55 protein-coding genes, 1 tRNA gene and 1 pseudogene (1 of these 57 only partly in view) are annotated in these 56772 nt (G+C 68.1%); 16 read left to right on the forward strand and 41 right to left on the reverse strand.

Annotation, left to right across the window (positions count from 1 at the left end; translation table 11 throughout):
* Positions 1–720: 720 nt before the first annotated feature.
* On the reverse strand, positions 721–1212 hold the full coding sequence (locus I4J89_RS39335) for an RICIN domain-containing protein (protein ID WP_196419297.1): 492 nt from the start codon (positions 1210–1212) through the stop codon (positions 721–723).
* Between the two features lie 617 nt (positions 1213–1829).
* On the opposite strand from I4J89_RS39335, the gene I4J89_RS39340 reads away from it, so the two are divergent.
* The 6 genes and pseudogenes from I4J89_RS39340 to I4J89_RS39365 form a co-directional block, all read left to right on the forward strand.
* On the forward strand, positions 1830–2000 hold the full coding sequence (locus tag I4J89_RS39340) for a hypothetical protein (protein ID WP_196419298.1): 171 nt from the start codon (positions 1830–1832) through the stop codon (positions 1998–2000).
* Positions 2001–2508: 508 nt separating this feature from the next.
* Positions 2509–2856: a hypothetical protein gene (locus I4J89_RS39345; protein ID WP_196419299.1), complete on the forward strand. Its 348-nt coding sequence runs from the start codon at positions 2509–2511 to the stop codon at positions 2854–2856.
* Between the two features lie 333 nt (positions 2857–3189).
* Entirely contained in the window at positions 3190–3450 is a 261-nt protein-coding gene (locus tag I4J89_RS39350) for a hypothetical protein (protein ID WP_196419300.1), read from the forward strand.
* Positions 3451–4027: 577 nt separating this feature from the next.
* Positions 4028–8323 carry a MobF family relaxase gene (mobF, locus tag I4J89_RS39355; RefSeq protein ID WP_196419301.1) on the forward strand — a complete coding sequence of 1432 codons (4296 nt, stop codon included), beginning with the start codon at positions 4028–4030 and terminating at the stop codon, positions 8321–8323.
* Positions 8324–8398: 75 nt separating this feature from the next.
* A complete protein-coding gene (locus I4J89_RS39360; protein WP_196419302.1) occupies positions 8399–9415 on the forward strand; it encodes a hypothetical protein in 1017 nt (338 codons plus the stop codon).
* A 203-nt stretch (positions 9416–9618) separates the two neighbouring features.
* Positions 9619–9936, forward strand: a pseudogene (locus tag I4J89_RS39365) (transposase); the annotation flags it as partial.
* Between the two features lie 224 nt (positions 9937–10160).
* Here I4J89_RS39365 and I4J89_RS39370 read toward each other — a convergent pair.
* The 12 genes from I4J89_RS39370 to I4J89_RS39425 form a co-directional block, all read right to left on the reverse strand.
* Entirely contained in the window at positions 10161–10691 is a 531-nt protein-coding gene (locus I4J89_RS39370) for a MarR family winged helix-turn-helix transcriptional regulator (RefSeq protein ID WP_196419303.1), read from the reverse strand.
* A gap of 521 nt (positions 10692–11212) precedes the next feature.
* Positions 11213–12298, reverse strand: a complete 1086-nt coding sequence (locus tag I4J89_RS39375; RefSeq protein ID WP_196419304.1) for a M23 family metallopeptidase — start codon at positions 12296–12298, stop codon at positions 11213–11215.
* The gene (locus I4J89_RS39380) at positions 12295–12786 is read right to left on the reverse strand and encodes a hypothetical protein (protein WP_196419305.1); all 492 of its coding nucleotides are present in this window, start codon (positions 12784–12786) and stop codon (positions 12295–12297) included. Before I4J89_RS39380 ends, I4J89_RS39375 begins: the two co-directional genes overlap by 4 nt.
* On the reverse strand, positions 12783–13019 hold the full coding sequence (locus tag I4J89_RS39385) for a hypothetical protein (protein ID WP_196419306.1): 237 nt from the start codon (positions 13017–13019) through the stop codon (positions 12783–12785). The genes I4J89_RS39380 and I4J89_RS39385 overlap by 4 nt, the downstream gene beginning before the upstream one ends.
* Positions 13020–13069: 50 nt before the next feature.
* Entirely contained in the window at positions 13070–13363 is a 294-nt protein-coding gene (locus I4J89_RS39390) for a hypothetical protein (protein WP_196419307.1), read from the reverse strand.
* Positions 13360–13986: a hypothetical protein gene (locus tag I4J89_RS39395; RefSeq protein WP_196419308.1), complete on the reverse strand. Its 627-nt coding sequence runs from the start codon at positions 13984–13986 to the stop codon at positions 13360–13362. Before I4J89_RS39395 ends, I4J89_RS39390 begins: the two co-directional genes overlap by 4 nt.
* Positions 13983–15842 carry a type IV secretory system conjugative DNA transfer family protein gene (locus I4J89_RS39400; protein ID WP_230860389.1) on the reverse strand — a complete coding sequence of 620 codons (1860 nt, stop codon included), beginning with the start codon at positions 15840–15842 and terminating at the stop codon, positions 13983–13985. Before I4J89_RS39400 ends, I4J89_RS39395 begins: the two co-directional genes overlap by 4 nt.
* Positions 15839–17413, reverse strand: a complete 1575-nt coding sequence (locus I4J89_RS39405; RefSeq protein WP_230860390.1) for a putative type IV secretion/conjugal transfer ATPase — start codon at positions 17411–17413, stop codon at positions 15839–15841. Before I4J89_RS39405 ends, I4J89_RS39400 begins: the two co-directional genes overlap by 4 nt.
* The gene (locus I4J89_RS39410) at positions 17410–18924 is read right to left on the reverse strand and encodes an SCO6880 family protein (protein ID WP_196419309.1); all 1515 of its coding nucleotides are present in this window, start codon (positions 18922–18924) and stop codon (positions 17410–17412) included. Before I4J89_RS39410 ends, I4J89_RS39405 begins: the two co-directional genes overlap by 4 nt.
* A gap of 28 nt (positions 18925–18952) precedes the next feature.
* Positions 18953–21031 (reverse strand): hypothetical protein, encoded by a 2079-nt coding sequence (locus I4J89_RS39415; protein WP_196419310.1) that lies wholly within the window; start codon positions 21029–21031, stop codon positions 18953–18955.
* Complete coding sequence (locus I4J89_RS39420) at positions 21031–21393, reverse strand: hypothetical protein (RefSeq protein WP_196419398.1); 363 nt, start codon at positions 21391–21393, stop codon at positions 21031–21033. The genes I4J89_RS39415 and I4J89_RS39420 overlap by 1 nt, the downstream gene beginning before the upstream one ends.
* Positions 21393–22160 (reverse strand): MinD/ParA family ATP-binding protein, encoded by a 768-nt coding sequence (locus I4J89_RS39425; RefSeq protein WP_196419311.1) that lies wholly within the window; start codon positions 22158–22160, stop codon positions 21393–21395. Before I4J89_RS39425 ends, I4J89_RS39420 begins: the two co-directional genes overlap by 1 nt.
* A 957-nt stretch (positions 22161–23117) precedes the next feature.
* Between I4J89_RS39425 and I4J89_RS39430 the strand changes: the two genes are divergently transcribed.
* Complete coding sequence (locus I4J89_RS39430; RefSeq protein ID WP_196419312.1) at positions 23118–23615, forward strand: hypothetical protein; 498 nt, start codon at positions 23118–23120, stop codon at positions 23613–23615.
* 38 nt (positions 23616–23653) lie between these two features.
* Here the strand turns inward: I4J89_RS39430 and I4J89_RS50360 are convergent, their stop codons facing one another.
* The gene (locus tag I4J89_RS50360) at positions 23654–23815 is read right to left on the reverse strand and encodes an asparagine synthase-related protein (RefSeq protein WP_230860391.1); all 162 of its coding nucleotides are present in this window, start codon (positions 23813–23815) and stop codon (positions 23654–23656) included.
* A 90-nt stretch (positions 23816–23905) separates the two neighbouring features.
* Here I4J89_RS50360 and I4J89_RS50365 point away from each other — a divergent pair, with 90 nt between their 5' ends.
* Complete coding sequence (locus tag I4J89_RS50365) at positions 23906–24253, forward strand: hypothetical protein (RefSeq protein ID WP_230860392.1); 348 nt, start codon at positions 23906–23908, stop codon at positions 24251–24253.
* Positions 24254–24704: 451 nt separating this feature from the next.
* Here the strand turns inward: I4J89_RS50365 and I4J89_RS39440 are convergent, their stop codons facing one another.
* From I4J89_RS39440 to I4J89_RS39470, 7 genes are all read right to left on the reverse strand, one after another.
* Positions 24705–25229 (reverse strand): hypothetical protein, encoded by a 525-nt coding sequence (locus I4J89_RS39440; RefSeq protein ID WP_196419314.1) that lies wholly within the window; start codon positions 25227–25229, stop codon positions 24705–24707.
* A 358-nt stretch (positions 25230–25587) separates the two neighbouring features.
* Positions 25588–26781 (reverse strand): histidine decarboxylase, encoded by a 1194-nt coding sequence (locus tag I4J89_RS39445; protein WP_196419315.1) that lies wholly within the window; start codon positions 26779–26781, stop codon positions 25588–25590.
* Positions 26778–28049 (reverse strand): cytochrome P450, encoded by a 1272-nt coding sequence (locus tag I4J89_RS39450; protein ID WP_196419316.1) that lies wholly within the window; start codon positions 28047–28049, stop codon positions 26778–26780. The genes I4J89_RS39445 and I4J89_RS39450 overlap by 4 nt, the downstream gene beginning before the upstream one ends.
* A gap of 94 nt (positions 28050–28143) precedes the next feature.
* Entirely contained in the window at positions 28144–29931 is a 1788-nt protein-coding gene (locus I4J89_RS39455; RefSeq protein ID WP_196419317.1) for an asparagine synthetase B family protein, read from the reverse strand.
* A gap of 60 nt (positions 29932–29991) precedes the next feature.
* Positions 29992–30615: a hypothetical protein gene (locus I4J89_RS39460; RefSeq protein WP_196419318.1), complete on the reverse strand. Its 624-nt coding sequence runs from the start codon at positions 30613–30615 to the stop codon at positions 29992–29994.
* An 85-nt stretch (positions 30616–30700) separates the two neighbouring features.
* Positions 30701–31060 (reverse strand): hypothetical protein, encoded by a 360-nt coding sequence (locus tag I4J89_RS39465; protein WP_196419319.1) that lies wholly within the window; start codon positions 31058–31060, stop codon positions 30701–30703.
* Between the two features lie 31 nt (positions 31061–31091).
* The gene (locus I4J89_RS39470; RefSeq protein WP_196419320.1) at positions 31092–31874 is read right to left on the reverse strand and encodes a L,D-transpeptidase; all 783 of its coding nucleotides are present in this window, start codon (positions 31872–31874) and stop codon (positions 31092–31094) included.
* 443 nt (positions 31875–32317) lie between these two features.
* Here I4J89_RS39470 and I4J89_RS39475 point away from each other — a divergent pair, with 443 nt between their 5' ends.
* Positions 32318–33028: a hypothetical protein gene (locus I4J89_RS39475; RefSeq protein WP_196419321.1), complete on the forward strand. Its 711-nt coding sequence runs from the start codon at positions 32318–32320 to the stop codon at positions 33026–33028.
* A gap of 95 nt (positions 33029–33123) precedes the next feature.
* On the opposite strand, the gene I4J89_RS39480 is transcribed toward I4J89_RS39475, so the two are convergent.
* Both I4J89_RS39480 and I4J89_RS39485 read right to left on the reverse strand, forming a co-directional pair.
* Positions 33124–33543 (reverse strand): helix-turn-helix domain-containing protein, encoded by a 420-nt coding sequence (locus I4J89_RS39480; RefSeq protein WP_196419322.1) that lies wholly within the window; start codon positions 33541–33543, stop codon positions 33124–33126.
* Between the two features lie 414 nt (positions 33544–33957).
* Positions 33958–35097, reverse strand: coding sequence for an SAM-dependent methyltransferase (locus I4J89_RS39485; RefSeq protein WP_196419323.1), 1140 nt, complete (start codon positions 35095–35097; stop codon positions 33958–33960).
* Between the two features lie 67 nt (positions 35098–35164).
* On the opposite strand from I4J89_RS39485, the gene I4J89_RS39490 reads away from it, so the two are divergent.
* Positions 35165–35350, forward strand: a complete 186-nt coding sequence (locus I4J89_RS39490; protein ID WP_196419324.1) for a hypothetical protein — start codon at positions 35165–35167, stop codon at positions 35348–35350.
* Between the two features lie 117 nt (positions 35351–35467).
* Here the strand turns inward: I4J89_RS39490 and I4J89_RS39495 are convergent, their stop codons facing one another.
* From I4J89_RS39495 to I4J89_RS39515, 5 genes are all read right to left on the reverse strand, one after another.
* The gene (locus tag I4J89_RS39495) at positions 35468–36553 is read right to left on the reverse strand and encodes a cytochrome P450 family protein (protein ID WP_309238675.1); all 1086 of its coding nucleotides are present in this window, start codon (positions 36551–36553) and stop codon (positions 35468–35470) included.
* Positions 36554–36688: 135 nt separating this feature from the next.
* A complete protein-coding gene (locus tag I4J89_RS39500) occupies positions 36689–37927 on the reverse strand; it encodes an MAB_1171c family putative transporter (RefSeq protein WP_196419326.1) in 1239 nt (412 codons plus the stop codon).
* Complete coding sequence (locus I4J89_RS39505; protein WP_196419327.1) at positions 37924–38442, reverse strand: hypothetical protein; 519 nt, start codon at positions 38440–38442, stop codon at positions 37924–37926. Before I4J89_RS39505 ends, I4J89_RS39500 begins: the two co-directional genes overlap by 4 nt.
* Before the next feature lie 113 nt (positions 38443–38555).
* Positions 38556–38990 carry a helix-turn-helix domain-containing protein gene (locus tag I4J89_RS39510; protein ID WP_196419328.1) on the reverse strand — a complete coding sequence of 145 codons (435 nt, stop codon included), beginning with the start codon at positions 38988–38990 and terminating at the stop codon, positions 38556–38558.
* A 937-nt stretch (positions 38991–39927) separates the two neighbouring features.
* Positions 39928–42396, reverse strand: a complete 2469-nt coding sequence (locus tag I4J89_RS39515) for a phage/plasmid primase, P4 family (protein WP_196419329.1) — start codon at positions 42394–42396, stop codon at positions 39928–39930.
* A 409-nt stretch (positions 42397–42805) separates the two neighbouring features.
* On the opposite strand from I4J89_RS39515, the gene I4J89_RS39520 reads away from it, so the two are divergent.
* A complete protein-coding gene (locus tag I4J89_RS39520; protein WP_230860393.1) occupies positions 42806–43015 on the forward strand; it encodes a helix-turn-helix transcriptional regulator in 210 nt (69 codons plus the stop codon).
* A gap of 737 nt (positions 43016–43752) precedes the next feature.
* Here the strand turns inward: I4J89_RS39520 and I4J89_RS39525 are convergent.
* The 5 genes from I4J89_RS39525 to cmk form a co-directional block, all read right to left on the reverse strand.
* On the reverse strand, positions 43753–44628 hold the full coding sequence (locus tag I4J89_RS39525; protein ID WP_196419330.1) for a nucleotidyltransferase family protein: 876 nt from the start codon (positions 44626–44628) through the stop codon (positions 43753–43755).
* A 262-nt stretch (positions 44629–44890) separates the two neighbouring features.
* Positions 44891–45853, reverse strand: a complete 963-nt coding sequence (locus tag I4J89_RS39530; protein WP_196419331.1) for a tyrosine-type recombinase/integrase — start codon at positions 45851–45853, stop codon at positions 44891–44893.
* Positions 45854–45969: 116 nt separating this feature from the next.
* Positions 45970–46043: transfer RNA gene (locus tag I4J89_RS39535), tRNA-Pro, on the reverse strand.
* Between the two features lie 51 nt (positions 46044–46094).
* Positions 46095–47501: a ribosome biogenesis GTPase Der gene (gene der, locus I4J89_RS39540; protein ID WP_373688198.1), complete on the reverse strand. Its 1407-nt coding sequence runs from the start codon at positions 47499–47501 to the stop codon at positions 46095–46097.
* Positions 47502–47524: 23 nt separating this feature from the next.
* Entirely contained in the window at positions 47525–48205 is a 681-nt protein-coding gene (cmk, locus tag I4J89_RS39545; RefSeq protein ID WP_196419333.1) for a (d)CMP kinase, read from the reverse strand.
* A gap of 115 nt (positions 48206–48320) precedes the next feature.
* Between cmk and I4J89_RS39550 the strand changes: the two genes are divergently transcribed.
* Positions 48321–48983, forward strand: coding sequence for an enoyl-CoA hydratase-related protein (locus tag I4J89_RS39550; RefSeq protein ID WP_196419334.1), 663 nt, complete (start codon positions 48321–48323; stop codon positions 48981–48983).
* Between the two features lie 68 nt (positions 48984–49051).
* On the opposite strand, the gene I4J89_RS39555 is transcribed toward I4J89_RS39550, so the two are convergent.
* The 3 genes from I4J89_RS39555 to I4J89_RS39565 are packed head-to-tail and all read right to left on the reverse strand — an operon-like array spanning position 49052 to position 50688.
* Positions 49052–49531 carry a MarR family winged helix-turn-helix transcriptional regulator gene (locus I4J89_RS39555; protein ID WP_309238676.1) on the reverse strand — a complete coding sequence of 160 codons (480 nt, stop codon included), beginning with the start codon at positions 49529–49531 and terminating at the stop codon, positions 49052–49054.
* Between the two features lie 25 nt (positions 49532–49556).
* Positions 49557–50027 (reverse strand): deaminase, encoded by a 471-nt coding sequence (locus tag I4J89_RS39560; RefSeq protein ID WP_196419335.1) that lies wholly within the window; start codon positions 50025–50027, stop codon positions 49557–49559.
* A gap of 1 nt (position 50028) precedes the next feature.
* The gene (locus I4J89_RS39565) at positions 50029–50688 is read right to left on the reverse strand and encodes a GTP cyclohydrolase II (protein WP_196419336.1); all 660 of its coding nucleotides are present in this window, start codon (positions 50686–50688) and stop codon (positions 50029–50031) included.
* 274 nt (positions 50689–50962) lie between these two features.
* Between I4J89_RS39565 and I4J89_RS39570 the strand changes: the two genes are divergently transcribed.
* Positions 50963–51700: a hypothetical protein gene (locus I4J89_RS39570; RefSeq protein WP_196419337.1), complete on the forward strand. Its 738-nt coding sequence runs from the start codon at positions 50963–50965 to the stop codon at positions 51698–51700.
* A 127-nt stretch (positions 51701–51827) separates the two neighbouring features.
* Positions 51828–52157, forward strand: coding sequence for a hypothetical protein (locus tag I4J89_RS39575; RefSeq protein WP_196419338.1), 330 nt, complete (start codon positions 51828–51830; stop codon positions 52155–52157).
* On the opposite strand, the gene I4J89_RS39580 is transcribed toward I4J89_RS39575, so the two are convergent.
* From I4J89_RS39580 to I4J89_RS39590, 3 genes are read right to left on the reverse strand one after another with little or no spacing between them, the layout of a single operon-like run.
* Complete coding sequence (locus tag I4J89_RS39580; RefSeq protein WP_230860394.1) at positions 52058–53425, reverse strand: MFS transporter; 1368 nt, start codon at positions 53423–53425, stop codon at positions 52058–52060. The two genes, I4J89_RS39575 and I4J89_RS39580, sit on opposite strands and share 100 nt — an antisense overlap.
* 29 nt (positions 53426–53454) lie before the next feature.
* Positions 53455–54072: a DUF6518 family protein gene (locus tag I4J89_RS39585; protein WP_196419339.1), complete on the reverse strand. Its 618-nt coding sequence runs from the start codon at positions 54070–54072 to the stop codon at positions 53455–53457.
* A gap of 24 nt (positions 54073–54096) precedes the next feature.
* Complete coding sequence (locus I4J89_RS39590) at positions 54097–54699, reverse strand: CGNR zinc finger domain-containing protein (RefSeq protein WP_196419340.1); 603 nt, start codon at positions 54697–54699, stop codon at positions 54097–54099.
* Between the two features lie 68 nt (positions 54700–54767).
* Here I4J89_RS39590 and I4J89_RS39595 point away from each other — a divergent pair, with 68 nt between their 5' ends.
* Positions 54768–55157: a RidA family protein gene (locus I4J89_RS39595; protein WP_196419341.1), complete on the forward strand. Its 390-nt coding sequence runs from the start codon at positions 54768–54770 to the stop codon at positions 55155–55157.
* Positions 55158–55291: 134 nt separating this feature from the next.
* Here I4J89_RS39595 and I4J89_RS39600 read toward each other — a convergent pair whose 3' ends face one another.
* Positions 55292–55744, reverse strand: coding sequence for an HIT family protein (locus I4J89_RS39600; protein ID WP_196419342.1), 453 nt, complete (start codon positions 55742–55744; stop codon positions 55292–55294).
* Between the two features lie 43 nt (positions 55745–55787).
* Positions 55788–56663 carry a DMT family transporter gene (locus I4J89_RS39605; RefSeq protein ID WP_196419343.1) on the reverse strand — a complete coding sequence of 292 codons (876 nt, stop codon included), beginning with the start codon at positions 56661–56663 and terminating at the stop codon, positions 55788–55790.
* Positions 56664–56738: 75 nt separating this feature from the next.
* On the opposite strand from I4J89_RS39605, the gene I4J89_RS39610 reads away from it, so the two are divergent.
* Positions 56739–56772, forward strand: partial view of a YybH family protein gene (locus I4J89_RS39610; protein ID WP_196419344.1) — the beginning only. It continues 392 nt past the right edge of the window; only the first 34 of its 426 coding nucleotides appear in the window; the start codon lies at positions 56739–56741; the stop codon falls past the right edge of the window.

A 56772-nucleotide genomic window follows, 5' to 3' on the forward strand; every position in this document is an offset into this window, starting at 1 on the left:
CGACGCTTCGGCGACCCAGAGTTCACCGCGGCGATGGAGTACATGCAGCGCCCCGAGACCGAGATCTTCCCCAGAAGCTGAACCTCGACCGGCAAACCTGCCAACGGTGAGCCGGCCGACACCACCGCCGTCAGCACGAACCGAGTTGACTGGCAGAAACCCCCACCGGGACAAGGTTCGCTGTCACGCGGGACGAACCTCGACGGCAAACGACACGGGACAAGGCCAGCGACTACACCTGCTCGACGCCGCCCCCGGAGCGATACGCCGAGGCCGAGAAAGAGAAGCTGCGAGCCATGCTCGGCGAGGTGGCCCTCGCCACCGGGTACTGACTCCGCGGCGAAGTCCGCGAATTGCGGACGAGGGCCCGCCTGTCTCAGCTACCCGACATCACTGAGGTCCACCGGACAGTCACCCACGATCTGATCCACTGGACGGACCTGTTCACCGACCCGGACGGCTGGCTCCACCTACGGCCGATGAGCGTCGCATGATGGTCCTGACCTGGTATCCGCAGCCAGGGCCGGAACAGGGGTGCGGGTCAGCCGATCACGGAGGTCCTGAATCTCGGCGTCGGAGACGTCGATGCGGAAAAGGCGGATCTCGCTCCTTGCCGGCTCCTCAATACTCGCAACGGAATACTTCGTTCCGCTTCGTTCTCCGACAACGACATGGGCCCCGGACGACAACGTCCAAGGCCCATGTTCACGAAGGGTCAGATCACGAACGCCACATCTGTCCGAAGGTGCCGTTGCAGGGAGCGGTCTCGGCGATCTGCCCGTTGCCACCACTCGGCTGCCGGATCGTCAAGCAGTAGTTCGGCAGGTACGCGGCATGCAGGGTGTACGCCCCCGCGTAGCCCCGGACCCCGCGGACCACCCATCTCTGCTGCCACCCGACGTGACAGTCCCAGATCTGGATCCGGGTCGAATAGTGCACCCCATCCTTGGCGTCAAGACATCTGCTCTGCACGAAGCGCGGCTTGATCTTCCAGGAACGCTCCCCGGTCGGGCTGCCCGGCTCGGAGAAGACGAACTGCTGGTTCCACTCCGGCGAGCAGTCCCACTGCTGCAGGTAAGTCCCGTTACCGGGTTGCGCGGCCGTGACGTCGAGGCACTTCTCGGACACGAACTGGCGCAGATAGTAGGCGCCGCCGTCGGAAGGCGTGAAGTCTGCCCGGGCCGGGCTGGCCGCCACCAGCAATGCGGGCACCGCCAGCGCCACCACGGCGAGCAGGCGCGAGAGGTGACGCGCCGGCTTTGCCGCACGTATAGGTGATGGGCTTCTTCGAAACATAACTCCCCCAGTGACTTGAGCTTGAAACGGCCAAGAGAAAGGGTCGTATACGATCTGCATCGACGATATACGATGTTGCCTCCCGGGTCCACAGTGGAACGTGCCCGCGAATCGGAACCCCTGTCGTTGAGAAGCCTTGTCGGCGGGCGACCCCGGTCAGCGTCGCGACGCGATAACGCGGCAGCCGTTCCGTCGAGGACGGAACATCGCGCCGTTGGCGGTGACGGATGCGGACTGGCCGTCCATGCCGGGCGACCGCGCTAGCCAGTCCTGATGGGGTAACCGGCCCGTCCGGCGGTGGGCAAGCCGGCAAAACATCTTGGACCGGCTTGCTGCGCCGCGCCGGATCGCGTGGGAGGGCCCGGCGCGCTTCGCTATGCCGGGCCCTCCCACGCTTCCAAGATCTTTTCGCCTCAGATCGGCTTGCCCACCGGCAGGCCGTTCCGGTTCTCCACGGTCCTGTCAGCGCGGCAGCCCAGGGGCACCGACCGGCCCGGCAGCCGCACCCAGAGTCACCACCAGGAGGCAGCGCGATGTTCCACGACCTCGACATCATCGACCGCCGCACGCGCCGCAACACCGCCTTCACCCGCCGCCAGGGCGCCCGGCGATACGTGCTCACCGGGGAGAAGGACTTCTACGACACGACCAGCCCTGCTGACTTCCGGGAGTTCCGCACCGTCGTCGGCTACGGCAAGCGCTGACGCGCCCCGGCGCGGCGGCCCGGCTGGCCGCCGCGCCTCACTCATCGCTACGGCCGAGCTCACCCCGGCCGGCCGTGGCCGGCCGGTAGAACGGAGCGGCCTTCGGCCGCGCTGCAAAGCCCCTTTCCGGCCGTCGGCTGACGCTACGAGTGTAGGTTGCTCCCGGCGTCCACCAAATCCGCTGCGGGCTCCTAAAACATCATGCAAAACCCGCATGATCTTTTACTCGAAACCCCCACACCGTATTTGGCTCCCGCCGCTCCCAACCTGGCGAGCAAGCTCGCCCCCCACGGCCGAAAAAGCGGCTTAACACCAAAAGCAAACATCCGCGAGCTGCGCAAACAATCAGCCATTGCCGCACTCCTGGGCGCAATAGAAACAGCATAAAGCTTAACAAAACGTGCCCAAGATATAGATATACTTCGTTTAGTGTTGTACGATTTAACCAGTCAGGGAGGCCAAACCCTGACGACGCTAACCACCACAACACAAGAGGGAAGGCCACAACGTGAGCCGTCACGAACTCGTGCCGCTGGACGAGTCCATCGACTGTGTCGCCGTCGGATGGGAAAAGGGACTCGGCACCTACTTCTTCCAGATGTACAAGACCGACAACGACTGCCCGTTCGACGCCCCGGACGACGAGCTTGGCTGCACCTTCGCCCAAGTCACCCGCGCAGCGAACCTCATCGACGAGGTCAAGAAGTACGCGCACATCCCCGACGACCTACAGAACACGTTGACCGCCGACGCGCAACGTGAAGGCGTATGCGGATTCCCGAACACGGTTCTCATCATGAACGCGATCCCGGAGCCGGACCCGGTCAACTGGGATGAGATCCCCATCCCGTTCTGATCGCCAGCACCCCGGGGACGCGCGTCCCCGGGGCAGCTGTTCAACCGAGCGGACCACTCGCGTACGCCGACCGCGCCGGCGCGCATCGAGCACGCCGCCCCGAGCTGCCGCGCCCACCGCCCACGGCCGCACTTCACCGGCACCCGGCGCGCGCTACGCGAAAAGAAAGAGGGCCGACGGCCCCTCTCGGGGACATCTCCGAAGAGATGTACGGCCAAAGTCCGTCGGCCCAACGCTAACCAACACGGCGCACGAAGCACCGGGAAGGCCAACCCCCACGCTAGCGCGCGCATCAGCCCCGATCAACACCTCACCACCGACCGGAGCGCCAGCATGCCGACCACAAGCCAGCCAACAGCGACCATCACACTGGACGAGTTCTCCGCGCTCGCCGACCGCATCGGCCCCCTGCTCAGCAAGCCCGACACCACGGGCCACATCGAAGACATCTGCGCCGAGTACGACATCACCTTCACCGACCAGCCGACATCACCCGACGCGATCCCCGAACCCGCCACCACCCGCAATATCAGCCGGGAAATCAACGACGGGCGTACCGTCCAACCCCGAACCGGCGCTGCCCGCCACCGCTAATCGACCCGATTTACGCGGCCTGCCCCGGCGAGGAGCCGGGGCAGCACCCGTCAGCCCCGCCACCCTGCTGCTGACCGCCTCAACATCCGCGCGCTGCTGGGCCTGACGCACCCGCGCCGACCCCACCCCCAGCAATTGCGCCACCACGTCACCAGGCAGCAACACCGCCAAGACCGCGAGCGCCTCATCCTCGATCAACTCAGCCTCACTCACCGCCGCATCAAGCCGCCGCACCTCAGCGTCACGCTTCGACCGTGCCCGCCCGACCCGATCGGCCGCGTCAAGCGCCACCGCCAATGCCGACTCCTCCGCCTGCTGGCGACCCCGCAGGCTCTTCACCGCGTCATTCGTCGTTCTGCTCGCCATACGACCACGCTACATATTCAACCCTGACCACAACCATGCCTGACAATCGTTAAAAACTAGTCGGAAGTAGTTTCCTACTCGTTTATCCTTAGCCACACCATGTGTGGCCAGCACCTATAAGACCAAACCAACTCTCTCTTACTTCCTTCGAGCACACCCCCTGGCATTCAAATGTCGAAAAGGCGGCGCGGCGCGTCGTACCGTCGCTGCCATGCTCACGGTTACCCGCATCGCGCCGGGAGCCGGGATCGCGTACCTCACCCGGCAGGTCGCCACCGGCCGGCACGACTTTCGCCCAGCTGAACCGCACTCCGTCGTCGCCTACCACGCCGACCCCACCGCTCACGGTGAAGCGCCGGGCTGGTGGGCCGGGCAAAGCAATGCGCTGTTCGGAGTGCGTGGCGAGGTCACCGAACAACAACTGCAGCGGCTTCTCGCCGAGGGAAAGAACCCCGTTACCGGGGAACAGTTGGGCCGACTTTGGCGGCAATATCAGGCAATGGACGACGACGCCCGTCGTGCCGCTGTCGAGAAAGCGTGGGAGAAGCTCCCCAAAGGCGCCACCTACGAGCAGATCGCACGGGTGTGGCTCAACATTTGGACCGCGCCTGAACGCCGCCCGGTCGCCGGCTTCGACGTCACTGTCTCCCCGGTCAAAAGCGTCAGCTTGCTGTGGGCGTTCGGCGACGACATCGTCAAGCAGCAGGTGATGGCCGCCCACCACGAAGGAGTCCGGGCCACCCTGCAGCATCTGCGCCGGCACGGCGCATTCACCCGGTTGGGGACCAACGGCCTGGTCCAGGTCGACACCGATGGGCTCGCCGCCGCGGTGTTCGACCACCGCATGAGCCGCGAGAAAGACCCGCAGCTGCACTCGCACATCATCGTCTCGTCCAAGGTCCGCATCACCCGCAACGGCCGCCAGGAGTGGCTGTCGCTGGACAGCCGCGCCTTCTACCAGGCCACCATCGCCGCCCGCATCGCCTACGAACGGGCCGTCGAGACCGAGCTTGGACGCCGGCTCGGGGTGCGATTCGCTGCCCGCGAGGGTTCGCCGATCCGCGAGATCATCGGGATCACTGCCCGGCAGGTGGCGCACTACTCCAAGCGGCGCACCGCCATCGACGCCGAGATGCAAACCCGGGTCACCGACCTGGCCGTCGGCCGGGACCGGCTCGATGCCGGGCGGTGGCGGCGCCGGGCTCAGGACGCCACCTTGCGTACCCGCCCCGACAAGGACGGCCCGGAGTCGACCGTGCAGGCCGTCGCCCGGTGGCGGCGCGAAGACCGCACCGCCGGCCTCGGTACAATTGACGCGGTCCAGCGCGTCGTCGCCGGCGTCGTCACCGATGACATCGACCGTGCCGCATGGCGAGTCCTCGCCTACGCGCGACAGCGCCTCGACGGGCCGCACCTCGACGTGACAGCCCTGAACGGCGCTGCGGCCGCGCTCGGTATCCGCGACGACCGCGAGCGGTCCCTGATCGTCGACGCCGCGATCCGACGTGTCCCGCACCTCGCCGTCGAACGCGCCGTTCACGACCTCAGCGCCGAACGAGCGGTGTTCACCATCGACCACCTCGAACTGGCCATCGGCCGGATCCTGCACGTCCCCACCGACACCGACCGGACTGCCGACTGGAAGCAGGTGCAGCAGCTCGCCGCCCACGCGCTGCGCACCCACGCCGCCGGGCTGCGGATACTCACCCCACCAGCGCTGCTGGAATGGGGCGACACACTCGTGCGCGGCAGCGACCGGCAGAGCATCTACAGCCGGCACCGCGACCTGAAATTTTCCACCCAGCCGGTGCTCGCCGCGGAGAAGGAACTCCTCGCCTACGCCACCGGCCGCGGCGCCACGTCGGCCGCCAGGCTCCTGCTCGACCAGGTCGCCGCCGAGTTGGACCTCAGCGACGAGAAGCGGGCAGCGCTGCATTTCGCCGTCGGCGACGACCGGCGGGTCACCGGCATCGTCGGCCCGGCCGGCACCGGCAAGACCTACCTGCAGCGGGCCGTCGGCATCGCTGCGCACCGCGCGAACAGCCCGGTGCTCGGCCTCACTGTCAGCCAGAACGCCGCCTACGTCCTCGCGGCCGCCACTCGCGAAGGTGGCTCGGCGGGGATCCGGACCGAGAACATCGCCATGTGGCTGCAGGCCCAGCACAACCCACCGGACGGCACTGCCGCCGAGGACTGGGCGTTCCAGCCCGGCCAGTGGGTCATCGTCGACGAAGCCTCCCAAGCCTCCACTCTCGACCTCGTCCGGCTCACCCAGCTGCTCGCCCCCGTCGGCGGCAAACTGATCCTCGTCGGCGACCCCGAGCAGATCAGCTCGGTCGGGCCCGGCGGCCTGTTCCGGTATCTCGCCTCTCTCGGCAACACCACCGCCCTGTCCGAGGTACGCCGCTTCCACGAGGCGTGGGAAGGCCCCGCCTCGCTGCGGCTGCGCGAGGGCGACACCACCGTGCTCGCCGAGTACGACCGGCGCGGCCGCATCCTCGGCGGCGACCGCCGGCACCTCACCGAACTGGCCCTCAACGGCTGGGCCGCCGACATCATCCAAGGCCACAGCAGCCTCATCATGGTCGAAACCGAAGCCGAAGCCGCCGACATCGCCGCCCAAGCCCGGCACATCCTCATCAACGCCGGCATCGTCGCGCCAGGCCCGGCGGTCGCTCTCGCCAACGGCACCAAGGCCGGCGTCGGCGACCTGATCGTCACCCGCCGCAACAACCGCGACCTCATCGCCGGCGAGCAGTTCGTCGCCAACCGCGACCAATGGACCGTCCTCGCCGTCACCGACCACGGCGGGCTGCAGGTCCAGAACACGACCACCGGAGCGCGGCTCGTGCTGCCCGCCGACTACGTCGCCGAGCACGTCCAGCTCGCCTACGCCGCCACCGTCGACTCCGCCCAAGGCCGCACCGTCGACGTCGGCCGTGCCCTGGTCGACTCCGCGACCACCCGGGCCCGGGCCTATGTGATGGCCACCCGCGGCCGGCTGCTCAACTGGATCGGCGTCGTCACCAGCGACGAACCACCCGAAGGCCACCCCGCCGAACCGCCCACCGCCGGCATCACCCTGCTCGCCGACATCCTGCGCGCCGACACCACCGCCCGTTCCGCCACCGAAACCGAACAAGCCCTGTGGGCCGACGTCGACGCCCTGCGCCACTGGGGCGCCATCTACGACGACCTCACCGCCCGCGTCGCCGCGCCCGCTTACGTCGCCGTCATCCGCGCCGTGGCCGGGCCTGCCGTCGCCGACAACCTGGCCGCCGACCCGGCGATGCCCGCCCTGGCCGCCCGGCTGCAGGGCCTGGCCGCAGCCGGATACGACCCCGCCGCAGTCCTCGCCGCCGTCGCATCCGAACGCGAGCTCACCACCGCCCGCGACACCGCCGCGGTCCTCGCCTGGCGCATCGACAACACCCACCGCGACATCCGACCCGATCCCGTCGTCGCTATCAGCGCCGGCCAGGCCGGCTCCTACACCGACCGGATCAGCGACGCGGGCGGCGACATCGGCACCGCCCTGACCCAGGTCGCGGCCATCTGCGACCGCCGCGTCAGCGCCCTCGCGGACCTCGCCGCTCAGCAGCGGCCCACCTGGAGCCACGCGCTCGGCCCTGTGCCCGACGACGAACCCGGCCACCGGCAGTGGCTGTCCGCAGCCGCAGTAGTAGCCGCATACCGCGACCGATACGCCGTCACCGGCGACGAGCCCATCGGCCCCGAACCGTCCCCGCGCGACCCCGGCCGCTGGGGCGCCTGGCACCGCGCCCGCCTCGTGCTCGGCATCGCCACCGTCGCCGGGCAAGTCGCCGCGGCGACCGACCCGCAACTGCGGGCTCTCGTCGAAGCTCAACGCGCCGCCGACCGGGCCGCACCGCTGTACGTCAGCGGCGACCTCCGCGACGCCCACACCCGGCTCGTCGCCGCCGAACAACACCTGCGCGACACCCGGCTCACCCTCGCCACCGCCCAAACCAACGCCAGCCAGGCCGCGTCGCGCGCCGGCACACCTGCACCCCGCTGGTGGCACACCCCGGCGGTCCGCGCACGGGCCGCCGCCGAGCAACAAGCGGCAGCCGTCGCCGCGCTCCGTGCCACGGTGGTCGTCGACGAACTGCACGAGCAGCTTGATCACGCTCGGGGCCGGGTCACCGCAGCCGCCCACGATGTCGCCGTCCTCGAGGACCGTCACCGGCAGTGGAGCACCTGGTACGCGCAGGCTCTACCGATCCGGTACGCCGGACTCGCCGCCCACACCGAAGCCCTACGCCGCGCCGCCAACGTCGCCGCCACCGCGATCCGCGTCGCCGAAACCGTCCGCCAGGCCACCGACCGCGTCCATGCTGTGGACGCCACCCGACCCAACCGGCACGCCGAACCGGTCCGCGACCGGCTCGCGCACGACGCCGCCGCCGGTTACGAGCGCGTCACCGATACCGCCGACCACGAGCCGCAGCCAGCCGAACACGACCTGGATCTCGGCCGTGACTGACCACCCGCAGCAGGCATCCGGCGCATCGCTGAACTGCGTCAACGCCCACATTGCGGGCCACCCGGGGGGACTCAGATGACCGGATACCCCGTCGCGTTCGTCGACGAGACGTCTCTCAAGCTGCGCGGCCAGCCCGGTATATACATGTTCGCCAGCGTCATCGTAGACAGCGACGACCTCACCGACGTCATCGACGCGTCACGGCAAGCCGCCGCGGGACGTGCCGGGTTCCACGCAACCGACCTGTACCACCGTGGGCACCTCACACCCATCGAGGACATGCTCGACGCGATCCAGGCCCACGCGGGCTGGACCGTCCTCGTCGCCCACGCCTCCCACAGCACCCAGGAGAACACTCGGCAGACTGCCCTAGCGCGCCTACTGGAACAGCTCAACGAGCAGAAAGTGCGTGACGTCGTCATGGACACCCGCGCCAGTGAGCGGGAACGGGTGCAAGCACAACTGCAAGGACGCAAAGTCACCACAGCCGACCTGCCCGACATGACCACCTACCGCCGGCTCGTGCGCACTCAGCAGATCAGCTCACGGATGCGACTAATGCACCTCGATGACCGCCAGCAACCCGGCCTCTGGATGGCAGACGCGGCAGCGTGGTCGTTCCAGCGAGCTCTCGCCAACGACGAACCCCAGTGGTGGAGCCGCATCACCGACATCGCCACCATCATCGACGCCCACACCGGCCACGAACTCACCCTGAACAACAACAGGGCCGCTCCACCACAACTTACTAGTGGCGATCGCGGCCCCGAACACCTGAGCCAAAGTGCTCAAGCATCCTTGTTGACGAGCCAATTCTACACCCTGACCGGCGGCACGACGACCCGCAGCCAAGGCCCCGGAACCCTCTTCACCACCTTGCTGCACCAGATCGAGACAGCCACCCACCACGGCGCCCAGCAGCAGATCCTCCACGAGCTACGCGAACTCAATCGCGGCGTCGCCGAGCTGGCCACCGCCATACATCAATCCGCGGAAAGCCAACAGCTCTCCGTACCTTCTCCTGCCTCTCAGGCCCTGCCTGAGCCGGAAACCGTTGAACCTGAAACCGCCGCCGAGTTGACCATCGAATGAGCGGCGCCGTTGGCCCAGCATGCTGCCATCGGTCACCCTGGAGGGTGATCTAGACGGACGCGGCGGGGTTGATCGTGCTGGACGGTGAGCGTGGGCTCGACCATCAGCCGCGCTCGTCAGCATGCGGCCGGCGCGCGCGCCGGGACACCGATAAGCAGAAGGAGCCGCCCGGCGGTGTGCAGGACGAGCCAGCAGATCACGGGCTCGGCCGGTCCGGGGGCGGGTGGACCACCAAGACTCATCGGGTTGGCAGGCAGGGTCGCAAGCTGATGGCCGTGGTGGTGACCGCCGGGCAGCGCGGCGACAGCCCGCAGTTCATGCCGGTGCTGGCTAAGGTGCGTGTTACCCGCGCCGGCGGCGGCCGGCTGCGGACCCGGCCGGACCTGGTGTTGGCCGATAAGGCGTACACGTCAAGGCCAACCGTGCCCACCTTGCGCCGCCGCGGCATCCGGGCGTGCATCCCGAGCAAGGCTGACCAGGACGCGCACCGCAAGGCCAAGGGGCCGAAGGGCGGGCGTCCGCCCGCCCGCCTTCGACCCTGGCCTCTACCGCCTGCGTCATGCCGTGTAGTGCGGGCCACTGATTACTCATCGTGAGTGGCGGAGGTGGGTCGCCGTGCCTGCCGCCGTCGCGGCGTATGGAGCGCTTCGCGTCCCGGCCCTCTGCACATTTGGCGTACCCGCCTCTGCCCTGGAACTGGAACTGGAACCCGTACGCCGACAGCTGTTACAGCCAGCTCTCGGTTCTACGTGCCTGTTGACTTGGCGACGGGTGAGTCCGTCGGATGTCGTGTGCTGCACACGATCTGGTGCAGCAGCGTGGTCGCGTCGGCGTCGAGGCCGGGGAGTCCGCCATGCAGCAGACGGTCGATCTCCGCTGCTAGCCGGGCTCGGATGTCCTGGATGAGTTGCCAGGCGGCCGGTGTCGGGTGCAGCAGCACGCGGCGGCGGTCCTGGGGATCGTAGCCGCGTCGGATGAGGGACCGGTTGACGAAGTCATCGGCGCAGATCGTCACGGATGCCTTGGAGACGCATGCGATTTCAGCGATCGTGCGGGTATCGATGGGCCGGCGAGCCACAGTGAGCTGCAGGATGTCGTAGCTGCTCCAGGTCAGTCGCGCGCTACGCAGTACCGTTCGCTCCAGGTGGCGCCGAATCAGGTTGCTGCTACGGCACAGCAGCGCGACACGCTTCAGAGGTGCGGCCGACTCGCGAATGGCTGCGGGCTCATCCGCGCGACCCGAGTCCACGGTGCCGGGGACGTCGCTCGTACTCATGTCCTGCCCTCGTCGCCGGGGAACTCCCGGACCTGTCGGCAGTGATTGCTCTCCTGAACGGCATGGATTGCCGGGGTCGGAGCCGACGGGGAGTAGAGGCGGTCGTGCACCTGCTGCGGATATTCCTGTGAGGCCACGGCCAGTCCGTTCCTCTTCCAGGCTTTGCCCTGGGCGGCTACAGCAACGGGGCGGCGCTGGCGACGCGGTGCGCGGGTGCCGAGTCGCGTTCTGCGGACAGCGCACGGTGGCGTCTGAAGATGCCTCGCCGCCTGGTCGACCGCGGGAATGCGCGCGTATCGGGCGCGGTGATGGCTGATCGGCTCAACGAGCGGCAAGGAGTCCTCCTCGTGCGGATTGGCGGCTGATCTGGGTTCTGTAAACCCGTGAGAAGAATTGGCCTCACGTCTGCAAGAGACAGGGCTGCGTACCGCCTGCGGGCTGGGGATGGCGACACAGTTAGCCGCCCAGTACGCGCGCATCGCACCCGCCGCCATGTCATGGTCACGCCTGAGCAGCACCAGTCACTCGGCGAGAGACGCCTGGACATTCCGCATGAACGGCACCGGGTTCGTGCTGTTGCCCGGGTCTAGGTCGCAGTCGTTGCCGCCGTTGCCGCCGCAGACGTTCAGGTGCACCTCGTAATGCAGGTGGACGCCGGACGAGCGTCCGGAGCTGCCCATCAGCCCGATGGGGTCACCGGCGTTGACGGTGTCACCTTCGGCGACGTCGGGTTTGCGGACCAGGTGGCAGTAGCGGGTGCCGACTTCGCCGGCGTGCAGGATGTCGACATACCAGCCGCAGCCGCTGCCTTCCGAGGTGCCGTCGACGTTGCAGTTGCCGGTTCCGGGGTCGCAGCCGGACCACAGGACACGGCCGCCGGACGCTGCCCGAATCACCGTGTACCGCTTTGAGCTCAGGTCCACGCCGTGGTGGAACTTGCCCTCGCGTGGCCCATAGGGGCTGCCGACCGGCGCGTTGACCGGCCGAACCCAGCCATGCGCCGAGATCTGTGCGGAGGTGTCGCAGTCGGCGAGGCTTGCCCCGGGCAGGTCGGTGATGGAGGCGGCACCGGTCACCTTGGCGACGACCTTTTCCGCGTCGTCTTCGTGCTTGGCGTAGGCGTCCGGGTAGTCGGAGCGCTGCACTTTTTGTGCGGCCACGGTGAGTGCCAGCTTCTCCCAGCCCTTGATCTTGAGCAAGGCGTCGTAGAACTTGCCGGCGGCGTAGACCCGGTCGACGAGCTGTTGCGGAGTGCCCCAGCCCTGGCTGGGGCGCTGCTGGAAGAGCCCGAGCGAGTCATGATCGACGGCACTTCGCACGTTGATCAGGGAGGATTCGGTCATGGCGGTCGCCACGGCGATGACCCATGCCCGGGGCGGGAGCTGGCGTTGCTGTCCGACGGCGACGATGATCGCCGCGTTGTCGATCGCTGCTGAGTCCCACTGTCCGACCGCGCCGACATGCTCGCGGACTCTGGCCTGAGCGGAGGCTGTCGGGCTGGCGCAGGTGGCTCCGGCCGGTTCGTCGCCGATGGCAACGAGGATCCCGGCGACGCACAGCAGCAGCGGCGCGGCGGCGAGCGCCGCTGCCCAGTGCAGCGGCTTCATGACGGCTCCGGCACTGGCTCGGCTGTCGCGACCAGCCATCGGGTGTCGTGGCGGACAACGGTGACGCGGACTGCTCCAGCGTCAGTGGGCACGTCGGCGACGACGACCGCGGTGGTCGACGAGACGACCGTGGGTGCGCCGGTGACGGCGGTCGCCGCCACGTTGGCCGGGTCGGTGTCGGCGAGCAGGCGGGCGTACTCGGCGATGACCAGTGGTCGCAGCTGGGTGTACCAGGTGGCTTGGTCCAGGTCGGGGCGGGCCCAGGCCGTCACGTAGCTGCGGGCGGCGTCGAGCGCGGCGGCGGCCGCTGGTGCGCTCGGGGCGGCGGCACGTCCGTCGTCATGGTCGTGTTCGTGCTCGTCGTCCAGGGTTTTTGCCAGGCTCGCTGACGTGGCCGCCCGGGGAGCTTCGCGTGATCGTGTGCTGCCGCAGCCGGCCAAGGCGAGCGCGATAGCCAGGGCCGCGGGTAGGAGGCGGCACGCTCTCATTGCGGGCTCCCCGCGGTGAAGTGGGCGCCGAGAGCGGCGTTGATGATGCCGGCCATCTCGCGCAGCTGGCAGTGCAGGCTGCGCAGTGCTGCCGTGCGTGCGGCGTGATCGGCGGCCACGTGGGCGTCCAGGAGAGCCGCCTGCACGGTAACGGCGTGCGACCCCAGGACGCGCAGCGCGTCGAGGTAGCACACGAGCGAGTCGTCAGGTGCGACAGTCGGTACGTCGGCCAAGCCTTCAGCCGATGTCGACCGGGATACGGTCTGAGTCGTCGACGGCGCCATCAGGACTCCATCTGCGGATCGTCGTAGTCGTCGTAGTCCGGCGCGCCGTCAAGAAGATCCTCCGAGTCGTAAATCCTCGCTTCCTCGATCTCGTCCAGCGCCGCTCGCTCCGCCTCAACCATGAGGGCCAGACGCCTCATCTCATCGGACTCGGAAGCGGTATCCGGATCGAGGTCGGGCTCGTCGTCGGTGATGCGCTGGTATAGCCCTTTGATGTCGTCGAGGATCATCCGCAGGTTCGCGAGGAATTGGGCCCAGTCGTATTCCGACGTGATCGGCGCAGGCTGTGTCATGACGGGCTCCCAGTCTGCTGTTCAGCCGCGGCTACCGGCTGCGGCCGACTGGCGAGGTCGGCGTAGGCGGCTTCGGTCGCGGTCTCGACCCAGTCGGCGGGCCAGCGCAGGTCGAGGTTGTGGTCGGTGTGTTCGCCGTTGCGGCAGCGGGTGTAGTCGTCCCAGTCGCGCAAGCGGACCCTGGCGCGGGCGAGGCGCTCGTGCCAGATCAGCGGCTCGTCGCCGCGGGCGGCGTCGTCGTAGGCGGTGTGCCAGCCAGCCGCGAGTGCGGTCAACTCTTCGATCAGTGGCCCGTGCCGGTACCAGCAGGCGGGGATCTCCTCGGCCAGCTCGTAACGATCGACGAGCCAGCCGACCCAGTCGATCAGCCACGCCCACACCTGGGCTGCGGCGTCGCGGTCCAGGTCCGACCAGCGCAGCGGCCACGGCATCCCATCCGGTGCCTTGCGCGGCCCGCCGCCGGGATCTGCGGTGAGGCGGGCGGCGACGGTGTCGCGCAGGTCGAGATGCTGCCGGTGCAGGGCGTCGACGGCGGAGGCGAGCTGCTGCAGGCCGGCGCCGATTTCCGCGATCGCCACCATGTCCGGTGGCGCGCCGTCCGGAAGTTCGAAACTGACGCTCATCGGGCGCCCTCCGCGAGCATGCGGCGAAACGCATCGCGGCCGGCTTCAAGCTCGCCGGCGTCGGGCCGTTCCCACCAAGCCGGAATCGCCAATTCGACCGGGGGCAGGTTGCGCACCAGCGCGAGGGCTCGGCCTTCGGGCAGAGTGCGCAGATCCGCCAGGTCGATGAGGTGTTCGCGGCGGGCGGAGGTGTTGACGCTGGCTCGGCCACTGCCCCAGGAGGCGCCGGAGGAGATGTCGATGACCTGCCCGGCGAGCGATTGCGCGTCGCGCAGGCCGTTGACGTCCGTGGAGCCGCCGATCAGCAGCCGCGCGTTGGCGGAGTCGGCGATGGCCTGGCCGCCCTTGTCGCCCCACCGTTCCCTCAGCTGGTGCAAGTTCTGCGCGAACACGCTGATGGCGATGCCGGACCCGCCGCCCTCGTTCACGAGGCTCGGCAACGACGGCAACGGCGCGATGTTGGCGATCTCGTCGCCAATGAAGTACAGCGTCGGCTCGATGCGGCCGCCGAGCGAGGTCAGCGCGATCCTCTTGGCCTGGTACAGGATGTCTTCGCTGACTGCGGCCAGCAGCGGCGCGATCAGGGCTTGAGCGTCGCGGGTGCCGACCAGGTACAGCGTGCCGGATTCGTTGAGCCACTCGACCGGCTTGAACTGGGTGCCACGCGGCGGCGAACACGCCGCAAGCACGCGAGGGTCGTTGAAGGCGTCCAACGCACCGCTGACGACGGATTGAATGGTGTCGCGGGCCCGGCCGGTGGTCTCGCGGTGCCGGGCGAGCCGGTCAGCCCAGGAGTGCACGCCGTGGTGACGCAGAATCCTTTCCGGCCTTGAGTTGCTGGGGTTTTGCGACCAGGCCAGCACATCGACCATGGTGGCCTGATCGTCCAAGGCCGCCGCATGCAGCAAACCTCGCAAGATCGTTGCAGCCTGGTCTCTGAACCAGCGGCCGTTCTCCACGCTTTCGTCACCGATTCCGCTGCCACTGGCAAAACCCTGGGCGCGCAGCATCGCCACAATCTGATCCTGAGCACCCTCGATCGGCGACCACCGCAGGCGCGGAACACCCGGGACCTCCGCTTGGGGCTCAAAAATGTAGGTAGGGCCCTTGTCCGACCGGCGCTGGTAGGTGACTTCGGCGACGTCGAGCCTGGTGGACGTGGTCAGCACCGCCCCGCGCGCGTCGGCGACAGCGGGGATGACCAGTCTCGTGGTCTTGTTGCCGACCCGCGGCACCGCGGCGGCCAGCAGCGTGTACTCGTTGGCCAGGTACAGCGGCTGCCCGGCAACAACGTCGTTGCCGAGGAAGCGGGCCACCTCGAGCGGATCGTTGCGGCGTTGCTCTTTAGCGGCCCGGGTAGCGTCGTCGTCGGCGGCGAGGACGGTCAGGCCGGGCCGGACCACGTCGACGCGCGCGCACACCGCTCGGGCGCTCAGAGTCTTGGCCAGTTCGCTGCGGCGCGCGAACCCGGCGCGGCGGGCCCGCGGCCTGGCGATCCTGGCCAGGCTGAAAAAGATCGCGAACAGCATGCTGGGAAACAGCAGCGCCCACAGCGGGTAGAGCAGCCATGCCGGCGCCACCGCGGCGCGTGCGGCTTCGGGCCAAGCCTCTGCGGGGTCGCCGAGGTGGGCGACGATCCGGAAGGCAACGCCTGCGGTGTCGGCCGGGCCGGAGTCTGGCCACTGCTGGTAGCGCAGCACGCCGCCGAGCTGGCCGGCGAGCCACAACGACAGCATGCCCGTGCTGGTGACGATGATCGCCACCACGAGCAGGACGACCCTGATGTAGATGTCTTCGCGCAGGTGCCCTTGCTGGGGCGGCCGGTGCCCGGGCGCGGAGATCGGCGCTCTGCTCATCGGTCGGCTCCTGCTGCGGAGGCGACCGCCTCCAGGCGCTCGTCGTATTCCTGCGGGGTCAAGGAGTCGCCGGTTTCGGTGGCTTCCATCTGGCTGTCGGTGTGCACCATCGCCGTCTCCGTGGTGGACAGTTGGTGTTTCACCACGTACGACCGGGTGCCGATCTTCCACAAGGCGACGCCTTGCGGCAGGTAGCGCAGCAGGTCGGTCTCCACGTCCGAGGTGCCCAAAAACTCGCGCGCTTGCTCCAGGCTGCCGGTGGCCTGCCGGTAGGAGATCCGCACGCCGGAGTCCTCGATCAGGCCGCGGGCGATGCGGACCTGCTCGCTGTCAGCCGACCCGGACGCCGCCAAGTCCGAGAAACGATGGAACGCCAAAACGTTCGCGATCCCATATGCCCGAGCCAGCTTCAGCTGCTCGCGCATCCGCCGGATCAGCGGCAGATGGCGGGCGATCAGCGCGAACTCGTCATAGAAACACACCCGCGCCCCGGCGTCGGGCGCCGACAGCGCTGCTTCCAGCCAGGATTGGGCGCAGGTCATCGCCATCGCGGTCATCGCGTCGGACGCGCGGATGGCGCGCAGGTCCAGGATCGCGCCGGGCTGCGCGAAGTCCAGGCGTGCGTTCGACTCGGCCGGGCCGTCGAAGACCCCGCCGAGGGCGCCCTCGATCAGCCTCGCCAGGGCCAGCCGCACCCGCCGCGAGTCGCTGATGAACGTGTCGAGGGGGTAGTGCAGCTGGTCGAGCCGGTGTTGCCACAGCTCGGGTGTGCCAGCTGCGGCGAGCACCGTGCTCAGCGTCGGGGTCGCGATCCGGCTGGCGGTGGCGTCGCTGTCGCGGGTGACCGCGTCGACCGCGTACTCGACCAGCGATCGTTCGGCTTCTAGTAGCGGTCCGCCGAGCTGGATTTCCAGCAGCCCTTCGAGCAGCAGCAGCCGGCGGGTGCGTTGCGATTGCAGCCACTGCTGTTCGGTCTGCTGTGGGTGCCGGTGGATCCCGGACAGCGGGTTCATGACCACGCCGAGGCCGGGGCCGATGCGGACCGGGGCGATGCCGGCCAGCGCCGCGAGTTGTTCGTACTCGCCTTTGACGTCGCAGATGTAGGCGCGGGTGCCGAACGGGATACCGCGGAACGCCAGACATTTGAGCAGGCTGCTTTTGGCGGTGCCGATCTCGCCGGTGACGACGAGATTGGGTGCGGTGACCGCCTTCGCCCGGTATAGCTCATGCAGGCTGAAGGTGAACGCCGAGCGGGAGTAGACCTCCATGCCGATCAGCGGGCCGTCAACTGGCAGCCCTGGATCGGTCACGAACGGATACACACTGCACAGCTGCGCCGAGGTGGTGACCAGAGGCGGCAGCCGTAGCCGCCAGAACACCCGTCCGGCTGCGCGGCCTGGCTGACCACGCCAGCCCGCTGCCGCAGGATCCAGCAGCCGCGCGGTTTCCCGGGCCACCGCACGCTGCTCGCGGCGCAGCGCCGCCTCGGCACGGGCAAGGTCCCGGGCTTCGGCGACCTGCGTGATCCGATCGGCGAGAGACCCTTCGCGGCGCAACCGGCGGCCGCTCATGCGGCCCACCCCCGCATCGGCTTGAGACCGCGCGCGAGCGGCAGTGCGCCGGCCAGGAACGCCTGGTCCTGCTCCCCCGCCAAGCTGATCGCCTCGCAGCCGGACCGCGACAAGATCCGCTTGACCGCGCGCACGTCCCGCTCGAGTGCCTTCTCGCTGCTGGCGGTGACGGTGACCAGCAGCGCGTATCGGTAGCGGACGTGGCCGCGTGCCTGCTCGGCGTCGATCTGCTCGACCGCTTCAGCCTCTTTGCGTTCGGCGGCGCTCTGCACCAGCCGTAGCCGGCGTTTGGTTGCCTCGTCGCCGGCGCGGGCAACCTTGTCTCGCCGGGTCGCCAGCGCCGCCAGCCGCGTCGGCACGGGCTGGGCGACCAGGGTGACGGTGCGACGGCAGGTGGTGCGCATATACAGAGGTGTCAGCCACGTCGGCGGTACCTGCTGGCGCGGCATCTGCGCCACCCACAAGGTGCGACTGAAGCCGGAGTCGTGCTGGTAGGTGTGCCAGCCAACGGTGCGGGCAGCTGCCGGGCCGGCCAGCCACGGCGCCACCCCCGCCGGTGTGCGCTGGTCCCCGGCAGGAGTGCTGCCGCGCAGGTCCACGACTTCCTGATCGTCCGGGTCGAACTGCGTGCGGATGACGGCCGCGTACGCGCGCGGGGACAACCAGCCGCCGGTGGTTACGCCGGCCTCGGTGACGGCTGCCTCGATACCGGAGAGCCGATCCAGGATCACCGTGGCGATCGCCGTGTCGGTGCCGCCCGCGTCCGCGATCTCTGCCGACAGCCTGGCGACGTCGAAGACAACGGCAAGGTAGATCTCGTGGCGTTGCGCGGCTGGGGCCGCCGCCGCAGTCAGCTGGGCCAGCGACTGGTACGCGGCCGAGTCCGTGTCCACAGCCCTGTGGATGAGGAACCGCTGCGCCCGGTTACCGGAGTCCGGGACCGCCCGCGCGGTGACCGACCAGCGCATCAGTCCCGCATCGGCGTACTCCGATCCCAGGATGTTGAGGACCTGCGCCCAGTCGGTCAGCCGCTGGACCTGCACATCACGGTCGGCCAGGATCAGGTTGGTGCCGAAGCACAGCAGTGCCGCGGTGACGGTCTTCTCGTTGCGGTGGTGCAGCAGGCCGATCTCGGTGGTGCCGTCGGCGGCGACTGCGGGCAGCCACCGGTAGGCGGCGGCCGTGCCGGGTAGGTCCAGGTGTTCGCCGACGGCGCTGGCCCCGTACGGGCCACCGCGGTACTGGTGCTGGCGTGTGCGCCGCTGCAGCAGCGCGGCAATGACAACCGGCGCCCATTCGGTGATCCGCCGGCCTTTGATGCGCAACAGACCAAACGTGATCAGCAGCGCGGCCGACACGAACAGGGTGATGGCGGCTGCCCGGTTGACGGCGAGCAGGTTCAGTCCGGTGACCGCCGCGATGATCCCGGCGACCACCATGCCGATTTGAGACCACGTGAAACCCAGCACCGCGCCGCGAGTCGAGCGGGCCGGGAATGAAAATTTCGTCATCTGCTCCCCCAGTGCACAGCGGGACGGTTCATTCGCTGGTTCCGGCGGCCGCGCCCCGCGACCGGCCTGCTGTCGCCGCCCCGGCTCCGGACACGCCGGAGGACGAGGAGGTCGTCTCATCGCCGGCTGTCCCGGCCCCGGCGGCAGCGCTGCGGCCGTCGTCGGCGGGAACGCCGGTCTGCTCCGGCCCGCTCGGGTCGCCGTTGTCAGCCGTGCCGCCGAAAGTCGCCCCGGATGCGTCGCCGCCCGCCGCACCTTGTCCGGTGCCCAGCACGCCCTCGTCGTTGCCGGTGCTGTCACCGGGCGGATCCGACTGGCCGCTGGACCCGGCGTTCTGAGCGCTGCCGGTTTCTTCGCTGCTCCGCCCGGCCTGCTCGTCACCGCTGCCGGCGGAGGCCTGCCCGGACGGGCCTTGCTCGCCCGGCGTGCTGGCCGCGGGCTGGCCGACCGGATCGCCGCCCTGCCCGGTCCCGGCGGCCTGCGCCGCTCCCTGACCCGGTCCGGCGCCGAAGCCGGCCATCTGCTCGAGCGGACCGGCCGGACTGGTCGGGATCGCGGCCGCACCGGCTTCCATCAACGGGACAGCGCCGCCCGCCACGGCGCCGGCGCCTTCCCGGAATCCGCCGACGACGTCGGCGGCGAACTGCAGCGGCGCGCCGAGCGTCGCCGACAGGATCCCGTGGGCGTTGACGTCGGACAGGTAGCCGTCCCAGATGCTCGTCAGCCGCAGCAGGATGAATGGGGCGGCCACCATCAGCCAGATCATCAGCGTCGACTGCATGACCGTGGTCAGGTCATCCGAGCCGTACGCCGACTGGCCGGCATAGATCCAGATCTGGGCGATGAAGAACTTGCTGCCCCCGAGGGCATTGACCGTCCAGAACCAGCGGCGGCCCCAATGCTGGGTCTCCGACATCGCCTGCCCGGCCATGGCGACCGCACCGAACAGGGCCGCAAGCGTCGTCAGCATCCCGCGGAACACCATCATGATGAACAGCAGCACCAGGCCGATGACGGCGAAGAGCCCGAAGAACGCCGCAAGCAGCAGCGTCCCGCCGCCGGTCGTCAAATTGGTGATGCCGGTGATCCACTGGGACGGTTCCCACGGCTTGCTCGCGTTGGCCGCCAGCACCGCGATCGTGGCCTGGTCCCACGCGAGCACGATGGTGTAGGCGAGGCCGCCGGCGAACAGGATGCCGACCACTGCCCGCAGCAGCCCTCCGAGGGTCGCCATGGGGCTGGGCCCGCTACCGAATCGCAGACCGTTGGCGATCGTCGAAATGAGGAAGAAGACGAGCACCAACGCGATCATGGCGCCGGCCGTGGAGTTGTAGACGTTGTAGAACGCCTGGTCCGGGCTGGCGATGGACGTTTCGGTGAACACCAGCGCGGCGAGCCGGCTGAGCAGGTACACCTCGGCCTGCACGATGATGTCGACCAGACCTTGGATGCCGGTGCTGACGCCTGCACTCAACGCCTCTTCGGCGCCGCGTTGTACTTCGCAGTTGAGGTTTCCCAGCGGACAGTCCGGCCTCTTCGGATCCGGGTCGTACGCTGCCGCCGCCCAGGCCGCCTTCTCCTCGGAGCAGCGGGTTTGCTTGGCCCGCCACTCATCGCGCAGGCCAGGAGCGCTGAGGTCGTCGGCGCGTGCGCCGAACAGCGAGCAGTTGATCTGCCCGGCCAGACCGCTGCCGTCCGTGGGGCCGTCCATCAGCACGGACGCCGTCCCGACCGCGGGCGGTGAGTCCAGACTCAGGGAGGCGGCTGCGCACGACGTGCGCTGGTCGTCAGTGGTGGCCTTGCTGCAGTCCGTGACCCAGTGTGATGGGCTGCCCGCCGGTGGCGTCTCCACCCGCATCGCCCACGGCATGCACCAGGCGACCGCGCCGGGCGCGTTCCGTGCGCATACTTCCTCGGCTGGCGGCGGCTGCGGTGCGGCGTTGCCGGTGCCGGCGGCGCTCACCACGAACGCGAGAGATCCGAACAGAAGCAGAAGGAGTCGGATCAGGTGCCGGCGGTACTGCCTGGCACGCCGGTATGAGACCGGCGAGGCGGGCCGCGACGGAGCCAGGCCGGCGGCCAGGCGTTCGACAGTCGCCGGTGCCATCACTGCTGCAGCAACCAGCCGACGATCGCGACCGGCGAGCCGATGATCACCGCAACGAGACCGGCTCTCCACATCATCGACTTCCCGCGATCGGAGATGATGCTCGCGCCAAAAATAGGCCCGACCCCGAACGCGATCGCGCCGGCGGCCAGGCCGGACAGAGCCGCGATGATGCCGAGATACAGCAGCCCGTTGACGAGCGTGTAGAACATCCCGGACTTCGGCAGCGCCTCCGGGTCCGGCCTGATCTGCGTCCAGTCGAAACCTGTGGCGGTCGGCGTCGGAGTCGGATCTGCCGGCGCCCGAAGAACGGCCGTGTGCACGCGGGCTGCCACGTCGGAGAAGGTTGCCGCGACAGGCATCACACACGCTCCTCGGTCGTGGGACGCAGCGCCGGCCGCTCGGCGGCGCACCGCTGCAACACCGCGTCGGCGACGAGCACCAGCGCGCTACGGGTACGCCGGCGCAGCCGCCGCGGGTCGACCGGCTCCGGCCTGGCCAGGTACGGGTCGTACGGAACGGTGTGCACCGCCCCCGCGACGCCGTCGGCCTGCCGGACCACCGCGCGCACCTGCCGCGGCACTGACGGCGCGGTGGCCATCACCACCAGCACGCAATCACGGGCGACCCGCGCGTACCCGGCCGCCGCCATATGGGTGAGCAGGCGCAGGGTGTGCCGCAGGCTGTCCGCGGTGGCGCGGGCCACCAGCACCGGGGCGGTAGCGGCGGCGAGCGTCCGCCACACCCCTGTGGTCAGCGCCGAGGGCAAATCCCCTACCGTCAGGGGAAAGAGGTTACGGACGCGCTCGGCGACCGCTGCTGCCTCGTCGTCTCGTGGCGGCCGCCGTTCTAGGCCTTCGGTTTCGCCGACCAGGGCGAGCAAGCCTGTCGGGCCCAGCTGGACCCAGCGTTCGATATCGGATCGCTTGGTCACCGCGCTCAGGTCACGGACGACGTCCCACACCGTGCTGGCGTTCTGACGGCCCACCCGCGCACCGAGCCCGCCCCACGGCGCCGGGACCATATCGATCGCGATGACCGGTTCGGGTACCGCCAGCGCGACGAGCCCGCCCAGCGCGGCGACGAGTGTGGACCGGCCCACCCCGCCATCGGCTGACGACACCGTCACCAACGCGCCTGGCCGCAGAGCCGCAGCGTGCAACCACGCCCGCTCGGCAACATCTGCTGGACCGAACTCGTTCGGAACCGGCCGAGGTTCATGGATGACCACGCGCCCTGTCGGCGCCGGGAACGACTCGGTTCTCGGCTTGAGCGGCGCGAAGGCGGGCGGCGCGGCAAGCGGCTGCCCCGGATCGGTCAATCGGGCTGGCTCTGCCGACACGGATGCAGCCGCTGCTAAACGCCGGTCACGGATCACAAAGCGTGCAGGTTCGGACGACGGCATGCTTCCCCCGAATGGTCGACGACCGCAGTTGGCTGGCCGGCGGCAACCGGATGGGGTCGATCCCCGCCGACCAGCTCCTGACACGGCCCGCTTTCAGCACGGCCGGTGATCATCAACTCGGGCGTTTCCGGTGCGGCTGCGCACCCCTCCGACGCAGCTGCCTGGCCCCTCCAGCGCACCCACGAACGACCGGTCCTCACCCACAATGAGCGTCGATCACATGATCGACGATGCCGCTCATGACCAGCTGCCGATAGTTGTCTGCGGTTGTCTTCGGCTGTCCGGCTTCTGCTGAGCAAGCCCTTGGCCTGCCACTTCAGGCCAGCTCGCCGGCTGGTCACCTAGCGAATCAGTTCGGATCGCCCGATTCCTGGTCCTTACACCGAGCCGGAAGTCGCGCCTTGAAGCGACGGGCGGCGCACCTGAAAACGAGGCTTGCCACCAACCGACCCGCACGGCCGACACGACACCCTGGGTGAAAGGCCACGGGGGTGCGCAGCCTGATCAGCCACCCCCGACCGCAGGACGGCAACGTAGCGTTCGGCGCCGCTCACACCTGATCCCCCCCGGCATTCAGTCCCCACGCCGCCGAGCGCACGATGGGCACCAATCCGCGCCCGAACGAACACAGCGCGGAAACGGCAGTTACGCCGCCGCAGCTCCCGTATAGATTGAGTCTTCATGACCGATGAGTACCCGCATGAGGTGCCAGACGAGGCCATCGAGGCCGCTGTGCGGGCGATTGAGGCAGCCTACGGCCGCGGGCCCGGCGATGAACTCGATTTCGAGATCATGTTGCTTTCTCAGTTCAGCCTTGTTGGCCGAGCCGAAATCACGCGCGCTTTCCTCCTTCTCATCGGCGTTGCCTTCAAGGCGCTGGGATTCCCTCACGAGGACCCTGCACTACGGCACCGGGTGATCGGTGCAGCGCTCGGCCAGTTGGAGCAGCACAGCGAAGGGGTGCAGGCCAATATGCTCCCCACCGTGGCGGCCGCGCATACGGCCGCGGCTCTCGACCAAGATGTTTGCCAGTGGAGGGAATCGCTGGGCCCGATCACGGAGTCAGAGGTGACCACCTGGGCATTCGCCTGCTTCGCGATCGTCGGCTTCGTGGACGATCTACAAGGGGCCGGCACATTCGGGGACATAATGTCCACAATCTTGAAGGACGACGATTAGTCGCCCGGTCCCATACGATGGGCCCCCGATCCTCGCGATCATTGTCCGCGGCGCCAGTCCGCGAACGGGGTGTGCAGGGTGAGCCCGGCTGCAGCAGAAAGCTGGTCGAGCTGGACCAGCAGCTGCGGGAGGTAGTGGGTCAGCGCCAGGTACGCCATGAGCAGGCGGCGGCCGGTGATGACGTCCTCCCCGCCAGGCAACGATGTCCCACACAGTGCCAGCGTTTGCCGACCTACCCGCGCAACGTCGCCGCAGCCCGGACCCGAGCAATCGCCGCGAGCCTCGACACGGTGACCGTCGCTGAGGCCGACGCCGGCGACCTAACCTCCTACAGGCACATAGTGCCCGCCGACCTGGTCGTCATGGCCGGTGTCCTGGGCAACATCAGCGACACCGATGCCCACACCACCATTCGCACGCTGCCGCAGCTCCGTGCCCCCGCAGCCACAGTGATCTGGACCAGGACACGACGAGCGCCTGACCTGACACCCTCTGTCCGGAGGTGGCTGACCGACGCAGGATTCTCCGAACAGGCTTTCACCGCACCCGACGACGTGCTGTTCTCTGTCGACGATCACCGCTTCACGGGAACCCCGCGGCCGCTGCAGAACGGCAAGATCTTCCAGTTCATCGCATGACGGACAAACCTACGACTTGACGGTTTCAGACGTCGGAGGTCTTGAGCCACTCCCGGGCGGTAGCCGGTGGGCGCATGCCAGATGAGAGTCACACCCGCGGACCTGAGTGGACAGCCGCAAAGGAAGGGATCCCACCGGCTACCTCGAAACAGCGTGGCCGGGCCAGGTCGTAGATCCAAGTAAAGAAGTAGCCGCAATCCGGGCTGAGTGCCGTGCGCAGCTCCCGTGGACCGGACCTCAGTTGCGACTCGGAGATGCATCAATCGCGGGCCAGGCCCCAGGAGCGGATATGGACGATCTCACGACTCGTGCCGCGCACCGGCCGCGCCTTCATGACCTCCGGAACTTAGCCAACACCAGCGTGCGACGGTGCCGATGAGAGTTGCCCTCTAGGGTCGCGGGCCATAGTCACGGTTCCGGCCCTAGAGGCTCAAAATCTCTAGTTGACAAACTAGCCCGCCGGAGGAGTGACGAAAGCGGTGCACCTCCCCGCGAACGGGTCACACAGCCGCCACTTGGAAACAGCAAAGCCTCGGTCGTCGTAATCCTTGTATCCGCCATCAGTTGTTCCGTTGTTCTTAACACCTTTGTATCTGATGGTTGCCCCAGTGTCTTTAACGATGACGTCAATCCAGGGAACCTCATCCTGATTATTCTCGTTGTAGATCCTGATACTCCAGTTGTTGTTATAGCGGTTCGGGAGGAACCATCCTTCCGAGTCGCCGGCGTAGTATGTGGGGTTGATGTACTGGTAGCCGATGTAGCAGTGATTGCGGGCACTGTTGCATGTGGCTACCGGTCCTGCAGGTGCCGCTTGAGCAGGCACTGTGGTCAGCGCCAAGGTTGAGATTGTCGCAGCGAATGCGGCGGCAATGCCGCCAGCCCAGCGTAGGTGCAGCGCAGCGGCCCACCGTGCCTTTACCTGCTTCATGATCGATCCTTCCTGCTCTTCCGAGGTGCGGACATCGAGGACCATGACATGGCTTGTGGGCCGAAACCTTAACGGCCTGCTCGCCACCGCCGGCGACGACAACACCGACGACGACAGCTGAGCGACAGGAAGAAGACCCGCCGACCAAGACCTTCAAGCCCGGCCGGATCGCCACGCGACCACGCTGCGCCAGTTCTTCGCCCCGATGGGAGGGTTTGGCGCGGCCCACTACGTGACCGGTGGTAGGCCCGTCTCGCTGGTGGCCGTATGGACGAAGAGCGGAACGAGGCTCCAGATCCTTCGATCACGTCCACGGCCGCTTACCCGACCGGAGCTCCACCGCGAATGCCCGCACTCAATCCCCTGCTCCCTGATGCGCCATTTCAAGGGCAGGGCAGGACGCTCAATCCCGGAGAACTGTCGCAGAACGTTCGACGACGGAAGGCTGTGCACCGTCCAACAGCAGTGCTAAGTCACGGATCAAAGCGTCGATGTGACGGGTGGTGATCCCGGGCATGCAGATGAGGTGACTCCAGCCGTCGGTGGACGGCAGGTGCCAGCGTGCCCGTACCGTCTGGGGAGGTTCGCGCAGCATGACCGTGAAGGCTGCCGGGTTGCGCCAGTGCGGCCAACCGATCGCCTGCAGGCTGTGGCAGGCGTACGCGGCGAGGCTTCTGGCACGCTGCGCCCGGTCTAATAGTCCTGGTAGCCCGAGTACGTCGAGGGCGTGGGCGAGCATGACCGCACCTAGGCCGGTACGGGAGCCGGTGATCGAAGTGTCCGGTGCGCCGGTGTACCGGATCGTCGGCGGCAGGTCACCCAAGCCGCGGCCGTCGATCACTACCCCGCACACCAGTGGGGTGCCGAAGAATTTATGGCCACTGATGCTGATGCTGTCGGCGCCGTCGCCGAGGTCGAACGCGGGCCGGTCGGCGGTGACGGCCAGGGGCACGCCGGCCAGCGCGGCGTCGCTGTGCACGTACCGGTGGGTATTGCCGGCGGCGTCGAGTGCTTGGTGAATGCGTTGAACGTCGTCGACGGCCTCGGTCATGGTGGTGCCGATGGTCGCGGTCACGATTGCCGGCCTGCTGGGGAAGCGGGCCGCTTGCCGCTGTAGATCGGTGTAGTCGATCTCTCCGGTCGCCGCCGCGGCGACGGTGACGCTCGGCAGGCCGAGCAGGTGTTCAGCCTTGGGCACGCTGTAGTGGGCGGCGGCCGAGTGGTAGGCGACGGCGTTGGGTAGCCGGGTGCGGCCGCGCCAGAGGCCGTAGTGGTTGCCTTCGGTGCCGCCGCTGGTGAGGTACCCGGTCCAGCCGGCTGGGGCACGGAACAGCTGGGCGAAGAAGCTGAGGACGTCGCGTTCGATGCCTTTGGCGTGCAGCGGCCAGACGCCGTCGGTCCAGGGGTCGCCGAGGTTGTTGAGTAGCACACCGAGCAATGGGGCAAGGGGCCGATAGTCGATGTCGGTGGCGGCGGGGAACCCGAGGTTCGTGCGCGCGGCGGTGGTGAGCCGGCGCAGCAGCTCCTGGTAGCGGGGCGCCATCTCGGACGGCGGCATTGCGGTTGCTCGCCGCAGCATGGTGATATCCGTGGTCACTGAGGGCTCCTGGTGCGTGCGTCGTGGCCCTGCGGGCACCCTCCCGCGATGCCGGTGGCGGGCAGACTGATGTGGGTGCGGACGGCGACGTTCGGCCGGAACCGGCGCTGGTAGCCGCCGGCGAGGCGCAGGTGCGGCAGCCGTCGGGCGAGGGCGCGCAGCACGGTGGTGAGTTCGAGGCGGGCCAGGGCGGCGCCGATGCAGTAGTGCGGGCCGGCGCCGAAGGACAGGTGCTGTGACAGCCAGGCCCGGCCGGGGTCGAATCGGCCGGGGGTGGCGTAGACGCGGGGGTCGTGGTTGGCGGTGCCAATGAGCAGCAGGCAGCGGCTGCCGGCGGGGATGGTGACGCCGTCGAGGGTGACGTCGGTGGTGGTCAGCCGCAGCCAGCCGTCGATAACGGGGCTGTGCCGCAGGGACTCCTCGACGTGCGTGGCGAGGTAGTGCTCGTCGTCGGCGAGCCGAGCCCACCGGTGCGGGTCGGCCAGGGCGTGGTCCAGGGCGTGACCGAGCGCACCGGAGGTCGATCCCCAGCTGGCGACGATCAGGTTCAGCACCAGCGCGGCGAGCTCGTCGAGGGTCAGGCGGGCGTCGTCGCCGTCGCGGTGGCGCAGCAGCTCCCCGATCAGACCGTCGCCGCCGTCGGGTGTGGCAGCTCGCGCGATGACGCTGTCGCGACAGTAGCGCCAGAGCTGCACGAGCTCGATGGCGGCTTGCCGTTGCGCGAAAGCGCCGAAGTCACCCCAGACCAAGCTGGCAAACCCGTCCGCGGACCCGGGGAGGGCTTTGCCATCGGTGGGTAGGCCGAGGATGTCAACGATCACCAGCAACGGCAGCCGGGTGGCAACCACCCGCATCAGGTCAGCACTCTCGTGGCCGGCGAGCTGGTCGACGAGGCGGCTGGTGTGCTCGGCGATCAAGGCACCCCAAACCTGGTGGACCTGGACCGATGCCTGGGGAAACACGGCGCGCACGATGGCGCGGATGCGGGTGTGCTGAGCACCGTCGGCGCTCACCAGCACGTCGGGGGCGTCGAACCGAGACAGGATCGTGGCTGCCGCGTCGCTGGGCGGGCGCAGCGGCGCCAAGGTAGCGGCGTTGCTGAACCGCCGAGCGTCGGTCAAGGCGGCGCGCACGTTGTCGTGGCCGGCGATCAGCCACACGTCGAGGTCGGGATCGTAAAGGACCTGCCGACCCTCGAAGCCCAGGATCCTCTTCCACGTTTTGGCCGGGTCGCTGCAGTAGGTATCGCTGAACGGGTCGAGTCGCACGGTACGTGGTTCTCCTTCGCTTGCAGACGGCGCTGTTTGGCGGCGGCGGTCCGTGGGCGCGACGGCTTGCTGCGGACCGGCGGCCGGCAGGTTTTCAGGTGAGGGTGACGTCGTGCCGGTCGAACCAGGCGTTGACTTCGTTCAGGTAGGCGACGGTGGTGTGCCAGGCTCGGCGCGGCACGGTGGGGCCTTGCCGCATTACGTAGCGCACGCGGGTGCGGTGCAGCAGCCCGTACAACGGCGCCGCCGGATCCGAGCTGATCGCCAGGAGCCGTTCCCGTTGCGTCTGTTCCCACGCCGGCAGCAGGTGGGCTCCGGGGAACGGCCCGCTCGGCAGCCAGGTCGCCGCGGCTGGTAGAAGGTCGGCGACAGCGTGACGCAGCAGGCCGCTGGGAACGCCGAGCAGGTGCCGCAGCAGATGCGGGACGTTCCACAGGTACTGGGCGAGCAGCCAGTCCGCGAACGGGGTGTGCACGTTAAGTCCGGTTGCGGCAGCGAGCTGGTCCAGCCGCACTAGCAGCTGCGGAAGATAGTGGGTCAGCGCCAGGTGCCCCATGAGCCGGCGGCGGCCGGTGATGACGTCCTCCCCCCGAAGGGCCGGAACGTCTTCTTTGGCCTGCTCGAACCGCATCTTGAGGTAAGCGCCGGGAATCAGGTGCCAGCGGGCGTCGTCGGTGAGCAGGTCGCTCGCACAGAGCCCGGTCGGCCGCCACGGGAACTCGTCGTGGGCCAGGGCTTCGTGGTCGTGCAGCCACCGGTAGCCGCCGAACACCGCGTCGACGCCATCGCCGGACACGACGCTGGTGTGCCCATCGGCCGCGGTGCGCCGCAGCAGCGCGTACCGGGTCGCGTCGAGGTTGGCCGGGCCCGGGAAGTCCAGCGCGGTGCGGGCGGCGGCTGCCGCGTCCAGCAGGGTGTCCGCGCCGACCGCAACGATGGTCCAGTTCAGTGCCAGATGCCCGGCGACCTGCGCGGCGGCGACCACGTCCGCGCCGACACCAGGTGGCTGGCTGCCGGGGGTGGCCAGGGTCAGCGAGTAGGCGGCGGGCCGGTCGCCGTCCACCGGGAGTGGGGTGGTGAAGGCCGCGGCTGCGGCCGAGGCGATACCGCCGGACAGCAACACCGCCCCGGCCGGGCGTCGGCGCAGCGGCGCGGTCTTCTCGGCCACGGCCTGCCGCAGACTGTGTGTGGTCGCGTCGAGGTCCTGGCCGTGCTCGTCGGCCTGCAACTGCCAATATCGGTGCAGCCGCATCCCCGCAGGAGTGAACCGCAGCAGTTGGCCCGGCAGCAGCTGCCGGACGCCGGCGATCACGCCGTGGCCCGGTGTGCAAACGGGGCCGAGGGTGAGCAACTCGTTGAGGCCTTCGGCGTCGACGCGGGCGTCGACGCCGGGATGCGCGAGCAGGGTGGTGGCTCTGCTGGCGAACAGCATGCCGTCGGGGCAAGGTGTCCAGTAGAGGGTCTTCGCACCGAGCGGATCGCGGATGAGCAGCAACTGCCGGGCAAGGTTATCCCAGACCGCGATGGTGTAGGTGCCGTCGATCCGGTCGACCATCGCGGCGCCCCACTGCCGGTAGGCGTGCAACAGCACCTCGGCGTCGCTGCTCAACGGCCGGGCCCGCTGATACAGCTGTTCTTCGAGGCGTTCGCGGTTGGCCAGCGCGCCGTCGATGAGAAGCATCAGATCCGGGTCGCTGCGGTCGGGATGCCGCCAATCGGCGTATCCGGTCGCCCGGCCGCGGCGGGCAAGCGCGGCATGCCGACTCGCCTGGTCGAGCCGGTCCGAGCCGGCTGCGGGGCCGAGCGCGGCGGCGAGCGCCTGCAGGATGGCTCGTTCGCCGCGCAGGTCGCGGGCGGTGTCGATCCAGCCGGTGATACCCATGCCAGTGATCTCCTGGATGTGCCGGGGACGGGGTGGAAGAGAGCGGGTCCTGGCCGCCGTTCAGCACGCCGATGGGCGTATGGCGGCGGAGTTCTCGAGACCGGCAGGCGGCCGCAGCGTCGGCCACAGCGGTGGGCCGGCGGGCAGCCAGACCGCTTCGCCGGGCTGGAATCCGGCATCCATGAGCACACCCAGATGGGTCTGCGTGCCGGCGTACGCGAATGCGGCGATGTTGACCCGGTCCAGCTGCCGCTGGCGGTGCGTGAGCAGGGCAGCCGCGGCCGCCGGGTCGTCGGTGGCGAGCACGGCCAGCTGCAGGTGCGGGATCAGCGGTTGATGGCAAGCCGCCACATCGAGCAGCAGCAGCGCGGCGCCGACGTCGGCGCCGCACACCTGGCGCAAGCGCCTCAACCGGTCGGCGACTTCCGGCGTCGGCTGGGTGCGGTCGAGCCAGATCGCGACTGCACAATCATCGGCGAGCACGTCCACGTAGCCGTAGCGCAGGGCGTGCCCAAGCAGCAGCCGGTAACAACCGCGCAGGTCCGCGGCTCGGCTGCCAGGATCAGGCGTCAGCCACGCGGCCGCGGGATGATGCCGGGTTAGTTGCGCGGCGAGGGCGGCTACTGCCGGGATGTTGGCACGGGTGATAGACGTGGCCGCTGTTGCAGCGGCGCTGAGCCGCACACGTTGCTGCAATCTCGATCCGGCGTCGTTGTGGGATCGGCCCGCTCCCGGTGTTGCGCTCTCGGTGGTCGATGTCATCGCCGGGTCAGCCGATGCCTAGCGCCTGATCGGCCTGCATGTTCGGCCCGAGCTCGGTCGGCATGTTGCCGCCAAACACGATCACGTCGCGGACCGCCCCGGCGGCTTGGCCGACGGCGGCGGCGCCGTCCTCCAATCCGGTGATCGGCCGGATGTCCGCGGACTGGGCATTCCGGCACCCGCTGCGGATGTGACCGGAGCCGCTGGAAGCGTGCGGTCCGGCGGCCGATAGTTCGCCGCCGTTGACGAACACGGCGTAGGCGGCGTCGTAGTGCGTCTGCGGTGACGCCGTCGGGGCGGCGGCGAGTGCGATGCCAGCATCGATCAGAGCAGCGGCGGCGAGCAGGTTTAGCGGAGACTCGGTCATCAGAGCGGTTTCCTTGTCTGTGGTGGTGAGGTCAGCGGTAGATGCGCACGAGGGAACCGCGCGGCATGGCCGCCAGGACCTCGAACGTGTCGGCTGGGACGTGGATGCATGCGGGGCACCGGCTTTCCTCGTCCGGCATGTCGAGCCAGCGATGGATGGCGACGAGCCCTGGGCTGCGGGTGCAAGGCGGCGAGGCGCTGCTGTGCAGGCCGAGCGGTATCCACGGCGGGCAAGACTGTTCGGCGGGGGTGGCTAGCAGGAAGGTGCGCCCCATCGGTGTCGCCGTCGGCGCAGCGCCGACGCGGACCCGCCAGGTCCCGGCCCTGCGGCCGCTGGTGAACAGCTGGAGCCGGCCCGATCTCCGGTGCACCCGGATCTCGTGTGGGGTGTGGGCGAACTCAAGCCCGCGGGTGGTGATCCATCCCGTGGAACCGTTGGGCCGTGACGGCAGCAGAACCCGCACCCAGCCGGGCTGCTGGTCGATAATTGGCAGCCGGGTTTCGGCGCCGAACATCTGCGGCGGCAGCCAGGCGATCGGCGTGCTGCCCGCAGCGGCGTAGACGGGTACCGGCTGCCGATTGTGCGCGATCATGCCGGCCGTGCCGGCGGTGACGGTGACGTCCAGCGGCGCGGCGCTGATCTGCTGGGTGGCCGCCGCCTCAGGCAACTTCGCCCGGTCGATCATGTCGGTGGTGCGGGTCGGCCACCTCGGCTCGACCGAGCCGACGCGGTGGGGATCAGCTGCACCGGCTGCGCGCTGGTGTTTCGCCGTAATGCCAACGGCACGAGTAGAGCGAGGCAGGTAAAGGTGCATGCGAGCGGCACTGTCCAGGTGCGCCCAGTGAGGTGGCGATGCCCGAACAGCCACACAACCGGGTGGCGCGCGCCGCGGCGGCATGCGACCACCGGCGTGGTTTGATGTCCCCGCCGTCGCGGTCCGGCAGGCCGGTAAGCGGGCATGCCGTTGGTTCGCAAGCCCAGTTTCTGTCGGAAATCTGGCACCTCAGGTGGCTGAGGGTATGTATGGCCCAGCACGCCGACCTCGTTTAGAGTTCGAAGAAGTTTGATCACGTCCTGACCCTCAGCCAACGGCGACGCGATCGATAGATGTCTCAGGCTGTCTCAGGTTGTCTCGGGTTGTCCCGCGAAGACACTGACGTGAATCGAAGCGGCACGGGCATCGGGCCGGGCCAGGTGGCAGCACCGCTTCCTGCCACCGAGCACCGACGCGACTGTGAGTACCCGGGGGGCGACGACATGAGTGCGACAACGCACCAGCTGCTGCCGCACGACGCCGGGCTTCCGAGGGCAGTACGCCTGGCGCTGAACGACTTCGGCGCGGCCTGCAACCATGCCGCAGTCGCGGTGACACACGCGTTCGCGTTCCAGATGCAGTACACCAACGATCGCGAAACCCGGATCGCACCGGAGCCCGAGGAGCAGACAACCGGGCCGGAGAAGATGTCGGCCGCGGCTCGGGTTGTCATGGATCTGGAGCTCATCGCTGATAGCTTCCATGCCCAGACAGTGGTGGCTCTGGCCCGGGCGGCTGCCCTCTACGCCGTTTACGCATCACAGGTCGCCACCGCAGTCCTCGCCGGCCGCACGGCCCCGCTGCCTGACCCGGCGCCCGTGAAGCCTTCTGACTTGATCGCCGCGCTCGACCTGTACCTGCCGCAGATTCAATTCCCCGCGCACAACGACCCGCGCATGACGGACTGCAACGCGGATGTCCTGTCCGCTCACACGGCGCTGCGCAACGTCATCTCGGGTCAACTGTGGGGCGAGAACGCCTTGGCCTACGACGACCCGGCCGTGGTTAGGGCCGGCGGTGACGAGCCGTGGGGAACATCGGCAACGTTCGCTGATGCCCTGCATAGTTATGGGGCTGCCCTGACGTGGGCTCTCGGCACTTTCACCAGGATTCACGAAGCGGGCGATCCGGCGTCGCCTGACGTCGTCGCGTGAGACCGGGAAGGGCCCACGAGCGCAGGAGCGGGGTCAACACCACGGCTTACGGACACCGTGATCACAACGGCGGGCGGTTCACCGGCCTGACACCGTCACCAGCAGAAGTCAGGGTCTTCCGGCAAACCTAGGTCAGCGACAGGGATACCGAGCGCAGCGGCCAGCAGGTGCCTGTTGTATTCGTTCGGCTCCTTGAGCCCGTTCTCCCATTTACTGATCATCACTGTGAGCGAGCGCAACTCGGCGGTGCCGCCGCGATTCACAGCGATCTGACGCATGCGTTGCGCCAGACGCAGCTGGGTCCAACGCCGCCGCATGCGCTCTCGCCGCAACCGGCGGCCAAAACTGAGTCCAGGACCCGCGCCGTAGCCCTCGTCCCTGGACGAGTCCATCGCCGATCCGTCTCCCCCCGTTCGTAACGCCGGTGCTGGGTCGGCGGCCAACTCCGCATGCCTATCCTGATGGGCCAGCTCAGCAGAATCGGCCGTGAACATGGTCACCACCGCATCTCCCATGTCGTTTGATGATGATCAACAGCGTGGTTGCTACCTCGTTTAAGAAGCGCTCGTCGGCAATTCCTAACCTTGCCAATGGCGGTCGGTGGTTCAGGCGTCTCGCACGCATGACCGCGCGGGCTATCACGCGAGTCGCGATGAACCGAAGCAGACGGCAGCCTGCCACTTCGGTGGCGTGACCGCCGTAAAGCCCGCCTGCCCCGGCATGAGTAGCATCCCAACAGCACTGATCAATATTGGCCCCTAGATCCACCTCTAGGAATGCCGATTTGAGGTCCGATATAGATTCGGGGAGCACCTGCGCCCTCACCGACAACGAATATTTCGAGCTACGCTCAACTTTCCAGAAATTCGAGCACCGTTCAGCTAGAATGAGTACTCCATACAACCTGATCACTTCTGCGCCGGCCGCGGCTACAACACTCGGCCTATCGCGCCGTAGAGAGACACGTCAGAGGCGGACGGGCGCGCAGGATCGTCGAGATCCTCGGCACGCCAATCGTGGGCCGGCACGATTCCTGGCTCGACCAGTTCCAAGCCTTCGAAGAACCTGCTGAACTGCGCGATCGGCCGAAGGCGAATGTCGCTTTTGCCGGAAGCGACCATTTGCTCGTAGAAGGCAACCACCTCGGGAGTGCTGAAGTCGATGGTGGCGTTGGTGACAACGAGGTAGCTGCCCGGCGGGAGCGCTCTCCGCAGCCGCCTGACGACCGCTAGAGCCTGATCGTCGTCCTGGATGAAGTGCAGTACAGCGATCAGCAGCAGAGCAACCGGCTCGGTCAGGTCGAGAGTGCGCTTGAGCGCGGGGTGCTGCAGAATGACCTCCGGATCGCGCAGGTCAGCCTCCAGGTACGCCGTACGGCCACGGGGATCGCCGAGCAGCAGGGCCCGGGCGTGTGTCATCACGATCGGGTCATTGTCCACGTAGACCACCCGCGCTTCGGGGGTGATGCGCTGCGCAACCTCGTGGGTGTTGTCGGGCGCCGGCAGCCCAGTTCCGATGTCCAGGAACTGCCGGATCCCGGCTTTCGCAAGATAGGTGACGGCCCGGCGCAGGAAAGCGCGGTTGGCGCGGGCCGCGCCAACCGCGGTAGGGAATCCTTTGCTGATTTCGTCAGCGGACCGGCGATCGGCCTCGAAGTGGTCTTTCCCACCGAGCCAGTAGTTGTATCGGCGGGCAGGGTGCGGCGTCGACGTGTCGATCACCGACGGCCCGCGGGATACCTGGTGAGCGCCGCGGGGCTTCTTCCTACGGATGTACAAGCCCAATTCGGCGTCCGTCCTGACACCGAGGACGTGCCGCAGAGCGGCACGGCGCCTTTCGGATGGCCAACTGTGCAGTCCGCGTTCCAGCTTGCCGATCCACCGTCCATCAACCTCCTCGACCGCCGTGTTCTCGCAGGGATACAGCTCAGCGAGGGCACGGTTGACTGCGTCGGCCAGCTCGGTTCGGGTCCAGCCTCGCTCCGCACGGTTCGATGGCTGCACTGCCTCGCGGCGCGCGATCAGAATGTTGTTGTTCCTGCTCACTGTGGGCTTCGGATCGTCAGTCATGGTGTCCTCGATGTCGCGGGAGCGGAATGCCCGCACCCTGAGAAGCTGGCGTATCGGAGGTGTGGCTGTGATCGCACCGCTTGAGGCCGCCGATCCAACCTCCATCGACCTCATCGGCGGCCGTGTTGTCGTCGGGAAGCAGCTAACGCGGAGCGCGCTTGACCTCGTCGGCGAGCTTGGTTCGGGTCATCTGCTGCCGCTGCTGCTGCGGCAGGTAGGGACGGTGTTGCCTTGCGCTGCGCGACCAGCTTGAGGCTCGACCTAGTCCGGGCATCCGGTCCGTTGTCATAGCGTCTCCAAGGTCGGGCGGCAGGCCGCTGGCGCCATCGGCGCGGGCGGTCGTTCCGGAGATGGCGGTGCCCCTGCGGATTTATGGCGTTCTGCTTGGCGTGGTGGTGACGGCAAGCGCCAACAAACCTCGGGAGCGGAAGGAAGCACGCCATTGCAGCTCGTCGACGGCGACAGCTAGGCGTAAGTGCGGGAAGCGGGTCAGCACGGAGCCGATGGCGGTCTGGGCTTGGAGCCGGGCCAGAGGCGCGCCAAGGCAGTAGTGAATGCCGTGGCCGAAGCCTAGATGACCGTTGTCGATGCGGGTGATGTCCAACTCGTCCGGGTTGGTGAAACGGTCTGGGTCCCGGTGGGCAGCGGCCAGCAGCAACAGCACGGTGTCCCCCGCCCGGATCTGGGCTCCCCCGATGGCGAAATCCTGACGGGCGAAGCGACGGATCGCGTACGGATTGGGCGCGGCGAAACGCATGACCTCCTCGACCGCCAGCGGCACCAGGCTCGGGTCGCGGCGCAATCGGTCCAGTTCTCGAGGGTGCTGCAGGAGGGTGACGATGCCGTTGCCGATGAGATGGACGGTGGTTTCGTAGCCGGCCAAAAGGATCAGGAATGCCAGCGAGGTCAGCTCGTCCTCGCTGAGTTCGTCCCCGGCGTCTCGCACGCGTACCAGATCAGACAGCAGGGTCCCGTCTGGCGATGTGCGATGAGTGGCAATCAATGTGCTCAGCAGATCCTGCAGGTGGTCGACTGCTCGGGCTGGCGTCACCGGACCGGCTTGGTTGGGAACGAGTAGGGCATTGGCCCAGCTGCGGAAATTCTCCCGATCGCGGTCGGGAACGCCGAGTAGATCCCCGATGATGATCATCGGTAGGGGTGCAGCCAGCGCAGCGATCAGGTCGACCGGACCGTCAGTCGGCACGGCGTCCAGGAGCTGGTCGGTCACGTGCTGGACCTGCTGGCGCATTGACTCGATCTTGCGGGCGGTGAACGCCTTGGACACCAGCCGGCGTAGACGGGTGTGATCCGGAGGATCCATGTTGAGCAAGTTGGCGTCCAGCGCTGGCGGAAGGGCGAATCCCCGATAGCCGACGCGGGAGACGGATTTGGCCAGCGAGAGCCGCGAGTCGGTGAGGGCAGAGCGGACGTCTCCATATCGGGTTACCAGCCACACCGGAGATCCATCGGGGGTGGTGGTGCGATGGACGGCGGCTTCCCGTCGCCATGCCGAATAGGCCGGTACAGGGTCTGCCATAAAGGCCCCGTCGTTGGTCAACCGCGGTGGCGCACTCCACATGTCCATGGGTACCTAGCTCCGCTTTCCGGCCAGCTGCGGACCGGCCGGCGCAGTAACGGCGGCTGCGACCACCGGCGAGACGCGGAACGCGTCGGCAACCTTGACCAGCCGGGTCGTTTCGGTCCGGACATCATGCGTGCCGTCCTGGTCCAACTCGGAGATGGATCCGTCGAGGCTGGGCTCCCGGTTCAGTTCCTTGTCGCGCAGCGCGGCTTTGATCTCAGCCGCCTGTACCGCCGCGACGAGGTCCTCATCATCGAGTCCGGCGTCTTGTGCGAGGCGCGCGGCTGACTCTCCCACGTCGGCTCGGATGTAGGGGCGAAGCGCCAGGCGACCGTCATTGATTTCGACGACACGGCGGGTCAGTCGATAGTTCAGGTCCCGCAGGGCCAGCGCATCAACGATGCGGGATCGGGACTTGTGCAACTCGATGTCGGGGCTGGCGAGGCGAAGAGCGTTCCACAACGGGTACAGCCGAAGGTAGGCGTGGTACCGGCGCATCCATTGGCCGGCGCGCGTCACGTAGATGCCCCAGGAAGGGATGGTCAGGCCGATGATCGTGAAGATGGAGCCAAGGCCGGCGCCGAGCTGCGCGAACACTTCCCAGCGTTGCGGGTCTGCGCCGAACCGCGGCCCGATGATGTCCGCGATGCGGGCGATGACATAGACCAGACCGCCGGACGCCCCTATGCACATCAGGTACAGGCCGCGGCGCAGCCATGGGCGTCCGGACACCGGGGCGTAGCGCATCGCCAGGCGAAGAACGTCGATGCGGCTTCCGAGGAACGTAGCGAGGTACACCAGCAGGTACACCGAGTAGATGGGAAGCCCGGCGTAGTGAGCCACGAAGTCCCGGACGCGCTGCTCGTTCGCGCCCGCGAGGAGAAACAGCGTCACCATGACGGCTAGCACCACCGCGACGATCGAGATCCGCCACACCGCTCGACGCCATGCTTGCCTACCGGAGAAGGCCCAATACACCAGCATCAACTGGATGGACAGGGAGTACCCGATCACGCAGCACTGCGACACCAGTACCGCGGCGTTCGTCGTGCCCAGGAGAGCGTCGACCTTCACGAACACTGCAGGAATAACGAGCGTGTAGGTACAGGCGAGCAGGAACAGTGCCAAGCACAGGAACACTGTCGCGGGATCCCGGCGGCCTCTGCGCATACCGTGAAGCTTGAACAACAGCGCCGCGCCGGCGATCGCGGCGTCGATCGGATAGAGGATGTCGTTGAGGCTCTTCACCGCCGAGTTCCTTCCTCGGGATTCCTGCGACTGCTGACGCTTCCCGCCGACAGGGACCGGTGAATCCGTTCGACCACCGGCGCGGCATCAGCCGGCACAACGGGCTGCGGTTCCGGCGTCCAATCAGTGGCCTTCTGCAAGATCAGCGAGGCGATCATTTCGGCCTCACGCTCTTCCTGTACGGAATAGTGGGTGCGGCCCAACATGCGCTGCACGAGGCCCGGGTCAAGGTCCGGTGCCAGGATCGCCGTGGCCGCCCCCTCTAATCCGGGAACTGCGTCATGGCTGCACAACAGATGCCCCAGCTCGTGCAGGATGATTTGCATCTGGTGAACCCGCGAGGTGCCGCTTTCGTAGAAGATGATGTCGCCATGTTCGGTCGCCATCCACACACCGTTGGGGCCGCCGTCGGGCATGGCCATGGGGTATAGCCGGATGGACCGGCCGGTCCTGACGCCAATCGCATGGCACAGGGCCTCCATATCGAGCGGCTGCGGAATGTGCAAGTCGCGCACGATGCCCTCACACGCCCGCCGTGTCCGCCGGTTTTCGCCTAGCCTCATGTCACCCCCTCCTTCTCGGCTCCATACCAGGACTTCCACGCGCGGCACGTGGCCGACCGGACCGCTCATCCGCGGCCCTTTTCGGCTTCCTTATCGAGTCCTTCGAGGCTTCGGGCTACTTCGATCATCTTGGTGATCGATTCCAAGGCCCCGTCGGACAGGCCGCTGGCCCGCAGTGCCACCTTTTGCACGCCGACGTCCCGCATAGCGGCCAAAACCGCGAGCTGCTGATTGACACGCTCTGCTCGCGTGTCGCTAAGAAAATACTCAGTAGGGACACCAAAGAACTGCGCGATTGCTTCCAACTGCTTCAAGGTAGGATTATCTTGCTTACCCGTCCGCAGCGACCAGATGTACGTGTGAGATATCGACACGCCCTGGTTGTGCCGGATAGCGTCCGCGACATGTTTGTAGCTGAACTCCTTGCCGGCTTCCGGTCGGATCGTCTCGAATAGGTGACTCAACCGCGCCGCGAGGCTCGTGGCCCTAGCTGGTGGCATGACTGCTCCTTGCGGGGGATTCTTGAGGCTTGGTTGCTCGCGGGACCGAGTGGCGCCAACAACGCGAAGGCCGCTCAGTTTATGAGGTTCACCTCTGTCTATCAACTGACCATGACACCATCAACGGTTTCAGTTCGCCACGCTGTACATAGAGGATGGTGATTGTTAGCAATATGAACCGGCCGGCCGCGTCGTCGAGGGCCCACCAGAAGCCCTGTTAAGACCTCTCCAGCCCCGCCACGCACCACAACCAAGACCGGGAAAAAGCCAGCTCACGCGTCATCTGCGCGCACTAGCCCCCACGGCAGAGAGATCAACTGCTGGCGACAAGGCAGCTGCCACCGCGTGGCGGTTAACGCGAGCGCGTCGACCTTGGTAATGTGGTGAAGATCACAAACTGCGGATGGTCGCTCACCGTGACGCCGTACTCGCCCTTGTCGGGCCATCCCCTCGTGAGCCCCAACCGGAGCCGCTACTGCACTGCGCGAAGTGCACCTGGTTGCCAAGTCAACGCCAGTTAGAGCCGGGAACTCTCTGATCATGTCCCCACCGTCAGCCACGACCGACGCAATCGATAGATGACTGCGGTTGTCTCACATTGTCTGGGGTTGTCCCGCGAGAGCCGCCCGCGGCGGCGACTCCGCTGGAAAACACCCGCCTAACGAACCGCATCAGTGGCCTGCTCACGCAGATCAGTCCGCGCCGGAATCAGGATTCGGCTCGACAGCGATGCACTCAGCAAACAACGTGCCCACTTCAGTGTCAATCACGGCATGACGGCGGCGTAGCGGCCCTCCCACACGATCCGGGTGGCAGGTGACAGATGCAGCACCAAAAGCCGCATCTCCCACATTCGCGCGCGCGTCACGTACGTGCGCGCCCGCACGCGTAAGGCCGTTAAGCGGGAAACCCTGGCACACCCGCCACCCGCCACCCGTCACCCCGCCCGCCCGAGCAACGCCTGCTGCGGATCCTCGAAGTCCACCAACGCGATCCCCTCGTAGTAGCGGCGCCCCTTGCTACCGCGTGCATCGGCCACACCGAACCGGCGCAACTCCTGGGTCAGACGCTTGGCTGAAACCGGCCGTTCTCCGGCCTGCTCACACCACTGTTCGTAGGCATCACGCAGCACGGTCGTCACCACCCGCAGCGTCGCGGCATCCTGTCCGTGGCGGCACATCTCCTCGACGAACCGGCCGACCGTGTCCTGATCACGGGCGTACGCAGCAGTCGCAGCGGTTACCGAGGCGGGCTCCCGCAGGCCTGCGGCGTGGTATGCCGCGGCACCGTCCAGCACCCACGCCAACACCGCGGGCCCGTCCTCGGCGAGAATCTCGCCCAGCCGCTTGATCTGCCGCTCCGCCGGCACAACCCGGTTGAATGGCAGCACCCGGATCCGGCGCCAGAACGCTGGCCCTCCCGCCCGGGCAGCGGGCAGATGGTTAGCCAGCAGCCACAGCGTATGGCTCGGCGAGAAAGTGAACGGATCCCGGCGCATGAACCGCGCGTTGATCGAATCCCGACCCGTCAGCTGTTTGACCCTAGCCTCGGCGAACCGCTGCCCCTCGTCGAGTTCGGCACACACCACCAGCCGGGCACCGGCCAGCTGCGCCAGCTCGGCAGGATGTTCAGCGTGCTTGCGGACCATCAGCATCTCCGCCGACGCCGCGGCCGCGTACCCGCCATCGTCGCGGCCCAACGCGTGCATCACCGCTTCCAGCAGCGTTGATTTGCCATTCGCCCCGGGACCGACGGCGAACGGCAGCAACTGCTCCAACACGATGCCGATCGCGGACACCCCGAGCAGACGTTGCACGTAGCCCGCCAGCTCCTCATCCTCGCCGAAGGTGTCAGCGAGAAACCGGTCGAAGGCCTCCGACCGACGGTCGAAATCCGGCACAGCCGTCGTGCATCGGGTGTGCAGCAATGCCGGGTCCGACGGTCCTTGGGCAGCGGTACGCAAATCGACGACCCCGCCGGGCGTGTTGAGCTCGTACGGACGCGCATCCAGCCGGTCAATGCCAACGGTGATCGCCGGATCCGAGCGGGCGAGCCGAATGACCCCGGAGACGCCACCGGCCGACAGCGCCTGCGCCCGGAACCGCCGCCACGGGCCGGTAGACGGCAGCTCACGTGCCAGAGCCCGGACGAACTCGCGATGTTGTTCCGCATCGTCCCAGGCCCATCGGTGCCCGACCCACAACAGCCACTTGCCGCGCTGCGGGCAATACCGCAACTCATGGCCGTGATGCGCGACCAGCGCCCGGGCCAAACCGTCTTCCGTCGGGCCCCAGGCCGCCACGTGCGGAACGGCTTCCTCGGTGACCCGCGCCGGCGTGCGTTGCGGCCCCCCTTCTCCAGCGCCAGGTCCCGTATCCCATCCTTCGGATGGCGGCACGGCAACCCTTGTGGTGATGCCGGAGCGCGGTCTACCAAAGCCGGCCCCGCGCAATGCCCGCGCCGCAGCAGCATGATCACCGCCGTGGTGCAGGACCGCATGAGCGTGGAACTTCGTGATCGAGCGCTCCGGGTCGAAGACCGTGCTGGAGCTGAACACCCACAACCGGTCGCGATCATCGGCGCGGCCGGTGGTGGCGGAGACGCCCACGCTCTTGCCCGGCCGACGCCAATACCGCGTCCGCCCGCTTTGGTGCACCAACGTCCAGCCAGCCGGTTCCAGAATGTCTGCCCAGTCGGTGCGGCGCTCGAAATCGTCGCCCGGCGATGCTCCGTTCCCGGCCGCAGTCGAGTGCGCCGAGCCTTGGACCGGGGCGGGAAGGGGCATCGCATCCAGCGATCGCACGATCGCGAGAAGCACATAGCGCTCCGGCACCGAAATGGTCGGGATACGCTCCGGCGTGGAAGCGCCGATCGCGACCCAAGGCCTCCGCGACTCGTGCACGGACCCGTGTGACGGCGCGACGATCGTATAGCCGCCCTCGCCACGGGTCTCAGCCAAAGTCTTAATCTTGTCCGACGGATCGACCGCAAGCTCAGCGTCGGTAGCCGGACGGCGAGCAAGCTTAACGTTCCGTCCCACCTCAACGCCTTCAACGCGGTACAGCAAATGGACGCCGCCGGACGGCGTCCGCTCCGCGTACCCGTCAACAGCGACTCGGCGCCACAGCTCCTGCAGTCCGGCCGCATCGGCGAGTTCAACCAGCCGCCGCGCCAAGCCTTCGGCGACCGCCCGTCCCTCTAACTCGAGCATCTCCAGACCACGCGATGCCGCCCCGCACAGCACCGCCAGACCGGGTGGGTTGCCGGTGAACCAGCGCCGCACCTCGTCTCGGGTCGGCCCGTCTTTCTGGTACTTCCGCCACGGCACAAGCGGCGCTTTGCTGCCATCAGCTCGAATCGGAATCACCGCACAGCCCGCGTCATGCCACGCCAATGCGGCCGCCAACGTACTTGGATCTCGATCCACCAGCTCCCCATCCCTACTCGGGAAAAGGGCACGGCCGACAACATGAGATTTGCTGCCGATGCGAGACAGAATGATTGCTGGCCATTCACATCGCTACAGACGACGCAAGCCAACGCCGCACCCGCCAGGTCCCGTTCGTCCGAGACTTGCCCATAGTTGAATAGCGCGGAAGTTGTCTCCGGTTGTCTGCGGTAGTCCCGGACCTTCGCTTGCAGCCGAAAACAATCCCATCGACCTGGTCGGGACAACGCCAGACATCTAGAGACTACCGAAGACAACTATCAACGCGGATCACTGAGCCACAACATGGACGGTTGACAAACGTCGAGAACCACGTGCACGCTAGGCGCCATGCTGGCCGGGGCGTGACAGACAGCCGGGGATCCTGATGCCATCCAATGCCAGAAAGCAAATCCAAGACGAACTTCTCACCTTCGACGAGGTAGCCGCGATCCTCAAGATTCCGACAGGCACCCTGAGGACATGGCGCCTCCAGGGAATAGGCCCGACCGGCTTCCGGGTAGGCAAATACGTACGCTTCCGTCTGTCCGCAGTCGAGCAGTTCGTCGCCGCAAAAGAAGCCGAGAGCGACGATTAGCCCCTTCTCCGGGAATTCGCTTTCAGTCCAGGGCGGCATCAGCCCATTACCGCCGCCCAGCCACACGCCGCCCTTCCGGGAATAAGTGATACTGGACGCACCCAGCAGTCCCCACTCATGACGATTCCATCGGAATTGGATGTCATGCTGGACCCTTTGAGAAACAAAAACGAAAGGGCAATTTCCCTGCACCCATCGAGCCTCATCCAGCATGAGCAAGCACGGGGGCGTGACCCACGAAGCGCCGCGGCTGCCGGGAACCTCTGGCACGCCTGCGCGGCGCCTCAAGCCAACCGCCTTGCCGATGCGATCGACAGCATCCGCGGTGCCAAGCCGATCAGGACCAGCACAGCCCTCGACGAAGTCGGACACACGGACCACACATCCGACGCTATGAGGATCATCGAGCTTCGCCACTGTCCGAGCAGCGCCGACCGCTGAAACGTGCGCTGATTTGCCGCCGCCGAGATGCTCCGGCCCTGCCGTCCACGCCACCGACAGCTCACGTGACGTAAGTCACATGGATCTCCGCTGAGCGCGTTTCCCCAGCTCAGCTCCCTGAGCCACGAGAGATCGTAAAACGTGAGTAAACCAGTGGTCGAAGATCCACTTACTGGCGCTCCAGGGCGTTTGCCCTGGTAGATGGCTCCCCGAATTGGACTCGAACCAATAACCTGCCGGTTAACATGTTCGGCTCCAGAACGGTTTCCGCAGGCCAACGCGTTTATTCAACGAGCTCAGCTCCGCAGCCAGTGTAGCTCCTTCAGTCTGTCCATCGACGTAGGGAGCACCCGCAGCGCGTGAATTTCACCGCGCTTAGTTGGGTGAACGACCTCGATCCACTCGCGGCCACCGTAGTCCGTGAAGCACCATTGCATCGCTCGTAGGTAGCGCAGCGAGAAGCCGGCGTAGTACGGCGTTTCTCTGGCACGGACGTCCCGTCCATGCAGATGCAACTCAGCAGGGTCAACGCCACGATCGATCAGGTACGCAAAGACGGCGCCGGCCGCACGGTATAGCGGGCTGGGCGGCTGCCAGCGATCCCAAAGGTGGTCCTCGACCACGGGATGGGCAAAGTGACGTGGTTCCGGTTCCGGGAGTGTCACCCGTTCCACGGTGATGGCGCCAGATTCGATCGCGGCGATGAAGTGCTCGCGATGAAAGCGGGGCAGCCAGCGGTCAAGCCCTTCGAACTGCGGCAGCATTGCATGCCGCTCGGCCCTGCCCGCGTCCGGATCAGCCTTGATCTCGGTGAGGCGATCCATCGCGGCGCTCAAGTCATCGCCACGACGCCAGAGCAGCGTCATCGGGAAGTCGGCTTCCTCATGGCCGTTGAACTCGAACTGCACCAAGCGTTTGCGTCCCACCAACGGCTGACGAAACCGCAGGTACGGATCGCGGCCGGCGCTCAACGCGTCGACGAACCAGTTCCTCCACCGATCATCCCGATCTACCTCCAGATCGAGGTCGACATCGCCTGGCTGCAAGGCTCCGCGTGCGAACGAGCCGAAGACGTACACCTCGCGGACCAGGCTCAACGGCCACTCCCCCTGGCCCTCAACGAGACGTCCCAGCACCTCCTCGACCAACGCCACCGCCCGCGAACGCTCCATGACCTCCACCATCTCCGCTATCGGCCGCACCCCGTAGATCGACCGAACCACGCTCGGGCGAAGCCGTGCAGCCCACTTTCGTGTGGCCCGGCCTCGCCCTCGCTCGCGGCGGTGCACACCTTGACTACATAAAAGGGCACGTAGGCCCCTGCCGCCGGTCCGCGACCTCATCATCAAGCCGCGAACCTCCACTCCGGAAGATGTCTCCGGTTGTCCCCGGTAGTCCTCCCCCTCTCCACGGACAGGCGGCCGAGACGCTGGCTCAGACCTTCTCGCCGATGCCCATCTGGGTCTGCAACTCCTGCGCCCGCTCCGCCGCGGCACTCGCCCCGTACCGGCGTGGCATGTCCTCCGACGCCCAACCGAGCAGCAGCATCAGGTCACCGGTGTTCCCGCCGGCCTTGTGCCACTCGTGCGCGAAGTTGTGCCGCCACCGGTGCGCGTGCGCGTTCGTCACGCCCGCCGCGGCCCCGCGCCGTTTCAGCATGATTTTGATGCCGTTCGGCGCCAGCGGCTTGGCACCTCGCTCCGCCAGCCACAAGTGAGCAACGTCGGCGGCGCCCTTGCGTTTGGCGCGGGCTCGCAGATAGCGGGCCAGTGCCCGGGACGTCTTGGGCCCGAATCGCACCCGGCGGTCCTTGGCGCCTTTGCCGTGCAGGTGTACCGACTCGCCGTTCATGTCCAGATCGGTCAACAGCAGATTACCGATCTCGGACAGGCGGGCGCCGGTGTTGTAGTACAGCCGGATCAGCGCCTCGTCGCGCAACGCTAGGAATGACTTGCCCTTGGTGGAGTCGATCAGTTTCTTCGTGTCGTCGTCGCCCATGATCGGTACGAGTTTCTGCGGGGTCTGCGGTTGCTTCACCCGGGCCATCGGTGACTTGTCGATCTCCTCCTCTTCGAGGAGGTACTTGAAGAACTGCTGCAGTCCCTTGTGTTTGTTCAGGGCGGTCGCCGGAGATCGGGTTTCGATCATCCAGGATTGGAAGAACTCGCAGTGCGCCTTCGTCACCAGAGTGGGGTCCTGGGCGGCGTCGTCGGCGTCCGGGTCCGGTGATTCCTCGCCCAGATATCTGGCCAGTTGGGCGGCGGCCAGCAGGTAGTTGTAGCGGGTGGTCTCCGGGTGATTCGCAGCCCGCAGGGTGCGGTCCCAGTCGCGCAGGAAGCCGGCCCAGTCGCCTTTCTCCAGGCCTTCGCACAGTCGGTCGAGGTTCAGTAGGGGCATCTCTCGTCACCTGCCGAGTCAAGGGGTCTACAAGCGGCGTGCTCGACCCGGCTGACGTCGCCAGACACGAAAAAGGGGTTCTCGCAAGTCTGTGACCTGCGAAAACCCCTACGCTGTCGGGCTGACAGGATTTGAACCTGCGACCCCTTGACCCCCAGTCAAGTGCGCTACCAAGCTGCGCTACAGCCCGATCTCGCCCCGAACCCCAGTCCGGCGCGACATCCTCTAAAGCCTACCAACCTCACCCATGCGCTTTTCCGCGACCCCCCGGCCCGGTCTTCTTCCGCGGCTTCACCGAGACCTCCACCGGAGTCCCCTCGAAGCCGAACTCCTCACGCAGCTTCCGCTCGATGAAACGCAGGTACCCGGTATCGAACGGACCCGTCGTGAACAGCACGAACCTGGGCGGTGCCACGCCTGCCTGGGTCGCGAACAGCACCCTCGGCGCCCGGCCGCCGCGCACCGGGTGCGGGGTGGCCTGGGTCAGAGCTGTCAGCCACTGGTTCAGCGCGCCGGTCGGGATGCGCTGCTCCCATGACGCCAGGGCTCGCCGGATGGTCGGCGCCAGCTTGTCGACCGCGCGGCCGGTCTTGGCGGAGATGTTGACCCGGACGGCCCAGGTCACCCGCTTGAGGTCGCGGTCGATCTCCTTGTCCAGGAAGAGCCGGCGGTCCGCGTCCACCAGGTCCCACTTGTTGAAGGCGATCACCAGTGCACGCCCGGCCTCGATCACCTGGGTGATGACCCGCTGGTCCTGCTCGCTGATCACCTCGCCGGCGTCCAGCAGGACGACCGCCACCTCGGCGGCCTCCACGGCGCCGGCGGTACGCAGCGACGCGTAATACTCCGTGCCCGAGGCCTGATGCACCCGCTTGCGCAGGCCGGCGGTGTCGACGAACTGCCACACCTCGCCGTCCATCTCCACCAGGCTGTCGACGGGGTCGACGGTGGTGCCGGCGACCGAGTCGACTACCGCCCGCTCCTCGCGGGCCACCCGGTTCAGCAGCGAGGACTTGCCGACGTTCGGCCGGCCGACCAGGGCGATGCGACGTGGGCCGCGCGGGCCGCCCTCGGTCACCGGTGGTGTGGGCGGCAGAGCCTTGAGAATGTCGTCGAGCAGGTCACCCGAGCCGCGCCCGTGCAGCGCCGAGATGGTGTGTGGTTCGCCGAGGCCGAGCGACCACAGGGACACGGCTTCGAGCTCTAGGTTCTGGTTGTCGGCCTTGTTCGCCACCAGGATGACCGGCTTGTGGCTGCGCCGGAGCATCTTCACCGCGGCCTCGTCGACGTCGGTCGCGCCCACGGTCACGTCGACCACGAACACCACCACGTCCGCCGTCTGCACCGCGATCTCGGCCTGGTTGGCGATCGCGGCCGCGCGGTCGCGCGCGTCCGGTTCCCAGCCGCCGGTGTCGACGACGGTGAACCGGCGCCCGTTCCACTGCGCGTCGTACGGCACCCGGTCCCGGGTCACGCCGGGCACGTCCTCCACGACCGCCTGCCGGCGGCCGATGATCCGGTTTACCAGGGTGGATTTGCCCACGTTGGGGCGGCCGACGACGGCCACGACCGGCACCGGGCCGGTGAAGGAGTCCTCGTCCGATGACGAGGAGGGAGAGAAGTCGAAACCGCCCTCGAAGTCGTTGATGTCCAGGCCGGCGGGAAGCTCAGTCACTTACTTACCTTGCTGTTGAGCAGTTCGAGGAGGTGCGCGACGACGTCGTCGATGCCCATTCCGGTGGTGTCCACCTCGATGGCGTCGGAGGCCTGCCGGAGCGGGTCGGCCGTCCGGCTGGAGTCGAGCTTGTCGCGGCGGGCCAGGTCGGCCTCGGTGGCGGCAACATCGGTGGCGTCCTCGGCGCTGCGCCGGGCGGCGCGGGCGGCGGCGGACGCGGTCAGGTAGACCTTGAGATCAGCGTCGGGTGCGACGACGGAGGCGATGTCGCGGCCCTCGACGATGATCCGTTTGTGTGCGGCGATGATCGTCTGCTGGAGCGTCACCAGGTGCTTGCGGACCGCGGGGACCGCGGCGACCGCGGAGACGGCGCCGGTGACCTCGGGGCCGCGGATCGGGGCGTCGACGTTGGTGCCGTTCGCCGCGAAGTGCGGTGCGTCCGGGTCGGTGCCGATGGTCAACTCGGTCTCGAGGGCGATCTTCGCGATCGCCTCCGGGTCGGTCAGGTCCACCCCGGCTTGAAGGACCGCCCAGGTCACCGCCCGGTACATGGCGCCGGTGTCCAGGTACACCCCGTCGAGGGTGGCCGCGAGCCGCCGGGAGACGGTGGACTTACCCGAGCCGGACGGCCCGTCGACGGCCACCACACACTGCTCCGGCCGTTCTTGAAGAGCCACCGTTCCTCCTACCGCCCCAGAACATCAACCCTCCCATTGTGCCCGCCGGTGCGGTCATCGACGAACGGGGGCATCTTCCGCTATGTTACCCGCAAGTAACTAAGGAGGAGCCTCAATGCCGACGCTCGACCGCCACGACGACGTCTACGTCCTCGATCTCGGCGACACCGAGAACCGCTTCCACCCCGACCAGATCACCGCCCTGAACACCCTGCTCGACGAGATCGAGCAGGCCACCGGCCCCGCCGCCCTGGTCACCACCGCCACCGGCAAGCACTACAGCCTGGGCCTCGACCTCGACTGGCTCGGCGAACACCCCGACGAGAGGATCGCGTACGTCAAGTCCGTACACGATCTCCTCGCTCGTCTGCTCGCCCTGCCCATGGTGACCGTCGCCGCCCTGCAGGGCCACACCTTCGCCGGCGGCGCGATGTTCTCGCTGGCGCACGACCTGCGCGTGATGCGCGCCGATCGCGGCTTCTGGTGCCTGCCGGAGGCAGACATCAATCTGCCTTTCACGCCCGGCATGAGCGCCCTGATCCAGGCCCGCCTCACACCGCAGGCCGCGCACGAGGCCATGGTCACCGCCCGCCGCTACGGCGCCGGCGAGGCCGCCGGCCTCGGCATCGTCGACCACGCGGTCCCCGAGGACACCGTGCTCAGCACGGCGATCGAGCTCGCCCAGGCGCAGGCGGGCAAGGCCGGTCACGCTCTGCGCATCATCAAAACCCGCCTGTACCCCGAGGTCCTGGAAGCCCTCGCCCTGTCCGAGATCTGATTCGGTACGCCCCACGCCGCACATCAAGCGAAAGAGGCAGTCCGCCCCACCGGCCACCCGAAAAGCGCTCAGGAGATCTGGTTCAGCGTCGGCAGCAGTTTCGCGGTGATCGCGCCCAGGCAGGCGACGTCCTCCTCGGTGAGGTGGTCGAAGACCAGCCGGCGCACCTCCTCGACGTGCCCCGGTGCCGCCGCCTCGAGTGCGGCCAGTCCGGCATCGGTCAGGTAGGCGATCTGCCCCCGCTTGTCGCTCCGGCAGGCCTGCCGTTCCACCCAGCCGCGCTGTTCCAGGCTGGCCACCGCGTGGGACAGCCGGCTGCTGGTGCTGCCGACGACCCGCGCCAGGTCGGTCATCCGCATCGCCCGGTCCGGCTCGTTACTGAGCATGGCCAGGATCTGGTAGTAGGCGTGCGGGATCCCGGTGTCCTCGCGCAGCTGCCGGTCGAGGGCGGCGGGCAACAGCATCAGCATCTGGGCGATGTTCACCCAGGTGCCGAGCTCCGCGCTGGTCAGCCAGCGCGGTTCGACATCGGGTCGAGTGTCGGTCACCACATCATCCTCGCCGATCTGCTGATCAGGGCGCGACCGCGGGAGCGAGCACGTGCGCGTTGACGTCCCGCACGTGCTGGGCGAGGTCGGGCAGTTCGAGGACCTCCACGCCGTACTCCCGGAGGGTCTCCACGCCGTCGCAGTCCGCGAACAGCAGCGGCTCGCGCAGCGCGAGGACCACCCGGCCGATCCCGGCGGCGAGCAGCAGGTTCGTGCACGCGGCGGGCCGGGAGGCGCGCATCGTGCACGGCTCGAGCGTCGTGTAGATCGTCGCGCGCGACAGATCCACCCCGGGAATCCTGGCGAGAGCGACCTCCTCCGCGTGGTGCGCGGGGTCGGTCTCGCCGGTGTAACCGGTGGCCAGCACGCTTCCGTCGTGGTCGACGATGATCGCGCCGACCGCGTACCGGGTGGGCACGAGCGGGGCCGTCCGGGAGACGGTGATCGCGGCGTGCATCCAGTGCCGGTCGGTGTCGGGCAGGGCGAGAGTGGTCATGTCAGCCCGCCAGCGGAAGGTCGATGGTGTGCGCGGTGTGGTCCCGCTTGGTGGTCAGGTAGCGCGCGTTCGCCTCGGACAGGTGCACGCCGGTGGGGATCCGCTCGGCCACCTCGATGCCGAGCGTCGCCAGCTGGGTGGCCTTGTCCGGGTTGTTGCTGAGCAGCCGGATCCGATCGGCTCCCAGGGCCGCCAGCATCTGCGCGGCGGGCGTGTAGTCGCGCTCGTCCTCGCCGTGCCCGAGCGCCAGATTCGCCTGGTAGGTGTCGAGGCCGGTGTCCTGCAACGCGTACGCGTCGAGCTTCGCGTACAGCCCGATCCCCCGGCCCTCCTGCCGCAGATACAGCAGGAAGCCACCGGTCTCGCTGATCCGTTCGACGGCCTCGCGCAGCTGTGGCCCGCAGTCGCAGCGCTCGCTGCCGAACACGTCACCGGTGAGGCACTCACTGTGCGGACGCACCAGCGGCGCCGGCCCGCCGATCGAGGAGTCGGCAAGCGCCGCCCGCCAGTCGCCGAGAGCGAGAGCGAGGTGCTCGCGGCCGTCCGCCAGGCCGGTGAAGGTGTGCACCTCCGCGCTCGTCTCGTACCCGTCCGGGAAGCGCAACGGAACGACGACCCGGGTGCGCACCCTGGCCAGCGGTGTTCCCAGCGTGATCGTCATACCAACCCCCATGTTGTTGAAGCCTCACCCAGCATCGTCCGCCGATGTTGAAACTTCAAGAACGAATGAGGTGGCGAACACCACCTCCTACCTCCGGCCCTCCGCGATCGGCACCAACCACCCCAACCCAAGAAATCCGGGCGTACGAGCCCCGGCAGTCCCGAAAAGCAACCGACACCTGCACCGGACCCGGTCGAACGGTCATCGATGTGTGCGGTTAGAGTGTCCCGCTTTGGCGGCCTCCGATATGGAGTGCCGGAGAACGGGGGATCACGTGAACAAGCGAATGATGCGAGGCGGCCTGGTGCTGGCCCTGAGCGCGGTGCTGGCGACGGCCGGCTGCGGCGGCGGCGAGACGTCCGGAGACAGCGCCGGCGGTGACACCAAGGCGTCCGACGCGACGGCGGCGCTCGTCGACGCGACGGCGAAGTTGCAGGAGCAGTCGTTCAAGGCTGTCATCGACATGGGCGACGCGGGCAGTCTCGCCGGTGTCATGGACCCGAAGAAGAAGGTCAGCGAGTTCGCCATGGAGAACAACGCCGACGGCGAGACCATGAAGACCGAGCTGCGGAAGATCGACGGTACGACCTATGTCCGGCTGACCATCCCGGGTGCGGACATCCCCGGCATGGACGGCAAGAGCTGGCGGAAGATGGACGGCCGGGGCGGCCCGGGCACGCTCGGTGACTTCGACGCCGCCCAGATCGCCAAGAGCCTGGAGACGGCCGCCGACGTGAAGTGGGCCGGCGACGACGCCGTGACCGGGACGATCGACCTCGCTAAGACCGGCAAGCAGCTGGGCCTGGCCGAGACCGACCTGTCCAAGCTCACCGAGAAGACCGTCCCGTTCCAGGCGAACTTCGACGGTGAGGGCCGGCTCGTCCGCTACTCGCTGACCATGCCGAAGGCCGCCGGCGCCGAGTTCCCGACGAAGATGGACGTCACCTACTCGGACTTCGGCCTGCCCGTCGACGTGAAGGCCCCGGCCGAGTCCGAGCTCGCGAAGGGCTGACGGCCCAGCTCACAAGGACCGGCCCAGCGCAGGCGGGGCTGCCCGGCCGGGCTGGTGCGCCGAGGCGTAGCAGCCCGGCCGGGCAGAAGCGCTGGCCACCAGCCCGGTCCGCGCCGATGATTGCGGCGTGGATTTCCCGCTTGAGTTGCTCGCGCCCTCCGTCGCGGCTCGTTCCGGGACGTGGGCGCGGCTCGGAGTCACATGCGAGGTCCGCCCGGTCGCTCCGAACTACGGCAAAGCGGTAGTGGTCTGCGAGTTCGAATCGGCGGACTGGCTGGGCAACCTCATGATCTGGGTCACCGGCGAGACCGAACTGGCCACGATCGACACCGTTCACGATCGCTCGGTCAACAAGCACTACGACCTGACCGCTCCCGCCGATCTCGACGCGCTGCTCGATGAGCTGGTCGCTCTGCTCGCCGACGGCCGCATCCCGGACGCCGCGCTGATCTTCTGAAGGGCGCACGCCTCTCCTGACGGGCGCACGTCGATGGGTGCCGGGATGATCAAGGTCGCGCCGGGAGACCGGATTCTCGGAGTGCGTCGGCGGGTGCCCTGGAACGGCGGCGGCTGGATACTGCCGGTTCGAGCAGGACCACGGCGAAGGCGGCGAGCGTCAGGCCGGCACCTGCCAGGGCGGTGCTGCGTACCCCGGCGGCGGGGATCAGGACGCTGCCGAGCAGGGCGCCGCCGGTGATGCCGATGTTGAAGGCGGTGGAGGTGCCGGCGGAGGCCATGTCGGAGCTGCTCGGCGCGGTTTCGAGGGCCCGGGCGCCGAGTCCGGCGGCCATCCCGGCCAGCGCGAAGCCGGAGAGCGCCAGGGTCAGCACGGCGGGCCGTCCGTGAGGTGCCGAACGCCCACTGGCCGGTCAGCGCCAGCACCTGGAGACCGATGAAACCGGCCATCGTCAGCCAGCCGTTGCGGCCGACCACCCAGCCCGCCACGAACACCCCGATCAGGCCGGCCAGGCCGCGGACGAACAGCAGCGGGCCGACCCCGGACTCGGCGAAGCCGCTGACGTCGGTGAGGAACGGGCTCACGTAGGTGAACATGGTGAACGACCCGCCGACCGCGAGAGCGGTGTAGACGACGATCGCCCAGTACCGGCCGGCGTCGGGTGCCGAACCGTGTGCGGTCTCCCGCTCGCCGGGCGGTGCGCTCGGCATCAGCACGACGAGGGTGGCCAGGATGAGCAGGCCGACGCCGGAGAGCGCGAGGAAGGCGACCCGCCAGCTGGTCTGCTGACCCAGCCAGGTGCCGGCCGGGACACCGGCCAGGGCTCCGACGGAGCTTCCGGCGTACAGAATCGACAGTGCTTGCGGGCGCACCCGCGCGCGGAAGAGGGCAGCGGCGGCCGGGCTGATGACCGCCCAGAAGATCGCCTGGCTGAGCGCCGTGACCACCCTGGCCGCCATCAGCGGCCAGTAGCCGTCGAGGAACGCGCACAGCGCGTTCGAGACGGCGAAGACCACCAGCAACGCGCAGAGCAGCGGTTTGCGCGGTACGCGCTGAGTGATCTTGGTGAGCGGCACCGAGGCGACGACCACCACCAGGCCGTAGACGGTCACCAGCAGGCCGACCTCGGAGACCGTTCGGCCCAGGTCGGCCGCGATCAGCGGGAGCACACCGATCGGCAGCGTCTCGGCGGTCACGTACATGAAAGTGGACAGCGACAGCGCGATGAGCGACAGCACCGCCGGGGCGCTGCCGAGCCGGGATCTCATGGGGCTTCCCTTTACCCGCCGGGTGGTGGCTATCGAAACCCGGCGGCGAGGAAGGCGGCGAAGCCGGCCAGCGCGAGCGGGACGGCCGCGGCGACGGCGAGCAGGCGCTGCCGGTTGGCGCGGGCGGCGAGGGCGATGACGAGTACGCCGAGCGCGGTGTTGATCAGGGCGTCCCAGATCGGGGCGGTGCCGTAGTCGGGGTGGCCGATCCGGTTGAGGTGCAGGGCGGCCTCGGCGAACAGGACGGCACCGGGCAGGGCGAGACCGGCGATCCGCCGCCGGCCGCGGTCGTGGGCCCAGGTGCCGCCGATGCCGAAGGCGACACCGGCGACGACGCCGAACGCCATCCACAGGAACGAGCTGGGTGCCCAGATCACCGCCCAGTCGTCGTTCTGGATGAGGGCGGCGGCGACGTAGTAGCTGGGCACGGCGATGACCAGCAGAATCGCGGCGGCGACCGCGGCGCGCAACCGGCCCGCGCGGATCCAGTAGCCGAAGGCGAACGCCGCCACCGCCCAGACGGCCGACGAGTTGCCGAGGTCGCCGAAGGGTGCCGGCACGTACTTGATCCACACGAAGTCGAGGAAGCCGAGCAGGAAGCCGGCCGGGACCACCGCGCCGGCCACCCGTCGAAGATCAGGTCGCATGGTCCGGGACGGTACCGCCGGTCGTCACGTGTCCGTGGCTCGCCGGGCGCGCAGGGCCCGCAGTTTGTGGCGGTTGCCGCAGCGTTCCATGGCGCACCAGCGGCGGGCGTTGGGGCGCGACGAGTCGACGAAGACCAGGGGGCAGTTGTCGCTGGCGCACTCGCGGATGCGGTCGGCCAGCGGGCCGGTCAGCAGCTCGATCATCTCGCGGGCCAGGGTCGAGAGGGCTTGCGTGGCGCGTACCGGGGTGGCCCAGCCGACGCTCGTGCCGTCGGCGCCGAGTTCGGGGACGAGCGGAGCCGCGGCGGCGGCCCGGTTGATGGCGGCGACCGAGGCCGGCGGCAGTGGAAGCCGGTCCGCGCGGGCGTGCGCGACGACCCAGACGGCCTGGCGCAGCGCCTTGGCCTCGGTGAGTTCTTCGGCGGTGACCGGGCTGGTCACGATCGCTGACAGCGGCGGGTGGGCGAGCCAGTCAGCCAGGTCGGCGGGCTGATGGAGGGTTTCGAATATCGCGTAGGGGCCCTCGCCGCCGGAATGGGCGAAGTCCAGGCTGACGGCTCCCGCGTCGAAGCGGAAGGACCCGCCTCGGGGGTCGGTCAGCACCCGTCCGGTTGCGCTTGCTCGCATGTAACCACTATAACTGGTAAATGAAAGACACCTGTTTAACCGGTGTCGCTGATTGAGGGGAGAGAGACATGAGCGTTCGGCACATCAACCCGAAGGGACTTCACCGCAGCCCGGCCTTCAGCCAGGCGGTCGTGGTCGAGCAGCCGACGAAGACGATCTACATCGGCGGGCAGAACGGCGTGGACGCCGACGGCAAACTCGTCGGCTCGACCGTCGGCGAGCAGTCCCGCCAGGTGTTTCGTAACCTGCGGACAATCCTGGAGAGCGAGGGCGCGACCCTGGGCAACATCGTGCACTGGCGGATCGCCGTGGTGAACGGGCACTCGTTCGACGAGGGCGTGGCGGCGTTCCAGGAGGTGTGGAACCGGGAGGATCCGCCGCCGGCGATCACCGTGCACGTGGTGGCCGCCCTCAACCCCGGCTTCCTGGTAGAGATCGATGCGGTGGCCGTGGTCTAGGTCGGTCCGTCAGCGCGACCGCCTGCCCGGCCCGGCGGTCGCGGTGCGGCCGGGACCAGGCAGAAGGTCGCGCGGGAGAGCGGGGACGGGCGGAAATCGGCGTGACGACGCTTGCGCGTACCCCAAAAGGGGGTTCAAAGAAGGGTGCGGACCGCGGCCGCGTCGGCGCGGAACTGGGTCTCGTCGAGCAGAGGTGGCGTGGTGGCGGGCAGCGGCCCGCCGTCGCCGATGTCGTCGGGGTAACGCGCCGTGACGTGGGTGTGCAGGTGTGGTTCCCAGTTGCCCATCGTCAGAAAGTTCATCTTCGCCGGTCGGAAGCAGTCGCGGATGGCGCGGGCGACGAGGATGACCTCCCGGTTGTACTGGTCGGCCTCACCGACGGTGAGGTCCATGGGTTCGACGACGTGGCGTCCGCGCCAGACGACTATCGCGTAGCCGCGGACGAAGGCGCGGCGGGCGAAGTACGCGTCGGTGACCTGGCCGGTGAAGATGCGCAACCCGAAGTCGATCTCGTCGGGGCGGCCGTGTGCACACCATCGGCAGCCGTCACCGGCCAACCGGGCCGCCCAGTCTCCCGCCCACGCCACGATGCCCGACGCTAGACGACAGTCACGCTGCGCGCTGCCCCGCTTACCGCATGCTGGGTTCGCGATCCCGTGGCCGGCTGCGCGACACGCCGACGCCGGCCAGGCACAGCGCGCCGCCGGCCAGGGTGAGCAGGCCGGGAACCTCGCCGAGCAGGAGCCAGGACAGGATGATCACCACGACCGGTACGGCGTAGGTGGTCGAGCCCATCTTTCCGGCGGTCGTGCGGGCGAGCGCGTAGGCCCAGGTGGTGAACGCGATCGCGGTCGGGAAGACGCCCAGATAGATCACGTTGAGGGTGGCGCCGATCGGGGCCTCGGCGATGTCGGTGATGAGCCGGCCGGCGAACGGCAGGCAGCCGACCGCCCCGATCAGGCAGCCGAAGGTGGTGGCCTGCAGGGCGGTCGCGTGACGCAATGCCGGTTTCTGGGCGACCACCCCGGCGGCGTAGGCGACCGCGGCGACCAGGCAGAGCAGCACGCCGAGGATCGACGCGTGACCGCCGTCGGACATGGACACGCCGACCACGACGGCGCCCGCGAACGAGACGCCGATGCCGGCGAGCAGCCGGGGCGGGTAGCCCTCGTGCAGCAGCCAGCCGGCGAGCAGCGCCATCACGGCCGGGCCGACGTTGACCACCATGGCGGCGGTGCCGGCGTCGACGAGCTGCTCACCCCAGTTGAGGGCGACCATGTAGAGGCCGAACCAGAGCACACCGGAGACGGCGATGCCCGGCCAGGCGGCACGCGGCGGCAGGCCCTGGCGGCGGATGGCCAGGAAGATCAGCAGGGTGACCGCGCCGGCGAGCAGCCGGCCCAGGGCGAGCGAGCCCGGGTGGAAATGCGGGGCCGCGGCCCGGATCCCGACGAAGGCCGAGGCCCAGAGGACGACGGTGACGGTGGCGGCGGCGATCGCGGGCATGCCTAGAGCCAACCGTGCCGGGCCGGTCGCGGGCTAGCGATATTCGGACGTCGCGTTCGGGGTACATCCCCAACCATGAATGGAGAAGCGGAACTGCGAGCCCTGGTGG

The organism is Actinoplanes aureus, from assembly GCF_015704865.1.
GTDB lineage: Bacteria > Actinomycetota > Actinomycetes > Mycobacteriales > Micromonosporaceae > Actinoplanes > Actinoplanes aureus.

Excerpts from the sequence above, each read along its gene's own strand:
- I4J89_RS39415 (WP_196419310.1), bottom strand. The coding sequence starts at position 21,031 with ATGGCACCGGCGACTGTCGAACGCCTGGCCGCCGGCCTGGCTCCGTCG.
- mobF (WP_196419301.1), top strand. The coding sequence starts at position 4,028 with ATGCTCACGGTTACCCGCATCGCGCCGGGAGCCGGGATCGCGTACCTC.
- I4J89_RS39585 (WP_196419339.1), bottom strand. The coding sequence starts at position 54,072 with ATGCGACCTGATCTTCGACGGGTGGCCGGCGCGGTGGTCCCGGCCGGC.
- I4J89_RS39400 (WP_230860389.1), bottom strand. The coding sequence starts at position 15,842 with ATGAGCAGAGCGCCGATCTCCGCGCCCGGGCACCGGCCGCCCCAGCAA.
- I4J89_RS39340 (WP_196419298.1), top strand. The coding sequence starts at position 1,830 with ATGTTCCACGACCTCGACATCATCGACCGCCGCACGCGCCGCAACACC.
- I4J89_RS39440 (WP_196419314.1), bottom strand. The coding sequence starts at position 25,229 with ATGGTCCTCGATGTCCGCACCTCGGAAGAGCAGGAAGGATCGATCATG.
- I4J89_RS39510 (WP_196419328.1), bottom strand. The coding sequence starts at position 38,990 with ATGCCACCAGCTAGGGCCACGAGCCTCGCGGCGCGGTTGAGTCACCTA.
- I4J89_RS39470 (WP_196419320.1), bottom strand. The coding sequence starts at position 31,874 with ATGCACCTTTACCTGCCTCGCTCTACTCGTGCCGTTGGCATTACGGCG.
- I4J89_RS39605 (WP_196419343.1), bottom strand. The coding sequence starts at position 56,663 with ATGCCCGCGATCGCCGCCGCCACCGTCACCGTCGTCCTCTGGGCCTCG.
- I4J89_RS39410 (WP_196419309.1), bottom strand. The coding sequence starts at position 18,924 with ATGACGAAATTTTCATTCCCGGCCCGCTCGACTCGCGGCGCGGTGCTG.
- I4J89_RS39475 (WP_196419321.1), top strand. The coding sequence starts at position 32,318 with ATGAGTGCGACAACGCACCAGCTGCTGCCGCACGACGCCGGGCTTCCG.
- I4J89_RS39480 (WP_196419322.1), bottom strand. The coding sequence starts at position 33,543 with ATGGGAGATGCGGTGGTGACCATGTTCACGGCCGATTCTGCTGAGCTG.
- I4J89_RS39580 (WP_230860394.1), bottom strand. The coding sequence starts at position 53,425 with ATGAGATCCCGGCTCGGCAGCGCCCCGGCGGTGCTGTCGCTCATCGCG.
- I4J89_RS39520 (WP_230860393.1), top strand. The coding sequence starts at position 42,806 with ATGCCATCCAATGCCAGAAAGCAAATCCAAGACGAACTTCTCACCTTC.
- I4J89_RS39595 (WP_196419341.1), top strand. The coding sequence starts at position 54,768 with ATGAGCGTTCGGCACATCAACCCGAAGGGACTTCACCGCAGCCCGGCC.
- I4J89_RS39590 (WP_196419340.1), bottom strand. The coding sequence starts at position 54,699 with ATGCGAGCAAGCGCAACCGGACGGGTGCTGACCGACCCCCGAGGCGGG.
- I4J89_RS39375 (WP_196419304.1), bottom strand. The coding sequence starts at position 12,298 with ATGAAGCCGCTGCACTGGGCAGCGGCGCTCGCCGCCGCGCCGCTGCTG.
- I4J89_RS39405 (WP_230860390.1), bottom strand. The coding sequence starts at position 17,413 with ATGAGCGGCCGCCGGTTGCGCCGCGAAGGGTCTCTCGCCGATCGGATC.
- I4J89_RS39395 (WP_196419308.1), bottom strand. The coding sequence starts at position 13,986 with ATGAGCGTCAGTTTCGAACTTCCGGACGGCGCGCCACCGGACATGGTG.
- I4J89_RS39525 (WP_196419330.1), bottom strand. The coding sequence starts at position 44,628 with ATGGAGCGTTCGCGGGCGGTGGCGTTGGTCGAGGAGGTGCTGGGACGT.
- I4J89_RS39430 (WP_196419312.1), top strand. The coding sequence starts at position 23,118 with ATGACCGATGAGTACCCGCATGAGGTGCCAGACGAGGCCATCGAGGCC.
- I4J89_RS39530 (WP_196419331.1), bottom strand. The coding sequence starts at position 45,853 with ATGCCCCTACTGAACCTCGACCGACTGTGCGAAGGCCTGGAGAAAGGC.
- I4J89_RS39390 (WP_196419307.1), bottom strand. The coding sequence starts at position 13,363 with ATGACACAGCCTGCGCCGATCACGTCGGAATACGACTGGGCCCAATTC.
- I4J89_RS39420 (WP_196419398.1), bottom strand. The coding sequence starts at position 21,393 with ATGCCTGTCGCGGCAACCTTCTCCGACGTGGCAGCCCGCGTGCACACG.
- I4J89_RS39380 (WP_196419305.1), bottom strand. The coding sequence starts at position 12,786 with ATGAGAGCGTGCCGCCTCCTACCCGCGGCCCTGGCTATCGCGCTCGCC.
- I4J89_RS39565 (WP_196419336.1), bottom strand. The coding sequence starts at position 50,688 with ATGACGATCACGCTGGGAACACCGCTGGCCAGGGTGCGCACCCGGGTC.
- I4J89_RS39465 (WP_196419319.1), bottom strand. The coding sequence starts at position 31,060 with ATGACCGAGTCTCCGCTAAACCTGCTCGCCGCCGCTGCTCTGATCGAT.
- I4J89_RS39560 (WP_196419335.1), bottom strand. The coding sequence starts at position 50,027 with ATGACCACTCTCGCCCTGCCCGACACCGACCGGCACTGGATGCACGCC.
- I4J89_RS39550 (WP_196419334.1), top strand. The coding sequence starts at position 48,321 with ATGCCGACGCTCGACCGCCACGACGACGTCTACGTCCTCGATCTCGGC.
- I4J89_RS39350 (WP_196419300.1), top strand. The coding sequence starts at position 3,190 with ATGCCGACCACAAGCCAGCCAACAGCGACCATCACACTGGACGAGTTC.
- I4J89_RS39455 (WP_196419317.1), bottom strand. The coding sequence starts at position 29,931 with ATGGGTATCACCGGCTGGATCGACACCGCCCGCGACCTGCGCGGCGAA.
- I4J89_RS39360 (WP_196419302.1), top strand. The coding sequence starts at position 8,399 with ATGACCGGATACCCCGTCGCGTTCGTCGACGAGACGTCTCTCAAGCTG.
- I4J89_RS39485 (WP_196419323.1), bottom strand. The coding sequence starts at position 35,097 with ATGACTGACGATCCGAAGCCCACAGTGAGCAGGAACAACAACATTCTG.
- I4J89_RS39370 (WP_196419303.1), bottom strand. The coding sequence starts at position 10,691 with ATGAGTACGAGCGACGTCCCCGGCACCGTGGACTCGGGTCGCGCGGAT.